The following is a 57,671-nucleotide window of genomic DNA, read 5'->3' as shown; positions in this document are numbered from 1 at the left end:
TACCAGTCATCCGGCTGCTCCATGAAATAGATATTTCTCAAACCCATGATTTTAGCGGCATCTAAAATCTCTTGTTTTCTAATCATGGGCAAATGAGTACGGGCTACCAGAGAATCTGTAAGATTCAAACCATAATACATGGCACCTAATTGAGAATCGGCAAAACCACCTCCCCCATCGGTCATAACTGCCATATCTACTATACCTTTTAATTCATGCGTAATTTTGAATAAACTCACTGAAAATCCAGTTTCATCATCGGGATGCGCCGTAACCACCAATACTTTGGGGCCTTGGGCTGTTACTGCATGGCAGAAACTAAATAAACTAAGCAGTAGAAGACAAGAAATAGTTTTCATGAGTAAATAGGTAGCGTGTATAAAAATAAAGGAAGGGGTAATTTTTCAATAATTTAGTTAATTTTATTTGAATGAATCAAAAATTAATCTTGCAATTTTTTCAAGCATTTTGATATGAAACCAAGCCTAACCATTTCCTATTGCCCTAAATGCCATTGGCTACTTCGAGCAGCCTATGTGGCCCAAGAAATGTTAAGTACATTCGAAGCCGAATTAGGAGCCGTGACCTTGAAGCCTAGTGAAATTTCCGGTGAGTTTTCCCTATACGTTAATGATGAACTTTTGTTTGACCGAAAAAGCCATGGAGGATTTGCGGAAATCAAAGAATTAAAACAATCCTTGAGGGATAAAATTTGCCCTGAAAAGTCGTTAGGGCACATCGACCGCTAAACCAATATAAAAGCCCTGATTTACCACTTTTTGAAAATCTTGACCAATTCTTTCGTAATCATTTCATAGCCTTTATCCGCAGGGTGTAATCCATCATAAGTCACTTCAGATGCCTCCACGGGATAGGGGTATTCATCGGTGGCGGGATTAAAAGGTACATCGATAAAATCTGGGTATGCAAAATTTTTATAGTTTCCCGTGGTTGGATCTTTCAAGTACTTAAAACGAACCAAATGGGCATGATCCATTCCTTTTTTATGGTATAAATCTACCACTGGAATCCCTTCTAGTTTGCCTATCTCAACAAGCGCATTGGCAAATTGCTCCAATCGCTGTCCATTTTTCTCCTTATAAGAACCAAATGCATTATTCTTAAAATTATTAATGTAGACAAAATCCACCCGCTGCATGGGTGTAATTAAAACGATTTTGGCCTGAGGATTCAGACTTTTTAATTTGTTTATAATTACCCGAAAAGAGCCTTGAACCGTGGCCACTCCAGTATTATTCTGATAATCCGCCAAGGTCCCCAATGGCTTAGAACCCCACCAATCGTTGGTACCTAAAAATATAGAATAAACATCTGCTGAAGGAATATTCAGCTTCTCTATTTCAGTAGCAATTTTTACGGCTGTCCAACCATTATACCCTTTATTGATGTAACGGAATTGGGGAAGCTTTTCCACCACACCTGTCATATATCCCTTGCTAATGCGATTGCCCGTTTCATCTGGATGCTCGTTTAAATAGGTAATGGAATCACCCAAAGCCACCCAGGTTAACTCTTTAGGAGTAAACGAGCTGTGTAATAAGACAAACAAACAGAGGAATAAAATCTTTTTCATGGTTCTTTCATCAATAGGTTTTAAAGGAAAGGACAAAACAAAGGCCTTTCCACTTCAAGGAAATTGGTAAAAATTAAGAACAAAACCAATATTCACTTTTGAAATAATTAATAGGTTTGAGTAGACTTTCTTGATTACACATATAGAATTGTTTGAATTTTATAATTTTCTATTTGATTCTTATGGGGTTTAAACGTAAAATTTAAAAGAAATTTGCATCTAAATAACTATTCTATGTTTGATATGAAACATCCGCCCAACAACTATTCTAGCTATAACACTATCATAACCATTGGGATTACCTTCCTACTATTTACTTGTACCCGACCACTCCAAGCAGCAGAAAATACAAGTGATAGTAGTAAAACCATATACCATATTGCTGGAAGTGCATTGATTACTAATTCCGGAATTTCGGTAATTCCTACGTTCACTTTGGGAAAACCTGCCACTATATTTGACCTATCCGTGGGAACCGAAAAATTTGCTTTTGAACCTCAATTGCGTTTTTCAATGGAAGGTAAGCCCTGGTCATTCTTATTTTGGTTTCGATACAAGGCAATTGCTAAACCAAAATTCCGATTTACCATGGGTATGCACCCCTCAGTAGCATTTAGAAATTATATAAGCTATGACCGCTTGGGAAATTCAAAGGAATTATTAACTCCTCATCAATATGTAGCTAGTGAATTTGCACCCAATTGGATCTTATCTAAAAAACTTAGCCTAGGAGCCTATTATTTATATTCACATGGTATGACTGAAGGGGCCACAAACAATACACATTTTGTAACAATCAATAGTAACATATCCTCCATTCCTATAATAAAAAATACGTACTTGCGCCTAAACCCACAAGTGTTTTACCTTATCATGGATAATCAGGCTGGTTCTTATGCTACACTAACCATGAGCCTAACAAACAGCCATTTACCCTTTTCCATTAGTTCTATTTTAAATCAGAAAATTAAATCCATAATTCCAGGAAATGACTTTGTTTGGAACATTGCCTTGACATATCAATTTCAAAAGAAATTTAAGGCATTTTAAGAAACTTGAAAATGGAAAAACTCAACAACTTAGAAGAATTTTATCGAGATAAATTCAATTGGATACCCGAAAACCTAAAAAAAGAATGGGGCCATTTTAATGTATTTAAACTAGATCCATATATCGGAATCCAAGCCAAACCAACACCCTATCGAAGAAGAGATTTTTATAAGATTACATTGGTTAAAGGACATGGCAGACTATTTTACGCCAACAAAATGGTGGATGTAAAAAAACAAGCCATCGTTTTTTCAAATCCATTGATTCCATATAAATGGGAAAGTATAGAGCACCTAAACAGTGGTTATTTCTGCATTTTTAATCAAGATTTTTTTCAACAGTTCGGGCAAATAAATTCCTATTCCATCTACCACCCTACCGGAAATCCGGTATTTGAATTAAGTGATGATTCCTATGCACTATTTGCAAGTTTATACGAAAGAATGTTGGTGGAAATCAGTTCTAATTACATCCACAAATACGATGTTCTAAGAAATTTAGCCTTTGAAATAATGCATTCGGCTATAAAATTAGAACCAGCCAACACAAGTAAACATAGTCCGCATAGTGCCAATCAACGAATATCCACCTTATTTTTAGAATTATTAGAACGTCAATTTCCTATCGAGGAAACGCATCCTGTTATTCAATTAAAAAATGCATCCGACTTTGCTAATCAATTATCGGTTCATGTGAATCACCTCAATCGTGCCATCAAAGAGACCACACAAAAAACAACCTCACAAATCATTGCTGAGCGTTTGATTCAAGAAGCCAAAGTCATGCTAAAATTTAGTGATTGGAATATTACGGAAATTGCCTTTGCACTAGGTTTCAATGAAGTAAGTTATTTCAACAATTTTTTCAAAAAAAATTCGGGCCTAAGTCCATTAAAATTCAGAAATACTCCACAATAAATTAAATTTCATGAAAAAAAGAATCCTCGGAAAAAATCTAGAAGTCTCTGAATTGGGACTTGGTTGCATGGGAATGAGTTTCGGCTATGGAGAAAAAGCGGACGATCAGAAAATGATTCAACTCATGCACAATGCATTCGAACAGGGTATCACTTTTTTTGATACCGCCGAAGTATATGGCCCTTATATCAATGAAGAATTGGTGGGAAAAGCTTTAGCACCATTTAAAAACCAAGTGGTAATAGCTACTAAATTTGGCTTTAAAATAGATCCGAATGATGGCAAAATGCTTGGTTTGGATAGTAGTCCGAAAAATATTCGACGCGTAGCAGAATCTTCCTTAAAACGACTAAAAGTAGAAGCCATTGATTTATTTTATCAACATCGAGTAGACCCTGAAATACCGATCGAAGAGGTTGCTGGTACAGTAAAAGAACTAATTCAAGAAGGGAAAGTCAAACATTTTGGTTTGTCCGAAGCGGGTGCTAATACCATTAGAAAAGCGCATCAGGAGCAGGCTGTAACTGCCCTCCAAAGTGAATATTCCCTTTGGACTAGAGAGCCAGAACTAGAAATCATTCCTCTTTTGGAAGAATTGGGGATTGGTTTTGTTCCATTTAGTCCATTAGGAAAAGGCTTTTTAACTGGAAAAATTGATGTCAATACGGAATTGAAGGAAAACGACTTTCGCCTTACCTTACCTAGGTTTACAAGAGAAGCTCGGAACAACAATCTAGCTTTGGTTCATTTACTTCAGCAAATAGGTCAAGAAAAAAATGCTACACCTGCACAAATTTGCTTGTCTTGGCTTTTAGCAAAAAAAACTTGGATTACACCAATTCCAGGTACCACAAAACTTGACCGATTACATGAAAATATACAATCGGTCAATTTAAATCTCCTTCCCGAGGAAATAGAAGAAATAGAAAACGCATCTACCAAGATTCAAATCCAAGGGGCTAGGTACTCAGATGCAGCCATGAAAATGGTTGGAAGGTAATATCTAGTTTTAAATTAGTTTGTAGACAGGCAACATATGCTGCCTGTCTACAAGGAATTATTTCAATATTACAGCTCGTAAATCCAGCACAGCGCCTTCTTTAAATTGTGTTTTGGACTTAAATATGATTTTCTGAATTCCCTGTTTCAAATGTATTTTCCCGGGTTTTAGGGTTTTATAGGTTTCCCAACTCCCACTTGGCAACACTTTACTGACTAATTGTGCATGAGGGCTCGACAAAACAAATTCTTTTCCAGCCTCCGCATTGTCGACAGAATATTCAATTTCTACCTGGTAATCGCCCTCTTTCTGAATATCCACCTCCCATTCTACACGGTCCTTAGCGGTAAACCAACCGAAGGCCTGGTATTCGGGCATGAACTTAATATCAGGTCCAATGGCCTTACCCTTGGCAGCGCTAAGTAAGTATATACCTTGGCCATTCTTTTGAACTCGAGCTGGCCGATTTACAGGAAAATTATTTTTAGCTTGATTGGCTTGAACTGAAAAGTCAAAAAAGGTAACAGAAGGTCCACCAAAGAACAAGGTGAAAGTAAGTAAGACAAGAAACATATGGTATGAATTAGGTTTAGAAATTGAATTAAAATTAGCCAATAATCTGAAAAGTCCATACCAAGGACGAGCTAAACCTTGGCAATTCATCATATTTTACCTTCCTTGCAGTCATTATGAAACCATCAAACCTACACTGATATGGCCAAGGGAATGAATTCCAAAAAAACGGAGAAAAAAGAAGCAACCAAAACTCCAAAGGAGAAAAAGGAAGCAAAAAAAGAGAAGAAAAATAAGTCGAGCTATTGATTTTGATACTCAGGTAATGGGTGATCATTTTCTTTTAAGATTTTAATCACCTTTTACCTTTTCCTGTTTTTTCCCTTCATCTTAGGACACAATGGACTTACAATTTTTCTACCTTTGCCTACCTACTCATCAACAAGCATATGTCAGAAAAAATTTTGGTTCTGGGTTCCAATGGTCAAATTGGTACTGAACTAGTCAACTCCCTACGAAAGGCTTATCATAACGACAACGTCGTAGCTTGTGATATTCGCCGCCCGGATTACGAAACCTTACATGCTGGCCCTTTTGAATTTGTCAATGTCTTGGACAAAGACATGCTGAAAGATATATATCAAAAATACCAGCCAACTCAAGTTTATTTATTAGCTGCATTGCTCTCTGCCACGGGTGAACAAAACCCAAAATTGGCTTGGGATTTAAATATGAACGGCCTTTTGAATGTACTTGATTTCTCTTTAGCCTATAAAACAGCTAAAGTGTATTGGCCTAGTTCCATTGCGGTCTTTGGTCCGAATTCACCCAAACAGCTAACCCCTCAATACTGCACCATGGACCCGAATACGGTTTATGGCATCAGTAAGTTGGCCGGAGAGCGCTGGTGTGAATATTACCACCAGAAGTACCAATTAGACGTGCGCAGTATACGCTACCCAGGTTTAATTTCTTGGAAAGCAGCCCCAGGGGGCGGTACTACCGACTATGCCATCCATATTTTCCATGAAGCTTTGAAAAAGGGATCTTATTCATCCTTTTTATCTGAAGGCACAGAACTACCCATGATGTACATGGATGATGCCATCCGAGGAACTATCGAACTCATGGATGCTCCAGCAGATAAAATACAAATACGCTCCAGTTATAATTTTGCTGGATTAAGTTTTACACCCGAAATCTTAGCCGAGGAAATCAAAAAGCATATACCACATTTTCAATTAAAATATGCTTCACACGACCCAAGACAAGCCATAGCAGATTCATGGCCAGCCTCCATCGATGACCAAATGGCACAACGTGACTGGGCATGGAAGCCCGAATTTGACCTGAGCAAATTAACCCAAGATATGATCAGTAACCTTAGAAAATAATTCATCGCAGATTATGTACCAAACATTACAAGGACCTTTACAAGAAGAATTACAATCCATCAAAGACGCTGGATTATTCAAACAAGAACGCATCATCACTAGCCCACAAGGCGCTGATATACAATTAAATACCGGACAAGAAGTTATTAATTTTTGCGCCAATAATTATTTGGGCTTATCCTCCCATCCCCGAGTGATAGAGGCTGCTAAAAAGGGCATTGATACACATGGATTTGGCTTATCCTCAGTTCGTTTTATTTGCGGAACGCAGGACATACACAAAGCTTTAGAACAAAAAATCTCCGAATTTTTGGGGACAGAAGACACAATTTTATATGCGGCTGCATTTGATGCCAATGGAGGTGTTTTTGAACCCTTGTTTTCGGCAGAAGATGCCATTATTTCCGATGAACTTAACCATGCTTCCATCATAGATGGAATTCGCTTGTGTAAGGCTCAACGCTTCCGTTATAAGAATATCGACATGGAGGACCTAGAAAAGCAATTAATAGCTGCTAAGGATTGTCGCCACCGCATCATTGTGAGCGATGGGGCATTCTCCATGGATGGCTCTGTAGCACCATTGGATAAAATTTGTGATTTGGCTGATAAATACCAAGCATTAGTCATGATTGACGAATGCCATGCTAGCGGATTTATCGGCAAAACAGGAAGAGGGACACATGAGCATTTTAATGTGATGGGTAGAATTGATATCATCACTGGAACCTTGGGAAAAGCCTTGGGTGGTGCATCTGGAGGATTTACCTCCGGCAGAAAAGAGATTATTGAGCTATTACGTCAACGCTCAAGACCTTATTTATTTTCTAATACATTAGCTCCTGCCATTACAGCTGCCTCAATAGAGGTCTTGGATCTATTGACCGAATCCACTTCCCTACGGGATAAATTAGCCGAAAACACCGCCTATTTCAGGGAGAAAATGACTGCAGCAGGCTTTGATATTAAACCAGGCTTTCATCCGATTGTCCCTGTGATGTTGTATGATGCTAAAATAGCTCAGACTTTTGCAGCACGTATGTTGGAAGAGGGTATCTATGTGGTTGGTTTCTTCTACCCAGTAGTGGCTCAAGGGAAAGCGAGAATTCGTGTTCAACTATCTGCTGCACATGACAAATCGCATTTAGACAAAGCCATCGCTGCTTTTACCAAGGTTGGAAAAGAACTTAAGGTGATTTAAAGGCAAAAGCTAGCTATTTAAATGAGGAATTAATCAACTCCTGTACCGTCCTGAAAAAATAAATAGTTTTAACTATCTACTTTTTCAGGACGGAACACAAACCCCAATCCCTAATCACTAAAAACTAATCACTAATCCCTCATCTATATTTCCCTTGGCTTTTTAAGTATTCCTTTAATTTAGCTGGTTGATCTGTTTGAATCATATTGGCACCCAATTTCAATACTTCCTCAAAAGCCTGAGGCTGTTGGGATGCCTTAAAATCTACCGCTCCCAAAGAATTAATCCAGACGCGTGCAGGAATTTTTTTGATGGCATTAACTACCTCCGTTGTATAATGACTGGGATCAATGTGAACGGCCTGCGGCTTGGCACCTGAGGCTACTAGTTTTTTAACCGCCTCCTCATTTTCAGTGCGAATCATAATTTGAAAGTTCTTATTCAGCTTTTGTAACATGAAAATCTCTTCTGGTTCATAGACAAAAAAGAAGCAATTCTTCTCCATTTTCATTCGATTAACGAGTACAATGATGGAATCCAAGGTGGCGTCATCTTTGATATCCAAATCAATTAATACTTTTCCTTTAGCTAATTGAAAAGCCTCCTCCAAGGTCGGGATTTGCTCATTGCTTAAATTTTCCCGATGCTTCAAACGTAATTTTCTGATTTCCTCAAAGGTGAAATCAGATACCAAACCCTTGGCATTGGTAGTTCTATCCACTTTTTTATCATGCATTAAGACCATTTTCTTATCCTTGGTAAAGCGCACATCCAATTCCATGATGTCTACACCTAATTCTATGGTTTTTCGCAAAGCAGCCAAGGAGTTTTCTGGTTCATCCAAATGCGCTCCTCGATGAGCAGCAATCATCACCAAAGGCTCCTGTGTATTAAGGTAAGATTTTTGAATTTTCTTAAAATACGCTGTACTTTTTTGAGCTTGTATTGGCGTAATTATCAGGCACAAGAATAGGCCGAAGTAATGGCAAATTTTCATCATTTTTATCTAGGTTTAGTAAAATAGTAAAAACAAAAATAGCGCATATTGCTCACAAAGCCCATTTGAGAAGGATAAATAAAATTTACATCCATTTTATCTTTAAATTCTTTAGTTTTAAGGCATTAATCATCACCTATTTAAATTTTGAATCAACGATGAGTTCTCGTAGAAATTTCATTCAAATGGTCTCTGCTCCATTATTAGCCATACCATTTATCTCTCCCAGTGAATCCAAGGCAGAAAGTCTCAATACCCTTGAAGATGGACCTGTGTTAAAAGTGGCCTTATTAGGTCTAGGGGGCTATGCCAATATCGTAGCGAAAGCTATGCAAAATTGTAAAAGGGCCAAGATAACAGCATTAATCAGTGGTACTCCGAGCAAATTAGATCAATGGGGTGATAAATACAATGTCCCAAAATCCCATCGCTTTTCGTATGAAGAGTTAAATAAAATCAAGAATAATCCGGACATCGATGCCGTGTACATCATGACTCCCAATAGTCGACATCCAGAGTTTGCCATTCAAGTCGCCAATCTAGGAAAACATGTCATTAGTGAAAAACCAATGGCCACGAATGTGAAAGATGCTCAACGCATGATTGATGCTTGCAAAAAAGCAGGTGTCAAATTACTGATTGGCTATCGCATGCACTTTGAGCCTAATACCTTAGAAATCATCAAGAAAAGAGAAGCAGGTGAATTTGGTAAAATTTTATTCTTCCAAGGCCTATCAGGTTTTATCATTGGTGACCCTAAACAATGGCGACTAAACAAACAATTAGCAGGGGGAGGATCCATGATGGACATTGGTATTTATTCCATCAACGGCGCACGGTACATGGTAGGTGAAGAACCTAGCTGGGTTACTGCCCAAGAAACCAAAACCGATCCAGAGAAATTCAAGGAAGGAGTGGATGAAACCATACAATTCCAAATGGGATTCCCGAGTGGGGCGGTGGCTTCATGTTTATCGACCTACGCTCTCAACAATTTGGACAAATTTTATTTGAATGGCACCAAAGGATTTGCTGAAATGATGCCATCGACAGGCTATGGGCCTATCAAAGCGAAAACCAATAAAGGGGAATTGAGCTTTCCACACATAACACATCAAACCACACAAATGGATGAATTTGCCGGGATCATACACGATGGCCGCGTTCCCAAAATACCTGTGGATGGAGAAGAAGGCTTAAAAGATATGAAAATCATTGAAGCCATCTTTGAAGCGGTAAAAACTGGCAAAAAAGTATCCATCAAATACTAAATATTGAAACCTCAATCAACCATTTACATGAAAAGAAAATGCATTTTTTTACTAGGCTGTTTGTTCTTGGGCATTGCTCCATTTTGGAGTATAGCCCAATCCAACAGTCCGGGAGTACAGAAAGCCATGGCTTTTATCCAATCCCTGAGCGACGCACAAAAAAGTAGGGCATTGTATCCCTTTGATGCCGTGACCCGTTTCAACTGGCACTTTCTGCCTCCTACCATGGTAGCTCGACATGGAACCGTGGTGAAGGATATGGATGCCAACCAGAAACAATTGCTCTATGATTTCATGCAAGTTTATTTAAGTGAAAAAGGCTTTAAGAAAACACGCGACATCATGGATTTTGAATATTATTTGAAAGAAATTCAACCCAAAAACCCGAGTAGAATTCCTGAAAATCAATTCGTAGCTTTTTACGGTGACCCCAGTAAAGATAATGTTTGGGGATGGAAATTTGGAGGACATCACATAGCACTCAACTTTACCATCGTGGATGATAAATTATCCTATGCTCCTTTCTTCTTTGGGGTATACCCTGCTGAAGCCGAATCCGGCGAAAGAAAAGGAACTCGATTAATGAAGGAAGAAGAAGACATGGCCTTGGAATTAATTAACTCCATGTCGGATAAACAAAAAGCCAAAGCCATTTTTAGTTTAAGCACTTTCAATGAAGTGGTGACTACCAATTCGGTACATGTAGGACCACTACCCGATGAAGGTATTTCTGTGAAAGAAATGAGCGTCCAACAAAAAGCTAGCTTGAACCAATTAATCATGCATTATTTGTCGGCAATGCCAACGAAAATAGCGGAGATGCGCTTAAAGCATATTGCCAATGAAGATTTCAATGCCATCAAATTTGCTTGGGCGGGTAATACAGAACGTAAAAAAGCCCATTATTACCGAATTCAAGGAAAGTCATTTTTGGTAGAATTTGACAATACCCAAGATAATGCCAACCACATCCATACCGTTTGGAGAGATTTCCGAGGGGATTTTGGGACTGATTTACTCAAAGAACATTACAGAACCGCAGAGCATCACCAGCATTAAAAAAATAGGCCAGCATTACCTGCTGGCCTATTTTTATGACTTAAATATACGATCCATCAAAATCCACTTTTGACCGGGCTTAGCCCAAGGGAGTGGCTTTTGAAACTTCCACATTAATTCTTCCCAAGCGGCTATTTTTGGATTTGTCGCATCAAAGATTGCTTTTTTCTCAAAGGTGAAAGCATCGTCTGTTTCCAATATCATAAACATTCGATTCCCGGTGCGAAATATCTCAATGTTCGTAATGCCGGCATCTATATCATGCTGCGTAACTTCTGGCCAAGCACTTCCAGGGGCATGGTATTGTTCATATTCTTGAATTAGCATGGGATCATCCACAAGGTCTAAGGCTAAACAAAATCGCTGCATAGGTAAAAGTTTAATTTTTAAAATATTGACGATAGGTTTTCATGGTTTGTTTCCCAGCCTCTAAAGGATTTGGCCAAGGGAAAGCCTCCGCTGAAATGGCACCCTTGTAATTAATTTGCTTCACGGCTTCTGCAATTTCTTGCATCGAGGTATGTCCCATTCCCATAGGTCTACGATTAGAGTCGGCTAAATGTACATGACCTATCCAAGGCCCATTATCCAAGATACTTTGGGCTATATCTACTTCCTCAATGTTCATATGGAATAAATCTGCCAGCAAAAGGATATGTCGGGTAGATAGTCCCTCTAAAAATGCCCTTCCTGCACCCAAGGTATTAAAAAGATTAGTCTCATATCGATTCAGAGGTTCATAAATCAGAGGAACTCCTAGTTGTCCGGCATGCGTCCCCAAATATTCCAAGGCCTCTTGCAAATAAGCTAACGATTCCTCCCTACGATCTGGCAATGCATTTCCCTGCATAGAACCAATGATGCATACGGCACCGAATTTAGATCCAAAATCCATCATGGATTCAACAAAAGAAATCGCTTGCTGACGGATGGCGGGATTAGGGTCACTGAGTGTTAAGCCATGTATGACTTTTCCTGCTCCACTGCCTACAGCCGCTAATTTTAATTGATAGCTACTTAATAATTCTTGAAGTCGGCCTTGATCAATACTTTGGGCATCTGCCGTAAAAAGTTCGATGGCATCAAAACCCAAGCTGGCAGCCTGGGCCATACTGGCGTCTAAATCTTCCCAAAATATCCAAGGCCCTGCCTTTATTTGAGGTACTAATGCTATGGTGGCACAAGACTGCATCATATATTATTCTCCAAAATTCACCATAATTTTTACTATGCCTTGCGCATCTTTTGCCCAGTCGGCTAAAGCCTTTCCTGCTTCTTCTATTGGAACCACCTGACTGATAACCGCATCTACTGGGAATTTTCCAGATTCTAAATAAGCAATCACCTCAGGGAATTCATTCGTACAATTGCGAGATCCTACAATTTCAATTTCCTTTCTCACAAATACCCCAGTATTAAATTCTACTGGCTTTTTGGCATATCCAATACACACAACCCTACCGGTGTAAGCTACCTCTTCTACGGCAGCCCGGTAAGTAATATGGCTACCCACAGCTTCAATGATTACATCCGGACCATCGCCTTGTGTCACCTTGACTAAAGCCTCGTGCAAATCATCCTTAGCAGGGTTGATGGTGTGTTGAACACCTATTTTTTTAGCAATTTCTAATTTTGAATCATCCAAATCAATCGCTATCACCTTCGCTCCTCGATGAACAGCTGATGCAATAGCGCCCATACCCACAATACCACAACCCATAACAGCTACGGTATCAGTTCCGGTCACTTGCCCCCTTGCCGCCGCATGGAAACCTACGGTCAAAGGCTCTACCAAAGCCAACTCTTGCAGGGACAAAGTTGAAGATGTATATAAATCCTGCCATGAAATGGTAATGTAGCGTGTCATAGCTCCTGGCCTCCGAACCCCCATGGTTTTGTTATCCTGACAGGCATTTCTGCGACCTTTTCGACATGAAACACAGGTGCCGCAGTTTAAATATGGGTATATGGTTACCCGCTGACCTACCTGCCATGTTGCTGGAACCTCGGGTCCAATCTCTTCAATGGTGGCACCCACTTCATGACCTAGGACATTGGGGTATTCTTGTAATTCAAAAAGCCCTTTAAAGCCATTTAAATCTCCCCCACAAAAACCCACCATACCAATTCGAAGTAATACTTCTCCTGCTTTGGGTACGGGTTTTTCTATTTCTCTTACTTCTGTTTTACCTATTTCGGTCAAAAACAATGCTTTCATTGAATTCTAGGTTTAGTGCTTTCTAGCGATATTATTTTCTGGTCTCCCTTCAAACCACATGCGGTTTTTTAAAGGAGCAATAACTTGTTCTAATTCAAATAATAAACCATCAGGAATGATAAAATCCACAGCTGACACATTTTCACGGATGGTTTTCATGTCACACATGCCCACAATGGTGGTCGCAATATCAGGGTGATCCATGGCAAACCTCAAAGCAACATCACTTAGGCGAACCTGATACTTTTGACAAATAGCTAATAGATGAGGTTGAAGAGATTTTACTTCTTCAAGCGCATTATGCCAAACAGGCAAAGCGGCATCCGAGAGAATTCTTTGCATCAAAGGAGCTGCATTCATTAAACCAAAATCTAACTCCTTAGATAGTGGGACTAATTCTGCATTTATTTCATCTTGCAATAAATTATAATGGGCCCAAGAAAGAACGGTATCTATTTCTACTTCACGGGCTATTGCCGCTAAATAATTGACAGGCAATCCTGTAATTCCCACAAACCTAGCTTTACCAGATTTTTTTACCGCCTCTATGGCTGGTATTGCCTCATTAAGTACTTGTTCTTTAGAACCAAACTCTATATCATGCAATTGGTATAAATCTACATAATCAGTTTGTAGCCTTCGTAATGAATCATCTATGCTGCTGAGAATTTTTTGATAAGAAAAATCAAATTCCCGCAAATCATAACGCCCCGCTTTGGTGGCCAAATACACATCCTGTCTTTTTCCTTTTAAGGCTTTTCCTAAGCGTGTTTCTGCAAGGGTAATCCCGTAAAAAGGAGCCACATCCACAAAATTAACCCCATGATCTAGGGCATAATGAACCGCAGCAATACCTTCTTTTTCATCACATTCCTCAAAAACATTTCCCAAGGGAGAGGCTCCAAAACCGAGAATGGATACTTGCAAATTCGTTTTGCCTAGACGACGGTAGTGCATATTTCAATGAAATTATTGATTGGTCAATTAAGAAATTAAGCTACATGAAAAATTAGTAATTTCTATCCTTTCCCAAAGAAAATTATTCAAAATAGCCTATAAATATTGAAACAGAATCCAGGAAGCGCCAGCTAGGATTCAAAATACACCGCCCTCAAAAACCAGGAATGTTTTATAATTTCCGGATGTATTCCATCGGAGTAGTACCTTCCTCTTCTTGAAAAGCACTAATAAAACGATATAAGGTTCCAAAGCCTGAAGCCATAGCAATAGCTTCCATTTCCTCTTGGCTAAGATTAACCGACTTGTTTTCCTCCAAAAGAGCCTTTGCATGCGCAATTCGCAACTGCGCCCTTAATTTGGTAAACTTCGACTTGATGATATAATTGAAACAATAATAAATATGGTGTTTGGGAATATCCAATTTCAAGGCTAAGAAATCAACATTAAAATCAGGATCTAAATACCATTTTTCTTGATGAATTTGATCTAAAATATAAATGGCATCCTGTTGGAATGAATCATCTGTTTTACCCACAAAAGAATAGACATCACTTGCATTGACTTTATGTTCAAAACTTCTTCTTCTACCCTTTTTGTGGATAGGAATTCCATAAAGGATGGGAGGAAATGCTAAAATCAATAAAGGAATGGTCAAGAAAAATATGCCTGTCAAATAACCCAGAGGGGATGAATTGACCATTTCTTTGTTGACCACATCTGAGAATATAAACATGAGAGCCCCTATCAGATAGCTTGCACAGGCTAGGGTAGATAAAGAAATCAACCAAATCAACCACCGTTTTATTAATGTCTTTTGAGCAGATACCGGACCATATTTACCTAAAGTGCGATTATACCTGAGAAATAAGGCAAGGGTCGCAATTAAATAAATCATGAAAAAGAAAGGCCGACCTAATACATTAAAATAACTTGGATAGAGCACCCCTTCATTCCAAACTTTAAGCACCTCCGGATTATCAATTATCTTTCGAGCAACAACAAGTTTATAGTCCCAATCTTTAAAATAGAATGGTAAAATTGATAAAAAGGAAAATACAGCCGGTATGAAATGTAAATAGTCTTTTTGAGAAAGCTTGTTTCGGTCTGTTAGGGTTCCTCGAACATAAAAGAACAAAAATGGGCCAAACAGATAATAGGTTGGGGTAATATGGTAATTAAATACCGCCATCAAGGACTCATTGTCCCCCATAAAAGCAAAGTAATGCAAAAGACCGGATAAGGCAATGGTAACTAAAAATCCTGTTAGATAAATGGTGTTTTTGTTTACTCGAAAGTTAAACACCGCCAATACCAGTGAAATAATGAGTTTGAAAGCGACTATGTAAATTAACATTTTCTAATTCAATTATTTCGGTTTGACATTAGCATGGCTGGGAAAAAATACGCTCCAATGTCGGTTGGGACAACAGCAAAAGACTCTGTAGCTTCGTTGGTGAAATAACCGGAGGAATACTTATTATAGAACAGCTCAAACTTTATTATAGAATGGTAAATGCAAAGGTAATTTGATTTTTAAATTAGCCTAATTTTTTTCAGAAATTTTTGTCTTCCTGGACAAATTAAAAATAGGTCAAAAATCCTTTTATTGGCCAAATAAGTGTAAAATATTCATTTTTATCCTGCTGATTAGCTATTTTTTTTGTATCAAAAAATCGATAAAATATAATTATTTCTTACACAAAATAGGTTGGTAAAAATGGAAATGAGGAGAGAGTCCATTTCATTTTTACCTTTTGAATTAGCCAAAAAATCAAATCCCTCCGTAAAATAAATACTTTATATACCCGGTAAGCACCTGAATGTTTTTTGAGGAAAAATCTTATTTTTGCCTTCCATTGTCCAAAAAACACTCAACCTATCCAATATGTTAAAATTGTCACTGAGTTTAATTTATTCATTTCTGATTTTCTGGGGTTTCCAATTCCTTCCAACTTCAGTTTCAAATAAAAAAACCAATACTCAATTTGTAGCAGATACCCTATCCAATGCCTCAGCTTGGCCTACTCAGGATATTCAGGTAAGTAATTTTGCTTCGGCAGATCTTACTCCAAGTCCGGCTTGTATTGCTGTAGCCGCCACGGGAGAGGTTTTTGTAGGAATTGACCAAATCGGCTCTTTGGGTAAAACACCCGGTAAAGGTTATATCTTAAAATTAATTGATTCCAATAATGATGGCCGAGTAGACCAGCAAAGTAAATTTGCCATGGTTGATAACCCTCGAGGAATCATTTCATTGGGGGATAAACTATATGTCCTTCACACTGTTTTCTCGCCAGAAACCAAGAAAGCAACTGGTATGGATTTAGTGGTTTTTGAAGATAAAAACAAAGACGGCGTGGCCGATGGACCTTCAAGTCCCTTGATTCAGCACATCAGTTCCCCTAAATTTTTACAGAGTAGAGGAACTGACCATGCCACCAATGGCATCAGAATGGGTATAGATGGCTGGATATACATTGCCGCAGGCGATTTTGGATTTCATAATGCCACAGATCGCAGTGGAAAGAAAATCACCATGCTTGGCGGAGGAATTGTCCGAGTAAGACCTGATGGTACTGAAATGGAAGTATATACGCATGGAACAAGAAATATCTATGATGTGGCAATTGACCCCTACATGAATATTTTCACCCGTGATAATACCAATGATGGCGCTGGATGGAATATCCGTTTCAGTCACCACATTCAATCTGGAGAATACGGTTATCCTTTGTTATTTAAACATTTTACAGAAGAAATACTCCCTGCTTTAGTGGATGTTGGGGGTGGTTCAGGAACGGGTTCTCTGTTCATGGATGAACCTACTTGGCCAGCTAAATATAACCAAGTACCCATGATGGCAGATTGGGGAAACAGTATGTTATACATTCATCGAGTAAGTCCGGACGGTGCTAGCTATACGCAGAAAGATGAAACTTTTATAAAGTTAAAGCAAATCACGGATTTAGATGTCGATGGTTCAGGCCGACTGTATTTAGCGGCTTGGGATGGTGCCGGATATTCGGGAAATCCCAATAAAGGTTTCGTCGTGCGTGCTGTACCTAAAGGCTGGACTTACAAAGCATTCCCTCAGCTTAGTCAATTATCGACGAATGAATTAGCCCAATTATTAGAGTCGAATAGTGCAGTAGCTCGATTAAACGCTCAACAAGAACTTTTAAACAGGGATTTAAAAGTAACTTCTTCCTTAGCATGGAAATTGGCCACAGATAAAAAGGCCCCAATTTATGCACGTTCAGCCGGTATATTCACCTATGCTCAAGCAACTAATGAACAGGGTATATTGCAATTAGTTAAATTATTGACTGACAAGGATGTCAAAGAATTGGCTATTAGAGCTATGGCAGACCGAAAAAGCAAAAATAAGTTAGTACCTACCCAAGCAATCATCGCTGCTTTAAAGGATGCCTCACCTAGAGTTCGTGTGAGTGCCGCCATCGCACTGGGTCGTTTAGGTAAAGCGGAAGCTATTCCAGCTCTTTTACAAGTTAAAGTACCCAATTCTTTTGTAGCTCCTCCCAAAGATCAAGAGGGCCCTCACGCTTCACCCAATTCAGCCATCATTCCTGCCCACGTTGCCGTTCAAGCCCTAGTGAAGCTAAATGCGGTGGATGCATGTGTGAAGGCCATTGCTGGTCCGAATTCAACCATCGCCTTATGGGCATTGCGCTACATGCACCAACCAAAAGCGGTGAATGGTTTAATCGCCGCCTACAAAAAATCGACTGACCCTAGCTTAAAAAAACAGTTATTAGCTAATATAGCCCGCTTGTACAAAAAAGAAGCAGACTATGAAGGAGAGTATTGGTGGAGCACTAAGCCTAATGGACATGGTCCATATTATAAGACGGTCGACTGGGAGTCTAGCCCTATTATCAAGAGTTTTTTATTGAATGAATTCCAACAAGCAAAAGAGTCTGATAAAGCGTATTTCGTTGATTTAAATGAAAAGAATCAAATGGAAATTGCTGAATTAGGTAGTAATACCAATATCCTTGCCAAAGATGAACCGAAAATCGACTTGGCCTCAATCCGTAATAAAAAAGGACAAATCGGAAATGCATCCATAGAAGATGTCATGTTGGCTATGGCTCAAATCAAAGGAAATCCCGCAACAGGAAGAGCCCTATTTACTAAACAAGGTTGCGTAGTTTGTCATAGTTTGAAAAGTGGTGAAACCTTAAAGGGGCCATTCATGGGTCAAATTGGAGCAATCATGAGTCGGGAGCAAATTGCCGAATCCATTTTAAAACCAAATGCATCCATTTCCCAAGGTTTTGTTACCGTATTAATCACAACCAAGGATAAAAAAGAGCACATGGGATTTGTGACAGCTGAATCTCCAGAGCGAATTGTTATGAGAGATATAAGCGGACAAATCACTAGCATTCGCACTGCCGATATACGCTCTAGAAAAGAAATGGAAACATCCATGATGCCCGATGGATTAACCAATGAACTATCCTATGAGGAGTTTGCTTCCCTAATTACCTTCCTATCGGAACAGAAAAAATAAATCAAAAAGGCCAATGTGACATTGGCCTTTTTTGTTCTTAAGAAATTTCAATAGGGTAAATTAAACCCTCAAAAAATCACCTTGCCATTCCACAATGGACTTCTTGATTTCTTTAGGTTTTAAATCCTGAAGGATAGACTTGTCAATTAAACCCAACAACTCGTTGTCGCTGGCAAATCGAAGGGCAACAATTTGATTGATACTCAGTAAATTTTCCTTTTCTGTAAAAGGCATATTAGTTAATTGAAAGTAACGCAAGCGCATTTCTAAGCGAATGATGCGATCTTGGTTTTTGTTCGCATAAATGCGAGTAATGAATGAAATTAAAATAAATAAAACGCCTACCACTAAATAAAGCCAATTGTCGACTGGATTTTCCAGAGTCAATTCAATGGTCCATATAAATAAGAAAAAGGTTAGTGGTATTACAATAAAATGATGCAAATGATAGTACCGGGTGTGGTTTTCGTAATCTTGATTCATAAAGTTAAAATTTAATCAATTATTATTAAAGAGTAGAATATGCTGCAATATTGGCAAAATTTTATCAAAATGATACTATAAATCAAAAACCGTTTAATAAATTATTTAAAAATGAGTACTTAATAAATGGTTGGAAATAAATAAGCCTCGAGAAAGCATAGACCAAGAATTTTTATGTTTAAACGGAATTTAAAATTATTCCTAGTAAAGAACATTGACCCCATCCCTATTCCATTTTAAATCCTTAAAGCTTGAAACAAACATGGCTAAAAATCCAACAAATTGAGTTAAATTCCGTTTGTATTGAAAATTTAATTTCTCATGTATATCGACCTAGAACGAATTTTACTTTCTATCCTGATAGGGGCCATCATAGGCCTTGAAAGGGAATATCGTTCCAAATCTGCCGGTTTAAGAACCATGATTTTGGTGTGTGTGGGATCATGTATTTTCACCATACTTTCCTACAAAATAGGCATAGGAAGCCAAGATAGAATTGCGGCTAACGTATTGACAGGTATAGGTTTCCTAGGAGCTGGAGTGATATTCAGAGAAAAAGATCGGGTTACCGGTATAACCACAGCCACCACCATTTGGGTGGTTTCAGCCTTGGGAATGACCATTGGAGCAGGATTTGAATTATTAGCTTGTTTCACCTCGGCCATCGTCATTATCATATTGAGCGCCTTTATTTTGGTTCAAAATTTTATCAGTAAACTAAATCACGTACGTGTATATACGTTGATATTTGAATATTCTGAAAGCTTTGATTATAAACATGTGGAACTGCTTTTCAAAAAGCTAAAAATGAAAATTCTATATTCTCAAAAAATAAAATCTGGCAAAGATTTCACCTTCAATCTTACGGTTCAAGGTTCAGAAAAAGCGCATCATTTGATTGCCAGCCAATTGCTGAAAAATGATAAAATCAAGCACTTGGAATTTTAGAAAATAGAGATTAGGGGTTAGGGATTAGAGATAAGGGATTAGGGATTAGGTTTTAGGGATTAGTGATAAGGGATTAGGGATTTTGCACGGTAGAAAATAATGTCAAAGGATTTACGAATTAGTGTTATTGGGGGTGGTGCAGCAGGTTTTTTTGCGGCCTTATCGGCAAAATACCACCATCCACAAGCCCATGTGCAAATCTTGGAAAAAACCTCGCACTTTTTGGCTAAAGTGAAAATTTCGGGTGGCGGCAGGTGTAATGTATGTCATGCTGAATTTAACAACAGAAAATTAGCTGAACATTATCCCAGAGGAGAGAAATTCCTAAAAAAGGCCTTTGAACAATTCAATGCGGCCAATACCATGGAGTGGTTTGAGCAAAGAAATGTGGTTTTAAAAACCTATCCAGACGGCTGCGTTTTCCCTCTATCAAATAGCTCGCAAAGCATCATGGATTGTTTTTTAAGAGAATCAAAAAAACTCGATATCGAATTATTGTTGCACCATAGTATAGATACTATGGAAAAACATGAAGACGGAAGTTTCACCTTACGCAGCAAAGACAAAATCATCACCGCAGACCGGGTGATTGTCACCACCGGTGGACAACCTAAATTAAGTGGATTAGCTTGGCTGTCGGCACTAGGACATACTGTTATTCCTCCAGTTCCTTCCCTTTTCACTTTCAACATGCCAAATGAAGCCATTAAGGAATTCATGGGACTTGTGGTGGAGAAAGCAACAGTCCGCATTGAAGGTCAAAAATTATTGGGTAAGGGCCCTTTGCTAATAACACACTGGGGTATGAGCGGTCCGGCTATTTTGCAATTATCCGCCTGGGGAGCTAGAATCCTAGCTGAATTAAATTACCAATTTTCCATTTTAGTAAATTGGTTAGATGAGATGAAAGAAGCAGAACTTCGCCTCATCTTAGATCAGACAAGGAAAATCCATGGTGGTAAAATGATGAGCAATCATTGTCCATTTCCTATACCAACTCGTCTTTGGAACTTCTTACTCACCAAAAACGAAATTTTACCCGCTTCCCGTTGGAATGAGGTCAACCCAAAACAAGTAAACAAATTAGTTAATACCTTACTGAATGATCGCTATCAGGTCATGGGCAAAACAACATTTAAAGAAGAATTCGTGACAGCCGGAGGAATTGACCTGGCTGAAATAGATGTACAAAGCATGGAAAGCAAAGTAATTCCAGGCTTATACTTTGCCGGAGAATTACTCGATATTGACGGAATAACGGGAGGATTTAATTTCCAAGCCGCCTGGACAACAGGATATATTGCGGGAAAACATGCTGGTCTATAAGCCTGTAAATCAGGTTGACAAATGGCTTTTATTTCAATATTTTTGTTTAGCTAATTTGAAAAGAATTTCATCACTCTACCTATTCTCATGAACAGAAGAAGCGCATTAAAAAACCTAAGTTTAGTCTTGGGAACTTCCGCTTTACCCAATTGGGCGTACCAGTGGAATACCCAATCTTTTACCGCTTTACATGGCCCCAACACTGATTTATTAGGGTCCATTGTCAATGCCATTATTCCAGAGACAGATAGCCCAGGAGCTAAAACCATTGGTGCTCATCTCTATATCGAACGCATGGTGAAAGACTGTATGAGCCAAGAGGAGCAAAAAGCCTTTCAAAACGGTTTGCAAAAGGTTAGTAATACGGCAAAGCAAAGCTATCAAAAAACATTTCCTCAGCTGAGCACACAGGAACAAATCAGCCTTTTGACCAGCCTACAAAATTCTTCCATACCTGAGGAAAGCCAGTTTTTCAAGCGTTTAAAAGGATTAACCCTGGCCTCCTACATGAGTTCTGAATACTTCCTAACTCAGCATAGAAATTATACCATGGCTCCAGGTTTTTTTCATGGTTGTGTTCCTGTTCAATAAGTTTTATTCTCTCAAGACATGTCTAATTTCAATATAGATTCAAAAAAACAAAGAACCTTTGACGCCATTGTAGTGGGTTCAGGAATAAGCGGTGGTTGGGCTGCCAAAGAATTGTGCGACAATGGATTAAAAACGCTCGTATTAGAACGCGGTCGCGATGTTAAGCATATAGTAGATTACCCGACTACCTTAAAGGAACCCTGGGAATTTGATCATTTAGGTGCTTTAACCAAAGAAATGAAGGATGCCAATCCCATCGCCACCAAATGCTATGCTTTTAATGAAGATTCATCTCATTTTTTTGTTAAGGATAAGGAACACCCATACATTCAAGAGAAACCATTTGACTGGATACGAGGCTACCAAGTAGGCGGAAAATCCCTTCTGTGGGCTCGCGGTACCCAACGCTGGTCTAAATATGATTTTGAAGGACCCGCGCGTGATGGATTCGATAATCACTGGCCCATAACTTATCAAGACCTAGCACCTTGGTATAGCCATGTGGAAATATTTGCAGGTATCAGTGGGAACAAAGATGGCTTGGAGCAATTGCCCGACGGCGAGTTTTTACGGCCGCACGAACAATCTTGCGTAGAAAAACATTTTTCTGCCGAGATGAAAAAACATTATAAAGGAACTCGTCCCGTTATTATCGGTCGATGCGCCCACTTAACTGACCCTCAGCCTATCCACTTTCAACAAGGTAGAGCGCAGTGCCAGCAACGTGATTTATGCCAAAGGGGCTGTCCTTATGGCGGCTATTTTTCCAGTAACTCTTCTACCCTACCTTGGGCCGAAAAAACAGGAAATTTAACTCTTAGACCTAATTCAGTTGTTCACTCCATCATTTACGATGAAAAATCGGGAAAGGCCTCTGGAGTGAAAGTCATTGATAGCAAAACCAAAGAAGAAATACATTTTTATGCTAAAATTATCTTCTTAAATGCCGCTACCATCAACACCAACCTGATTTTACTAAATTCTAAGTCGCACCGTTTCCCTAATGGATTAGGCAATGATAATGGGCTTATGGGGCATTACATCCATTTCCATAATTTCCACACCGGGATGTCGGCCGAATATGAAGGTATGCTTGAAAGTAAAACAGAAGGTATTCGTCCAAACGGAAGTTATATTCCTCGCTTCCGAAATGTATTTAAGCAGGAGACCGACTTCCTGCGTGGTTATGCAGCGGGCTTCAGTGCCCGCCGACCTATCTTAAGCAATCAAGATGGTTTAGGCCAAGAATTAAAAGATAATTTATTCAAAAAGAAATATGGCAATTGGGTTGTTGGCTCTCATTTCATGGGTGAAACCATTCCTAAGCATGCTAATTATGTCAAATTAGATGCCACACAAAAAGACGACTGGGGAGTACCTTTGGCTCGCCTGCATGTAGATTTTGATGATAATGACCGCAAAATGGAGCAAGATTATCAAGACCAAATGACGGAAATGTTGACTTTGGCAGGCTTTAAAAACATCAAAGCCAACCCTAAGAAAACTTGGAATCCGGGATTGGATATTCATGAAATGGGCGGTGTCATCATGGGAAATGACCCTAAAACCTCCCAATTAAATAAATGGAACCAGTTACATCATTGTAAAAATGTATTTGTTACGGATGGGGCTAGTATGACATCGAATTCCACTCAGAACCCATCATTAACCTACATGGCTTTAACGGCACGTGCAGCAAATTATGCGGTAGCTGAATTAAAAAAGAAAAACCTGTAATAAGGGAAGGCTGTAACAAAACACATGGGCACATGCTAAAAGGTAACTCGTTGATATGATAAAAAAATGCTTGCTTCGTACCTGTAGTATTTACCTTTTACCACTGTTTCTTTTCCTCTCTTTTCCATCCATAGGAAAAACAGGAGCCGATTCCGCTGCATATAAATCCATACTAAATATAGCCTATGGAAGCGCAGAGGATGGCAGAAATTTATTGGATATATTTTTACCCAATCAAGTAAATGCCCATACCAAAATGCTGGTATTCATCCATGGAGGATATTGGACCAAAGGAAGTAAAAACCAATTACCAAAACCTTTGATTGAATTACTAACAGGTAAAAAGGGTTATGCCCTGGCATCCATCAATTACCGATTAGTAAAAAATGATCAAAACCGCTTTCCAGCCCAATTAGAAGATATTCAACAAGCCATCAATTTCCTGAATTCAAAAGCAGACAGCCTGGGATATAAAAAAGGGGAATTTGGGCTTTTAGGTGCTAGTGCAGGGGCCTATTTAGCTTTGATGTATGCTTACACGGCCGACAAAAACAAGGAAATTAAAACCGTAATCGATATCGTTGGGCCAACTGACTTTACCGACCCTATGGTTAGAGGCAAAAATATAGAAGCAGACAAAACCATTACCAACTTTTTGGGGGTAGCTGACCCCAATGCTCCCCTAGCGAAAGAATCTAGTCCTCTGCTACGTGTGACGGCATCCAGCGGAGTGCCAACCATCATTTTTCATGGTGAAAATGATGAGGTTGTCCATGTTCAACAAGCCAAAAACTTGTATACCAAACTAAGTCAATTGGGCGTCAAAACACAATTAGAATTGTACCCCAATGAAACGCATGAAATGAGAAAAAGCCTGTTTAGCGTTTTCATGAAAATGGGTATCTGGTTAGATCAAGTTTACCCAAGCGGACATAAAAACTAGTTTTGGGGTTCTAATACCACTTGATATTTCAAATTTTGACCTGTTTGTGTGGCTATTTTAAAACCTACAAATCGGGTACCAGGATTGGGAGCATCATAATCGTGATTGGGCTGTGTAGACCAAGTAATCCATTTTCCTTTTAAGCCTGTCAACTTCAGATTCAACCGCTTTCCATGTTGAGTCAAATAAGCTTTTCCGCCCCCATTTTCATGAAACTCAGCTGTAGTTAGCATGGTCCAAACTAATTCTCCCCCTTGTTTTATGGAGGAAACCTCATCCCTTATTTCAACCTGTTTTTGTTGGACAATAGCTATTTCCCGATGTACCGCAGTGGCTTGCTCGGGATATAGGGAACTTAAATCTAGACCAAATTCCATTCGATTATTGGAATTTTGTTTCGTCACTACCTCAGCCTTGCCTTTAACAGCTTGTAATTGATTGTTCAAGGTTATGGTATTGTGCGACATATTATGATACCGAAAAACATCCCAACGCTGGGAATTCTGATCTTTTCCCCAAATGCCCACGCCTTTGGATTCTAAAGACTCATAATTCTGCATACCAAAATCCATCGCCCAACGCTCTCCCAATGCATCAAAAACAAAAGAACCAACATCCATGTGCCCATGATTGACGGATGGAGATCCACCTTTTATACCCACATAAAGCGCATTTTTATCTGTCCAAGAAGTCCGCATCATAGCCACAGGATTAGGGCCACCACCTACATAAGTTAATTGCTGGGGTATTTCTTGATTGACCAAGGATAAGTCCTTACCCCAAATCATTACCAAGGGTAAAAGTCTATCCGAAACCAAATTCTTACTAGTTTTTAGTGTGTTGATTTCTGTAAATAATAAACTAGTGTTTTTTGTTTTGGAGGCGAACCAAAACATGGCTGGATGAAAATCAATCCCATCTCCAGAATCGGAGTAATTGAAATTTTTCTGTGAAGGTCCGGTCATGTGCAACAAATAATTGGCACTGGCATAAAAACCAGGTAATTGATTTAGCCCAAAATCTGAGCCGTAAACCTTTTCAATGGCATCATTGTATAATACTTGAAAGGAAGTTCCATATCCCCAATAGGCATAGCCCTCTGGATAAGCCCCGTCGGGAGCATAATCTTTCATGGGTAATACGATGGATTTTTGGGCACGCTGAATTAATTCTTTGGCTTTATCAGGATAATCCTCTTGAATGGCCAAAATACCTAAACTTATTCCGGCATTACATACCTGATTCCAATTATGGCTAGCTTTTAACCAGGAGGTATAACGCTCATCATAGGAAGGTTCAATTCCTTTGGTCAGAATAGCCGACTGTATTACTTTTTTTGATTCAGCAGATAATACCTCAAATAACCAATCATAGCCAATAGCCACTGCCGTCGTCATTTCAGCCACATCTAAAAAATGGGATGGATTCCAATCAGAAAATTGACAAATTTGAAGCAATTCCCTTTCGGCCCTCTGAGCATATTTAGCCTGCTTTGTCAAGCGGTAAGCATAGGACCAAAACAAGGTTCTTCGTAGCATTTCACGGGAAACTCCTAAGAGTCTACGACCAATTTGCTTACGAATCAAAGGCTCCTTTAAGAGCAATGCATCAGCCTCTTGCAAAATTTGTCTATGTAAATTTGCCCAAAGCGTATCCTGTTGAATGTTCTTAAGAATAATAGCTTCATCTTCCTTGAAAAACAATAAGCGCGGATGTCCTTGTGCAGCGGGAATCAAGGTTTTAAATTCCTGTGCCCAAGCAGTTTGAGCTAATAAAACGCAACAAAATAAAAATACTTTTTTCATGTAGGTTCCATAGGTTTTGAGGAACCAAACTTATGGAAAAATTATGGAACATAAGGTAATAAAACTGGCTAATCATGAAATCTAAATAACCATATATCTTTGGTGGGTTTAGATAAATTAGCATTTAAGAATAGTAATGGCCAAAATTGAGCCTATTCAAGGTGTTCACTTTAAAGCTATCATTGAAATGAATGGGTATAAAAAAACACCCGACTGATTGGCAATCGGGTGTTTGGAAAAAATTTGAATTACAATACTTTGTCGGTATCCGTAGTGAATATCCTTGTACTAATGGTATAGCTTCCACCATTAGGATCTTTGTACTTCAAGTCCATATAAAATGCTTGATAGCCCTTTTTAACATAAGGAATCACGTATTTAACCGTATTTCCCACAGGCTTAACCCGCTGAGTTAGCCATAAATTATTCCTAAAATCACGGTCTGCGGAAGTTGTACCCCAAATAGCCGCATCTTCTAAATCGGTAGGATTAGCATTTACGGTTAATTCAAAACCATCTTTACCTTTCACCACATTCCAAGTAGGTACAGGCACTTCTTTATTTTGAAGACTTAATCCAAAGAAAGCACTTAATGCTTCAATGGCCTGTTTGCCTCCAGCCAAATCATGGCCTGCATTGGGTACATAATGGATAAGGTTTTTACCAGGAATTTGATCAAAATAATGTTTGATAGCATCAGCTGTCCAATATGGGTCATTAGTTCCAATAAAAATAATTTTCGGAATGGTCATGGAAGCTCGATACGAGTAGGGATCAATCATGGAAGTAATAGCCTTACCAGTAGGTGTACCAGTGCCCTGCGGAATTCCCAATTTTACATAGTCTTCAATTTGGTCACTGTATTCACCATAGGTATCTTTTTGATAATTCAAAGTAGCGGGCATATTTAACATATCAATCACCATAGGCCCAATGGCCTTCACTCGCTTATCCCCAATAGCAGATGATAACCACGTAGTCCATCCCCTTTTTGATGCTCCTGAAATGACAAAGTCCTTAATTTGAATTCCTGCTTTTTTATTAGCAAATTCTTGAATGGCATCCATTCCCCTCACCGCTGATTTTACCATCGGAAACAATAATGGCCAAGAATGATCTCCTGTTTCTCTAAATTGATGTAAAGTATAAGAGATTAACTCATCCTCTGTTTTTCCACCATAAAGAGGTTGATTAGGCACTTGCTTAATTAAGGCTACCACCGCATGGTTTTTTGCGGCCACCATCGACAAGTAATTCCACATTTTATCTTCTTTGCTCCAATTTGGTTGTTCATCCTTATTGCTACCACCCGTAATAAAGAGCATAGCTCCTTCATAATTTACTTTGGCAGGTATGATGATGGTCAATTGGTGCTTCCAAGTGATATTTTGCCACTTTTGTGAAGTTAATAAGACATTATACCCTTTGGATGTTCCTAAAGAAACTGAATCCTTTAATTCCCACTGATAAGTCTTATCTCCATTGGCCATATAACTTTTTAAGGCCGTTTCAGGATTTACTTTCTGTCCAAAGCTGGTAAAGGCTAGTAGGCAAAGGGTAGCGATACTTAATACTACTTTTTTAATTGATGTGTACATGTTAAATTTTGAAGGTTTAGAATTGATTCTCAATATACTCTATTAATTTATTTTTACCCAAAAATCCAATAGTTTGGATGTAATAAAGCAGGTAACTACTACTCTGATAGATAAATAGGAATCAACTTAATAAGTCATGTAACAATTTTACCGAAAACCTAAACTTAAACTTAGGCACGAAAACATAAATTTTTCTAAGTCTGATTTTAATGCTGTGGAATCAAGATGGTTCATACATAGAACATAGTTATTTAAAATGGTAGCTACTTTCAGGAGGATAAAAACGGAGGAAGGCAATTTAGGCTAGCTTGTAACTTTAGCGATGGATATTTCTATTTCTATCAAATAATTGAGATTAACAGGCATAAACGGGGGATGAATATTTACTGAATATGAACAAACATAAATTGTAAAAAAATATTCAAAAAAATCAAATCTACATTTATAAAATTATGATTACAACTAATTCATTATCAATTACTTATGTAATTTAAAGAAAATTTGTAAAGTTAAATCAATTTTAAACTATTATTTACATCAATTAAACTTAGCTTGTTTTTGCGGCCAAATCAGCTTAGTAAACATTTTCAAATTTCGACCCGAAAAATTATCGATCAGGTCAATTTTCGGACCTTAGCTTTAAAAACACTCAGCCCACTTTTTTTGTCCTTAATTTGTAATTGGAAACTTTATTAGCAGGTAACAATTATAATTTGGCAACAATTTGAAGTTATTTCGCATCGAAGAAAACCCCAATTAGGATTTCTTTTGATTAAAAACAGATTACTCCTTGTTCTAATAAACTTAAGTTAAACCAGACGTTCATCGTTCAAAAACGTTTTGTTTTGACAATTTTGTCTATTTGGCCTTCTGGCGCAATCTAATTTTTCTCAATAAGTCTTCCCGATGGTAATAAAGTCCATGCGCAAGCAAGGCTTGGGTTTTGTTCTCTAACCCTACTATTTCATTAACCAAATAGTTACCTAAATTATATTGTATGCACAAAAACCTCAACTCAAACAAAGAGGCTAAAAAACGACCCTTCCTTTTGAAGGTCTTATTTTTGGCTACTTTTTTAATCTCACTTTCAGCAGCCATGCCAGCATGGGCAGGAACGGTATCTGTTACCTTCAATAAAGGATATATTGGAGCCAATACCAACAACCAACCAGCAGCTACTGGTGGCTTTGCCACTGATGTTAAAGGAATTACTAAATTATCATTTAGTCAAAATTCAAGTACTAATGTATTTGAATTGCAAAGTACACTTCAAGGAAATGACTTACTAGGTTATGTTACTTTTACAGACTTTGCTAATGTGAATCACACAATTAATGGACAAATCAACTGGCGAGAAACAGGTCCTCCTAGTAATACTGTTAGAACAATAGTATTTCGACCTGCTACTGGTACAAATGTAACCATAACTACCTCAACAGGAACCTACAACATTTTAGAAACCAGTGCTATAGGATTAACCCTGAACGGTCAAATATTAAATATGGACAATACAGGCGCACTTTCAGGAAACGCAGCTAATGTATCAACACTCTTAGATGATTTGAATGCATATTTGGCTGCTCAGCCCAAGCTAAATATTACCTCAACATTAAGTGTTACTGAGGCAGTAGGTGGAGTAAATGCTGTAGCAACAGTAACTTTAAGTCCAGCTGCAACGGTTGCCACTACGGTAAATTATACCACTTCTGGTGGAACAGCTACCAATGGAACGGATTATACCAATACTAGCGGTACCTTAACATTTGCTATTGGAGAATCTTCCAAAACTATCACAGTACCCGTTTTAGATGATTTATTAGCGGAAGGAACAGAGACATTCAATATTGTAATTGCGGACGCTGTTAACGCAGCCAATGTAACCAATACAACGGTTGTTTCAATCCTCGACAATGAAACAGCTCCAAGTAATTTAACATATCCAACTCCCAATGTTTATACTGTTGGATCCGCCATTACTTCCCTTGATCCACTTACGGTAACAGGACCAGTTGTGTCTTATGCACTAGCTTCGGGTACCTTACCAACCGGTTTATCATTTAACACGGCAAATGGTAAAATTACTGGAACTCCTACAGCAGTTACCGCATTAAGAAACTTTACGGTAACAGCGACCAATGCCTTAGGAAGCACTACATCCAACACATTTTCTATCACGGTAAATGATGTAGCACCAACAGGATTAACTTATAATACGACAAATGTATATACTGCGGGCTCAGCCATTACTTCGCTTAACCCTTCAGTTACAGGTAATGTTGTTTCTTATGCCTTAACCTCAGGAACATTACCTGCTGGATTATCATTTAGCACAGTAGATGGTAAAATTACAGGTACTCCAACAACAGTTACTGCATTAAGAAGCTTTACTGTAACGGCAACAAATTCAGGCGGTAGTACCGTGTCTAATACCTTTACTATAACAGTAAACGATGTAGCTCCTAGCAATTTAAGCTACCCAACACCAAGAGTTTATGTAGTAAATAATGCGATTACCTCTTTAGATCCCTCAGTTACAGGAAATGTAGTATCATACGCCTTAACTTCAGGTACTTTACCAACTGGATTATCTTTCAACACGGCAAATGGTAAAATCACAGGTACTCCAACGGCAGTTACTTCCATAAGAAACTTTACTGTAACGGCCACTAATACAGGTGGTGATGCGGTTTCTAATATTTTCTCCATTACGGTAATTGCCTCAGCCCCACCAGCTCCTACTGGTTTATCTTATAATACACCTAATGTTTACACAGTCGGTACAGCGATTTCCTCGCTTAACCCTGCTGTAACAGGTACGGTTGACTCTTATGCATTAACATCAGGTACTTTACCAAGTGGTTTAAGCTTCAATACTGCTGATGGTAAAATTACGGGAACTCCAACGGCAGCTACTGCTTTGAGAAACTTTACTGTAACAGCAACTAATGCAGGTGGTGATGCGGTTTCCAACACATTTAGTATTACCGTTAATGACCCTGCACCTACAGGATTAAGCTATAATACTCCGAACGTGTATACAGTAGGAACGGCGATTCCTTCGCTGAATCCTTCGATTACTGGTAATGTGGTATCTTATGCTTTAACAAGTGGTACACTTCCAGCAGGTTTATCTTTCAGCACCGTTGATGGAAAAATCACTGGTACTCCAACTGCCGTAACTGGATCAAGCAACTTCACAGTAACTGCTACCAATACAGGAGGTAATACGGTATCTAATACTTTTACCATTACGGTTAATGATGCTGTTCCTACAGGATTAAGCTATAATACTCCGAACGTGTATACAGTAGGTACGGCGATTCCTTCGCTGAATCCTTCGATTACAGGTAATGTAGTATCTTATGCTTTAACAAGTGGTACTCTTCCAGCAGGTTTATCTTTCAGCACCGTTGATGGAAAAATCACTGGTACTCCAACTGCAGTAACGGCATTAACTAGTTTCACTGTAACTGCTACCAATTCTGGCGGAAGTGTTGTATCTAATACCTTTACGATGGTAGTCAATTCTGGTCTTCCACCAGATGCGGATGGTGATGGAGTTTCAGATGCGCAAGAAGCCCTTGACGGAACTAATCCAAATGATGGATGTTCTTATAATCCTGCAAGTCAAATTTTTGCGAATACGACCTTGACTTGGAGAAATACCGATTGTGATGGTGACGGAACTAATAATGGTACTGATCCGCAACCGCTTAACTATTGTGTGGGTGGTGCAGGTGGAAATCCTCCAGCTATTGGATCTCCAAGTTATGTGATTTTCGGAGCCAATGACTGTGATAATGACGGTCTACCAAACAGCGTAGAATGTGCTTCTGGTGGCCCTAACTGCCAAGATTACGATTCTGACGGTCTACCAAACTTCCAAGATCCAGATTCAGATAATGATGGTATCCCAGATAGCATCGAGAAAAACATTGACTCTGATGGCGACGGTATTCCAAACTACTTAGATTTAGATTCTGATAATGATGGTATCTTAGATAGTACAGAAAAAAATTCTGACCGCGATGGTGATGGTATTCCAAACTACTTAGATCTTGATTCTGATGGTGATTCTATCTTAGATGCATGGGAAGCAACCGATTCAAGACGTGGTGTGATTGACCCGAATTACAATGGTCGCGTAGATGTAAATGGCGCGTTCATAGATGCTAACAAAAACGGTTTAGCCGATTTCTTAGAGTCTAATCCTGCTCCAATTCCAGATACAGATAAAGACGGTACGCCTGATTATTTAGATTTAGATTCAGACGGTGATTCTTTATTAGATAGTAAAGAATTAACCGCAGATCCAGATGGAGATGGTCGTCCTAATTACCGCGATTTAGATTCTGATGGTGATTGGTTAGGTGATAGCGATGAAAGAGACGGAGATAATGATGGAGATAAAATCCCTAATTACCTAGATCTAGATTCAGATGGTGATACCATTCCAGATGCTTGGGAAGGTAAGAACAAATGTGCTACCTGTACCAACTTAAATGATGGTAATGGAGATGGTTGGGATGATCGCGGACAATATGTTGCTGTGATTGACACAGACAAAGACGGATCTCCAGACTTCTTAGATTTAGATTCGGACAATGATTGTATTCCTGATCGAGTTGAATTAGGCGGTGACATCGACGGTGATGACAAACCTAACTTCCGTGATCTTGATTCGGATAATGATAGTATCCCAGATGCCCTAGAAGCTGTTTCATGTAACTCTCCAGTAGATACAGATAATGACGGAGCTAAAGACTTTGAGGATTTAGATTCTGATAATGATGGCATCCCTGACAAGATAGAAGCGGGTGCTGATCCTACTAATCCAGTGGATACAGATAAAGATGGTACACCTGACTTCCGTGATTTAGATTCAGACAATGACGGTATTCCTGATAAAGTAGAAGCGGGTGCTGATCCAACTAATCCAGTTGATACGGATAAAGATGGTACACCTGATTTCAGAGATATCGATTCAGATAACGATGGTATCCCTGATAAAATAGAAGCTGGTGCAGATCCAAATAATCCAGTGGATACAGATAAAGATGGTACGCCTGATTACCGCGACTTAGATTCTGATAATGACGGTATTCCGGATAAAATTGAAGCTGGTGCTGATCCTAATAACCCTGTTGACACAGATAAAGATGGCACACCTGATTTCAGGGATTTAGATTCTGACAACGATGGTATCCCAGATAAAATTGAAGCTGGTTCTGATCCAAATAATCCTGTAGATACAGATAATGATGGTACTCCTGATTTCCGTGATCTTGATTCAGATAATGATGGTATCCCGGATAAAATAGAGGCAGGTAATGACCCTAATAATCCAGTAGATACTGACAAAGATGGTACGCCAGACTTCCGTGATACCGATTCGGACAATGATGGTATCCCAGATTTATTTGAAGCAGGTAAGGATCCAAACAACCCTGTAGATACAGATAAAGATGGTACACCTGATTACCGCGATTTAGACTCGGATAATGATGGTATCCCAGATAGCATTGAGGCAGGTAAAGACCCAATCAATCCTATAGATACAGATAAGGACGGTACACCTGATTTCCGTGACTTAGATTCGGATAATGATGGTATCCCGGATAAAGTGGAAGCAGGTAAAAACCCAAGCAATCCAACTGATACCGACAAAGATGGTATTCCAGATTTCCGTGAATTGGATTCGGATAACGACAGCATTCCTGATAAAGTAGAAGCTGGTAATAACCCGAATAACCCAATTGATACAGATTCTGACGGCAATCCTGATTTCCAAGATACTGATACAGATAATGATGGTATCCCAGATAAAATAGAAGCCGGTTCTAATCCATCTGTACCTGTTGATACAGACAATGACGGTACTCCTGACTTTAGAGATCTAGATTCTGACAATGACGGCTTTATGGATAAAGTGGAAGCTGGCGCTAACCCTGCTACCCCATTAGACACAGATAAAGACGGTAAACCAGATTTCCAAGATACAGATAATGATAACGATGGTATCCTAGATATCATGGAAGACAATCTAGATTACGGCGGATTACCTGACTGTGATAATGACGGAATTCCAAATCGTTTAGATCCAGATGTATGTCCTACGTTTATTCCACAAGGTATTTCACCAAATGGTGACGGTAAAAATGACAAATTGATTATTCCAGGAATCTTAGGATTCAAGAATACATTGACCATTTTCAACCGTTGGGGTGAGATTGTGTACGAAACCAAAGACTACAAAAATACCTGGGGCGGTGAAGGTGCTAATGCGTTTATTTTGAAAGATGGTTTACTTCCTGACGGAGTTTACTACTACATCGTTGATTTCTATGGTATTAAACCAAACATCTCAACTTATCTATTCATTAATAGACTAAAAATCAAGTAATCTTAATCGCTGAAAACAGAAAGAAAAATGAATACGAAACAATATAGTATCTCAAACATCTCTAAGCTCATCAACATACCTGTAAAGGGTATGTTGATGACTACCCTAGTAGCGATGTTATTAGGCGTTTGTTCATACGAATCTAAAGGGCAAATTGAAACGATGTACAGTTTATATCGCTTTAACCCTCAAATCGTTACTCCTGCTCATGTGGGATCATCAGAAGTATCTGACATCACGGTTATAAATAGACGTCAGTGGGTAGGCTTCGAAGGAGCACCTACTACCTTTGCCGCAAGTCTAAACCAAAAATGGGGAGAGAATAAAGGTATTGGTGTAATTGCATTAATGGACCAAGCAGGCCCAATTAAAATGACGAACATCAGTGCTGATTTTGCTTACCATGTGGCCTTAAACGACAAGTGGACGATGTCTGGTGGTATCCGTGGAGGATTAGCTAATTTGGCCATTGAGTGGTCTGCCATCCGTTTAACACACGGCGGAGATGATAATTTTCAAGAAGATATTTCAAGCGGTTTAAAATTCAATACCGGTTGGGGACTACGCTTCTCTAAAGGAGACGGATTATTTTTAAGTGTTTCTCAACCGAGGGTACTTAAATATGATTTTGGAACAGCTTCTGGAGCCTATAAAGATGTAGATTACTACTACACCATGGTGGGCACAAAAGTGCGTCTAGGGTCACAAGTTACCTTATATCCAAGTGCATTATTTCGCATAGCTACCGATGTACCTTTAAGTTATGATATCAACATCAATAGCCGTATCCGCGAGAGGTTTGATTTAGGGCTTAGTTACAGAAAAAGTGATAGTTATGGAATTCGTTTAGGATTTCAGGCAACAAAAAACCTTTATGCTGGTTACGTATATGAACTACCTATATCAGCCATTAGTAAAGTAACTACACAAACACATGAAATTGCATTACGATTCACGTTTAACAAGAAAGAAATCGTTGAAACGAAATAGATATTTAAGACAGTAGATTAGAGAACGAAAAGTGGAAAGCTAGGTTAATTTTTGATCTAGCTTTTTTTTATGCCCTTTTCCTATTTAAATTTTAATTTCACAAACTATTTTAACTTGATTTTATAAAATCATTAGATAGGAGCAGCTTTGTAAACTATTTTTCAATTAAAAAATGGGGTATTTTTATGCTGAATAGAAACAATCCATATGGCCATTTTAAATTAACTTTACATACTTGATTCACGGTATTTCACAAAAATACTTGTACTTTTTATCAGTTTAAATGCCTAAATTGGTGCAAAATGCATGATTCCAGGTCGATTTTGTAAAGAAAAGCTTAAATTTCTGGCAAAAAATCAAGTAAAAATCGCAGTACAGAATTCGATACATAGTACAGAATTTTTATAAATCAACCTGCCGAAAAATCAACGAAAGGCCATTCCGAAAGACTGAGCAACAACTTTGTTTTGAATTTAAAATTAAGAACAAATATTAGCAATGTTCTATTTTTTAAATTAATGCTTTAGAGTACCTTTGTAAAGTAAATCAGAGAAAAAAAATAGGATTTGACTCTGGCTTAGTGTTCTACAATGTTCTAAATTAATATGAAAAAATCTATCTCTCAGCTTAACTCACGGTTCAGCTACTCTGTACTAAAACTACAGGAAACTTTAATTCCGCTAAAATCTAGTGCGCTTGCTTTAAAACATTTTTAAAACAGCCCAACCAAACAAACCATCCTTGTAGGTGTGATTGTTCGTTTGCTTGTGAAACCTAGCTTTTGAAATATTAAAACGTGTTCTAATAAAGATTAAATGAATTCTAAATTCAACCTCAAGTCGATTTCATCTTACAGTTCAGCGATCAAAACGTTCTCGTTTGTATGTGTAGCTGCGTGTGTAACGATTACCGCTGAGGCTCTAACTAGTCAACGTACATCTCAAAGCTATTCATTTGCAAAAACCAGTATCCTAGCAGATTCTACCTTAAAAGGGCAATTTGTTATTCCTACTGGTGACAAAAACAAGTTCCGCACAGAAAACATGGAAGCTATAGGTATTATTCCTCAAGGAATTACTCCAAATGGCGATGGTAAGAATGATAAACTAGTTATTGACGGAATAGCGGGGCTCAAAAATAAGCTGAGCATTTTTAATCGCTGGGGAAATTTAGTTTTTGAAAAAGAAAACTACACCAATGATTGGGGCGGAGAATATCTTAGTTCCAATTCAAACAGCGATGCGAAACTACTTCCAGACGGAATCTATTATTACGTAGTAGATTTTTATGGACAAAGGGAAAACATATCAACATACGTACTTATAAATAGGTTAGCAGTAAAGTAAAACAATGTTCTATAATTATATACATATTAAACTGAGAGTAGATCAAAAAAGGCAAAGTTGGGGCCGCTTGGCCCTAACTTACCTCCTTCTTGGATTCATGCTTTCATGGAGTTATTCATCACATGCTCAAATCGAAAGCATGTACAATTTGTACCGATTCAACCCTCAAATCATTACCCCTGCGCATTCTGGATCCACCGAGAACTCCGAAGTAGTGTTTATCAATAGACAACAATGGATTGGCGTAGAAGGTGCTCCTAAAACGATAGCTGCTACAGCCAATATCAAATGGGGTGAAAAGAAAGGCTTAGGTTTTTTAGCCATGGTCGACCAAGCTGGTCCTGTTAAAACAACAAACATCGGTGCCGATTTTGCTTACCACGTATCATTAAACGATAAATGGAGAATGTCAGGTGGTATTCGTGGTGGATTTTCGAATTTAGCCTTAAACTGGTCATCCATTCGCTTAGTGAATCAAAATGATGCACTTTTTGCCCAAGATATTTCGACAGGTTTAAAATTCAATACTGGTTGGGGCTTACGCTTCAGCAAAGGAGATGGTCTGTTTTTGAGTATCTCACAACCACGTGTGTTTAAATACGATTTTGGCGCCGCTAGCGGAGCATATAAAGACGTAGATTATTTCTACACCATGGTAGGTACCAAGATTAAGATGGGAAATAACATCAACTTATATCCAAGTACATTATTAAGAATGGCTTCTGACGTACCTTTAAGTTGGGACATTAATTTAAATGCGCAAATCAAGGATAAATTAGATGTAGGATTAAGCTACCGCCATAAAGATAGTTACGGTTTACGTTTAGGTATGCAAGCCAGTAAAAAAATCTATTTAGGATACGTGTATGAGTTACCTATCTCTAATATCAGTAAAGTAAGTACACAAACGCATGAAATCGCCTTAAGATTCTCCTTCTTCAAAAAAGAAGTAGCAGCTCCAGCTAGCGAGCCAGCGGTTAAATAAAAAATGCCTCATCAATGAACAAAAAAGCGATCTCTCAAGAAATCGCTTTTTTTATGCTTAAAAATACCTCAAAAAACCTAGGCTCACTCTTTAAATTTAATGTAGCGATGCATCCTAGAATTTCATGCATTAGGTAAGCAACTTAGAATCAAAAAATACCCCCCAGAAGCTTATTCCTCCTGAGCAAATAAACCTATTTTCTAAATCGTTTGATGCGGTAAAAAGTCAAATAATTGGCATCATGACTGCGATGTGCTCCACCTTCCTCATCGTCATAAGCGGTCCTACTAGCTAAAACGATGTGTTTACCTTGAAACTGCCAGTCGACATACTGAAAACCATGTTTAATCTCATCTGGGTGGTGAAATATGATTTTTTTGACTTCCCAAATTTGTAAATCCTTCGAACAAATCAGGGCCAAGGTATTTCTAAATGAAGCTGGATTCTTACCCAGGTTTTTAGCCTTAATTTCCTCTGGAATGACATTAGAAATAGTCCAATATAGCTTTGACTTGGCATCATAACGGATCGAAAACTTTTTCGCTCCACCCGGAAAACGGATAAATCCCCTTGTCGTATCAAAACTAGCCTCTTTCCCATCCGCACTAATCTTGACCATAGCCGCATATTCATCCATAGTCGATTTATTATCCACGCGCAAGATATTCCAAACTTGCCCCTGGGGATCTGCGACTGCGTTACCTTCAATCCAAGCACCAAATTGATGATTCAAATACGTTGAATCATAGCGAAGTACATTCGTTTTAGTCCAACTAGCGGCTTTCATGGGATCTGCATCTAAGGGCATCGACATCATAAAAGTACCATATCGTTTGCCCCATGTCTTGATTGGCCCCATGGCATCCTCCATGGCTCTCCATAAACGGCCATTGTGCTCTAAAAAGGGCATAGGAGCACAATGATACTCCCCTGCTAACAAGAGGCCATGTTCTGCATCAATAGGCTCGGTCCAGGTATAACCCCCATCCTGCGAATTTCGAATGATGGTATTACCATGGTGTTTGTAGGTGCCCATGATATATAATTTTCCTTGAATCTCGACTAATTTAGACCAAAATTGACCTTGAATTTGACTTATCTTCACCCAAGTTTTACCCTTATTCTTCGATAAATAGACCTCTGAGACGGCTGAGGTGTGCTCCGTAGATTTTGGACCAAAAAAATCATGCGATGCTAAATAATTCCCATTGGAGAGAATGCAAATACTTGGAGATCCAATGTATTGTCCACTAGAGGCAGGACTATGGGCAATGACAACACCAGGAACTTGGGCTGTCAAGGAAGTACTAAGAAAAAGTAGGCAGACGTAAAAAATTACATAGGAGCGTAAAGGTTTCATGAGTTAAATAGATAAAATTATACCGAAATAATACCTAAAAATACTCTAATTCCTTTAGCTTTCTATTAAAACTTAAAGCCTAAATTAAGTCCTAAGCCTCTTAGTCCTAACCACGGTCCTTCTGTATTAATTTGAGCTGAATTAGCGGTAACTTTTCCTACGGATTTAAAGGGAGCTGTATCCAAATTATCTACTTCTCTTTGTAAAATAGCTTGTTCATCAGCATTCAAGGATGGCTGAAATTCCGCCGTTAGAATACCCTTGCTGGATCCAAAATGAGCTCCTACAATCCAAAAGTCAACCACCAAGCGATTCTTCCAAAGTGGATATTGTACACCAAACATCAGCCCCCCATTCATGGAAGTAATTTTTCCTTTAAAATCACGATCCACCTGCATGAATTGACCACTGGTTTTATCTTCCACGGTAATTGGGGCTGTCAAATCATAAACCAAATATCTGGCATAAGGAGCGGCATAAAATCCTTGGTTACCCTTACTGCTAAAATAGTATCTAATTTCAGGTGTAATAGCGAAATTACCCAGCTTCAATCGAGATAAATTGATCGACTGATCATTTATTTGATCCGAAATAAAACCTTCCATTGGAACATTCCCATAAGGCATTGATCTAAATCCTAATGAAAAGGAAAGGTGCTTGCTTAGGCTTCGCTCATAAGTAAAATTATAATTTCTTAGGACCAAAGAGCTCAGATTTACCTTGATACTATTTTTAGGCGATTTTTGGGCCCAAATTAAGCCGGGAATCAAAAGTAAAAGCAATAAAATTTTCTTCATGAAGGTTGATTGTTGGCAAGCTAATAACTTAAAATTTCAATGGAATTTCTCTTTTCGTTTCCAGAGGAAACTCCCATTTACTTTTTATAATATTTCATTGCCTCTGGCAAATATTCCTTAATCTTTTGAATTCTAGTGGCATCAGATGGGTGAGTACTTAAAAATTCAGGTTGAGCCTCTCCCGATTTTGATTGATGCATGCGTTCCCAAAAAGCCATGGCCTCGGTCGGGTCATACCCTGCTTTGGCAGCCCACATTAATCCGAATTTATCGGCTTCTAATTCCTGCTCACGAGAAAAAGGTAACATGATTCCTACCGTGGTACCTATTCCATAGGCTCGCATAAATAAATCTTGGGTTTCTTTCGGCTTACTAGAAATAGCTGCAGATAAAACTGACCCACCTAATTCTTGTATCATGGACTCGCTCATCCGCTTATTTCCATGCTGCAATAAAGCGTGAGATACCTCATGTCCCATGACAAAAGCCAATGCAGTTTCATTTTTAGTCACCGGCAAAATGCCTGTATAAACCACAATTTTACCTCCAGGCATACACCAGGCATTGATGGTTGTATCATTTTTAACCAAATTATATTCCCACTGATACCCTTTTAAAAAATCCTTATTATTTTTCTCAACAAAATAAGCCTCCACAGAAGCCGTGATTTTCTTTCCTAAACGCTGCACCATTTGAGCACGCGCATCTTTGGCAGGGGAAATTACCTGGCTCGTTTTTAAAAACTCTTGATACTGCGTTAATGAAAGTGCCTGTATTTCCTGCTCTGAGACAAGGGATAATTGACTCTTTCCTGTTAAGGCATTTTGTGCGCAGGAAATCACAATCAATGAAATTAAAAGAATCAGGAGGCTACTAATACCGTATACTTGTGTAGAACGTTTTATCATAATCAAACTAATGTTGAGCTTGGACACAGAAATAAAATGTAAATTTAATCTATGCCACCTGATTTACCCAATTAAATAACTTGTTGTTCTTATTTTTGTATTAAACCGCCTCAAATAACCATTCCATGTTGAAAAAAATTCTTTATTCCTTTTTGGGAATCTTTTTGTTCTTTGTGCTAGCGGCCATTGGGATATCTAGGCTATATAAAAATGATATCAAGGAGCTAATCACGCGAACAGCCAATGAAAAGCTAAAAGCAAACTTTCAATTTCAAGATGCCTCCATAAGTATATTAAGTCATTTCCCTAGCTTAAGTATCGAGGTGGAAAACAGCAGCATAATCGGTAAAGATGAATTTAAAAACGACACCCTTTCACAAATACCCAAACTTAGCATTCAAATAGCCCCATTGGCTTATATTTTGAATAAAAAAATAGAAATTCAAGATATCATCATTGAACAAGCACAGTTTAATTTAATCATTCTTCCCAATGGTCAAATGAATTGGGATATCTTTCAAGCTGGTCCACAAGAAGCTCCTAAAAAAGAATCAGAACCCAGCATGAGTATTTCCTTGAATCATTATCAATTGATTGATTCAAAAATTCTTTATAAGGATGAGATGCGGGGCTTTTCAAGCCAATTAATTCAGTTAAATCATGAAGGTTCTGGAGATTTTTCAGAGGAAATTTTCACCTTAACCACCAGCACCCAGGTTGAAAAGCTAAGTGTAGAGTTCCTCGGTAAAACCTATCTATCAGAAGTACAAGCCAAACTAGAAGCTCCTATTGAGATGAATTTCGCTAACATGGAATTTGCCTTTAAAAACAATGACTTGTATTTAAATGAATTACCTATTCATTTTGATGCTAAAGTGGCTATGCCCGATACCACCATGGACATGGACATCAAATTTCATGCCTTAAAATCACCTTTGAAAGATTTCTTATCTCTTGTTCCTGTTTTATACCAAAACTCATTTAAAAAACTACAGGCATCAGGGGATTTTGCCTTATCAGGCTATGTCAAAGGTAAAATAAATGGTAGCTCTATGCCTGGCTTTGGAATGGATTTACGTATCTCAAAGGGTGCATTTAGCTATGCCAACGTTCCTGTTGGAGTTAAAAAAATGGAAATGGACTTACAAGTTGATAATCCAGATGGAATACCTGATCACACGGTAATAGACCTAAAAAACTTTCATGTGTGGCTAAATAATCAATCAATAAAGGCCCATTTGCTCTTAAAAACGCCTATTTCAAATCCCTACCTCAAAGCAGGCCTCACAGGGCTTCTAAATTTGGGGGAAATTGCAAAAATTATTCCTCAGAAAAATACTCAAATGAGTGGTAGCATTCAAAGTGATATTCAATTAGATGGCTATGTTCAAGCGTTTAAGCAAGCTAAAGGAAAAGCCAATGGCTATTTTAAAGCCAATCAAATTCAATATAGCCAAAGCGAAACGCAACAGCATATTAGCATCAAGACTGCTTCTGCCTCTATAAACCCCAAGGCATTAATTATCAGCTCACTGGAGGGAAAGGTAGCTAATACCGAATTCTCGGCTAGCGGTAGTTTACAAAATTACGTCATGTATTTCCTGAAAAATGACCTAATCACGGGGAGTTTGACCATAAATTCGACTTTGCTGGATTTAAACCCATGGATACCTAAGGGCAACTCTACACAAGCAAAATCAGCGAAAGCTAGTAACACTTTCGAGATCCCTAAAAACATCGATTTTACTCTTCAATCGAGCATTGATAGATTACTTTTTAAAGACCTTCAGATTACAGAAGCACAAGGAAAAATTCGAGTAGCAGATCAAGTTATTTCCATGGATGGTATATCCTTTCGATTGGCTAAGGCCTACTGGAAATCAACAGGTACATTTAGTAAAAAAGAGAATCAAAACCCATCCCTTAAGTTCGCCTTCAATATTCATGATTTAAATATCCAAGAAGCACATAAATACTTTAGCTTGGTTCAAAAATTTGCTCCTATTGCTGGGGCTGCACAAGGCAAGGTCAACGTAGACTTTAGCTATTCTGGAGATTTAACTAGTGATTTATCCCCCAATTTGATGAGCACCAACGCGGAAGGGAACATGGACTTAATTGATTTCAATGTAAAAAACTCGACCAGCTTCAACCAATTAGTGAGCTTAACCCAATGGAATCAATTGAAGAATTTGGAATTAAAACCTAGCCATGTAAATTTTAAGATAAGTCAAGGTAGATTGCAATTCAAACCATTTGAAATCAATTCCAATTTGACCAAATTTCAAGTAACTGGTTCCAATGGATTAGACCAAAGTTTGGAATACAATATCTTGACGGACATCCCAGCTAAAACTTTACAATCAGGCCTAGCGGTTAGTTTGAATCAACAATTAGCCAAATTAAATCCCAACTTAAATTTGGAAAAAATCCAGCAAGCCTTAAAAATGCAAATTACTGTTCGAGGTTCCATGCTTAATCCTCAATTTAAGGTGAATGTCATCAATACGCAGGGAAATCCAACTAGTACTGTGAGCACACAAGCAAAAGAATTAGTGAAGCAAGAAGCTAAACAGCAGATAAACAAGCAGTTAGACGAGGCAAAAAGTAAAGCAGAAACCATCAAACAAGAAGCTGCGGCTCTCTCACAAAAAGTAAGGCAAGAGGCTTATGCAAATGCTGACCGAATGTTGGAAGAGGCCAAGAATCCATTGATGAAAATAGCTGCTCAGAAGATTGCTGAAAAACTAAAAAAGGAGGCCGACAGAAAAGCGGATGCTTTGTTAGAAGAAGCGGATAAAAAGGCGCAAGAACTAATCGAAAAGGCGCGTAAAAATTAACGAGCCTTTCCATTTCCAAATTGATCACTCGCTCTGACCGCTTTTGAACCTTGGAAATCAATCTCAACTAGTTTTTCACTAGATACATAGTTATGCTCTTCGTCTTCTAAGTGGTATAAAACCTTTCTGCTAACTGGGTCAATAACCTCCCCGCTAGAGGGGTAGGCATATTTCCCATCTAAGGAGAAACTAATCCACCCGGGCATATCTTTTAAAGGAATACTGGTCAACTGCTGATAAGGCGCCTTTCCCTGAAACACATGCAAGCGCATATTATAGCCATCGCATAACCAAATTTCTTTTTCATCAGGAGTTAAAGCTATGCCGTGACTAGGATTACCATGCCGACGAACGGGTCCTTTATTCCAACCTTCCACCACAACACTGGCTAATTTCTTTCCCGTTTTTAAATCACCCACTTCAAAGCCCAATAAACTATCCACGGTAACTAATCCTATGCTTTCTTTGCCATTGACAGTAAATGGACGAACAAAATTGCTGAATGGCCCTATTTTCTGCACCAAACTGTGCTTTTGGGCATCCACTTGGTATAACCAAGGATTACCAATATCAGCCAAATAAACGTATTGACCAGATAAACCATATAAGGTATTATGTGCTCTTTTGAATCCTTTTAAAGTCTGCATAATTGCCCCTGTTTCGCAATTAACTACATTCCAGAAATCTTTTTCTAGGGAAGGCAAATACATGGTTTTCCCATCAGGAGAAATCGACATGCGGTCACATCCTCCCACAAAGGGGATTTCCCAAATAACTTTTTCTGTGCTTAAATCAATGCGTTGCAAAGATTCCAATGTACTTACATACAGGCTATTTAATGGAATGCTCACTGCAATTCCTTTCACATTGGAAGGCTTTCCATTGGGATGTAATCCTTGGGTTTTTATTCGTTTGACAAATCGATGATTGTTGTTGATATCAAACACCAAAATCCCGTGTCCCCCATAACCTAAATAATCCCTAATACCTGGAGTAGCTACATACAAATATCGCTTGACGCTAGCTTGATTTTGCGCCATGGATGGCGATACAAAGAACAAGCAAATCAAACTAAAGAAGAAATAACGAATGATTTTCATGGCATTGGGGCTTAAAAAAATGAGATGAACAATAATGCTCATCTCATCTTTTGGGATCTTATTTAAACAAGTTCATTATTTTTTATAAGTAATCTTAAAAATGGTTCCACCCAAATCATCCGCTACATACAAAGAACCATCCGGACCTTGGGCTAAGCCACATGGACGATGTTGAACTGGGCCAGTTGGTTTTGCTAAATCAATACCAGAAAAATTATCTGCAAAGATTTCCCATTTACCTGATGGCTTATTATTTACAAAAGGCACAAAAGCAACAAAATAGCCCTTTTTCAATTCCGAGTTTTGACCATGAAAGGCTACAAATGCACCGTTTTTATATTTGGCAGGAAATTGATTTCCTGTGTAAAACAATACATCATTAGGTCCTAGATGTGCTGGAAATGCCACCTTAGGATCAATCGCTTTTTCTCCCGCTGTTTTCTTACCATCTCCACCGTATTCAGGTGCTAAAATTTTCTTATTTTGAAATTGATCATAATAGATGATTGGCCAACCACCATCGTCTCCTTCATGAATCTCATACAAACACTCGGCAGGGATTTCAGCACTTTGCTTGGGTGTATAGTATTGAGGATAAAAATCATGAAAAAATCCACGGCCATGTGAGGTAGCAAATAAGCTGTTTGTTTTATTATTCCATGTAATACCCACCGCATTTTTTAATCCGGTAACATAGCGTTTCCCATCTTGAAATTTCTGACCTAATTGATCAGCCTTAAATTTCCAAATACCGCCAGCTGAATCCAAAACAGTACAAGGAACCATGCCTTGACCAGTTCCAGACACCCGACATGCATCGTTCCAGGAACCAATGGTCACATACATATTGGACTGTTTATCAAAAACAAAAGGTTTGGCATTATCGCGACCTTTATCGATTAATCCACTCACAATATTTTCGTAGTGCTCCTTATCTACTACTTCCAACTTATCATTCATTTTAAAGCGATTTACGCCCGAATTTGAAGAAGCATATAAATAACCATTTTGAATTTGAATACCCGTTCCTACAAAATCTCCGAAATAATTTGTCTCATCCGCCACGCCGTCCTTATTGGTATCTCTTAAATGGACAATCCCTTTACCATCCTTAAATTTGGATAATTTGGCATAAATATCTCCATTGTTAGCTACAGTTAAGTGACGCGTAGCACCCAAATTTGAGCCCACAATCGTGGTCTTAAATCCTGCTGGTACTTTGACTGCAGATTCTTCTGCCACTGATTTAGTTAGAGGTTTATTGGACATTAAAATGCCCAAAGAAAGCGTTGCCAATGCCCATTGGCCTATACTCGTTTTAATTTTTTTCATGTTAATGGATGAGGGTAAAAAAAATTCATTTAATCAAGTTCAAGTTACCAAAATCAGTTAAAAAACCTACCAGTAACTGCACGTATATGCATTTAATTCTTAATTCTACATTCTACATTCTTAATTCTACATTCTTAATTCTACATTCTACATTCTACATTCCTTACACCCGAAGAAATACTTTTTTCTGGTACATAAAATACAGGAAATACCATTTGATACCCGTATAACATATAGCCATGGCAACGGCATTGTAGGGATTCCCCAACAATTGACCCAACCAATGGAATACACTATCCGTACTATATTCCCAATTGATAAATACGCCTGACATATAAATCAAGATGGAATTCATACCAATTATTCGGAAGAAAAAAGACCATTTTTGATAGCCTTTTACATCAATGATGTAATAAAACAGGGACAATAACAACAAGCTAATCCCCCCCACTAGTAAGACAAAGGAACTCGACCATAGGTTTTTATTGATGGGGAAATCCAAATTCCAAATCAAAGCTAATATGATAAAAAATGCTCCAAACATGGCCATGCGCTTGGTCTTTTGAATACCATCACTTGGGTCATTTTTCAAGTAATTACCTGTTAAAATCCCTAATAATCCAGTAGAAATAGCCGGAATGGTCGAGGTTAAGCCTTCAGGATCATGATTCCCTTTGTACAATCTACCTGGCATGACCAGTCGATCCAAATAAGATGCGAAATTACCTTCTTGACTTAAATCTCCGGCAGGGAATCCTGGAGCGGCGTTAAACTTCAACATGAGGTAATAAAAGGCCAAAATACCACCAAACCAGATGGCTTGAATGCTAGGCTTTTTGGTATATAAATAAATAATATTGGCAAACATATAGCCTAAACCTATACGGCCTAATACGCTTCCGAAGCGAATTTCCTCTAATGGCTTAATCTCCAATCCATTGTTGTAAACCACACCCAGTAAAGCCAATACGATACCTCTTCTGATAACTTTAATTAAAAGCTGCTCTCGGTTTTTCCCTTTCTCTATTTCTTTACCCAAGGAAAATGGAGTGGCCACGCCTGCCATAAATAAGAAAAGAGGGAAAATTAAATCGTAAAAGCGGAATCCATGCCAAGAAGGATGCGAGAATTGATGCGCAAAGAATCCCCAAATAGGAGAATCAGTAGCCTTGAACATAGTATGAAATATTTCATCAGCTCCCATGATCCAAAACATGTCGAAACCGCGTAAGGTATCTAGAGAATAGAGGCGATTAGCACTCAAACTGTTTTGATCCAAATTGGGTAAAGTAGTCATTTAATGAGGTTTAGATATCAAAAATTTATTTCTATGGATTAGCATGAATCATAAAAGAATCAATTCTAGCTATATTAATTATAATTTCTTGGCTTTTGCTTGTGCAGCTAGTTCTTTGATAGCATGCACCATTTTGTCTAAGTCTTTTAAACGGGTATAGACATGAGGAGTCACACGAACGCAAGAAATATTCTCCCACACAATTCCCACTGTATGTATTTTATATTTCGTAAATAAGGCACTATCCAGTTCAGGAATGGTCATTCCATCAATACTTACCCCAGCAATAGCGCAAGAATATGCCGCCTTAAAAGAAGTATGAATTTTGACACCGGGAACATCTTTTACCTGGCTAGTCCAATAATTTTTAAGGAATCGAATGCGCTCCTCTTTTCTTTTAGAACCTATCGCATTATGGAAATTAATGGCCTCTCCTATTCCCTGTTCAATCGGAAAGCTTCGGGTTCCCAAGGTTTCAAACTTACGGATGTCTGTACCTCGAGGTTTATCATTGCATACCAAAGGCCATACTTTTTCAATTTTATCTTTCTTAATCCAAAGCATCCCTGAGCCTATGGGAGCAGATAAAAACTTATGTAATGAAGTCCCAAAATAATCACATCCCAAATCAGGAATCTTAAAGTCCAATAGTCCAAAGGTATGGGCGCCATCGACCAACACTTCGATACCATGCTTTTTTGCCATAGCACATATTTTGGCTACTGGCATAATTTGTCCAACCCAGTTGATGAGGTGGGTGACATGCAACAATTTAGTCTTGGGTGTAATAGCCTTTTCAAAAGCATCCACAATTTGAGCATCATTCTCTATGGGAAAATCAAAACTCAACTGCGTGTACACAATTCCATCTCGCTGGGCTCTTTGTCGCCAGGCATTTATCATATTAGGATAATCTTGCTTGGTACCAATAATCTCATCTCCGGCTTTAAAATCCAATCCAAAAATGACCGTATTTAAGGCTTCTGTGGCGTTTCGATTGATGGCAATTTCCTCCCGGTCACAACCTGCCAATTCTGCTAATTTATCCCTCAATGGTTCTCTTCCTTGATCTAATACCCGCCACATAAAATAGGAAGGACCCTCATTGGATAACTTATTGTAGCGTTCCACCGCTTCTTGAACAATCCTAGGACTAGGACTTACACCTCCATTATTTAAGTTGATGATGTTAGGGCTAGTGGTATATCCTTGCTGTACAAATGCCCAAAAATCTTCATCTTCGGCAATTTGAGCGGGCGACAAATGCTGCTTGGAATCTAACATTTGTTTGAAGTCGGCCGCATGAGCCTGCTGAAATAAACTAGATGCTGAAAAGGCACTGGTCATCAGGCCTAAAGATTGTACAAATTTTCTTCGGTTAGTCATAGGTTTAGCTTATAATGCCTATTAATAAAACAAGACCTCATCCATTTTTATAATGGCTGGATTGGTTTTGTCTTTCACATAGGCTGGAAATCTTTTAATACGTTTAGCCAGTATTCGGAAATGCGTATAATTTCCCGAAGGTAAAGGAATATTGATAGCTTGTGGCGAATATCCTCCATTCTCTTCGGGTTGCTCTGGCTTAGCAGTTGCTAATTTCTTTAAGGTTTTCGGTGAATTACCCGCCCATAATTCTATTTCAAGGGGTGGGAAAATATTGGAATCTTGCTTGCGCAAATAACTAACAGTTACTCCCTTAACTACCTTAGCTTGTTTAAATTCAAATAAGGCATCCGCATCTTGCTTTTGAAACCCTATCCAAGTATCATTAGCTATTCCACGAATATCCCGCTTTCCTTGAATCAAATCCTTCAGTGTACTAGCTCCTTTAGCTTGCCATTTAGGTTCGGGCTGAGTAAACAAATAAACAGAATCCGGCACAAAGCGATACTTATAAAAGGTGTTTTTTACCACCTTACTCGCCAACCATCCTGGTTTAGTAGCCAAAACTTTTACCACAGTAAATGCTGGAATATCAATAGGTCCAAGGGTAACTAAGGTACCCAAGGAATCTGGTTCTTGTTCTTTGTCTAGGGTATAATGAATGCTTGTCCCTTTAATGGTGTGTTTAAAATTCACCTTGTCCTGGGGTCCCAAAAAGAAATTTTCATTGACCAAGATAGGAGGATTAATCATCAATTTTTCCTCGGTAGGCACAAAGCCCTCCTCCCAATGAATTTTAGGATAGGTCTTTTTCCAGCTTTCGATCTGCTCCAATGGTATTGGGGTGTTCCAAAGAAATACCTCTTTCAACTGAGGTAATTGGCTTATCAAAGGCTGCAATTGACTAGCGGTAATTTTAGTCCCCGATAGGGATAAAGAAACCAATTTCTTATTGGCTAATAAGGCTTTCAAATTAGCTCCTTGGATTTCTGTAAAATTCAAATTCAGTTTTTCCAGATTGACAAATTGAGACAGAATACTCAAATTTTCATCTTTAACAGGCATTTTTGCCAAATTGATTCCAAGCAATTGATCCGAAACTTTGGATAAGTTCTCTAAGCTTTTCAGCTCAAATCGTTTGGCTACATAAAAATCAGCTTGCAGAGCAGGTGCGTCACTGGAAATAGGATAAACGGAACAAAATGGAGTATTGACTGCTTGGATGTCAGCATCACTAGCCGCCGAAAATGGATATGCTCTTTTCGGTATTTCCAAGGTGGCAGGTCTAGCAAAAAGTTTAGAAACCAATGTAGCCACTTTAGATGCCGGTGCATAGGCCTTGATTTTTTTATCTAAAGAGGCTCCATCTTTTACCCAAGCTTCCAACAGCAATATCTCATCGGCACTTAGCTGGCTTTTACCTTTGGGCGGCATATGTTCCTTATGTTCCAAGGGTAAATGGGCTCGTTTTAAAAATAAGCTGTTGCTAACATCACCCGCTTTCAAAAAGTCGCCATGCTTTCCGCCTTGTAGTAACTTAGCTACTGAGCTCATATTCAATTGACCCTTGGTTTTTTGGTCATTATGGCAAGAGACACATTTTTTCTCAAAAATAGGCTGAATGGCCGATTCAAATAATGGAGAATCACCAGTGGGAGCTTTTAGCTCACTTTCTTCTTGCCATAATTCCGTCAAGTAATTCTCCCCATGGGTAATATTTGCCCCACCATGACCAGCTAAACTCAACAAAAGGACTCCTGTAATTGATGCTATTAGTACCTGTGAAGCAGTAAGCAATAATCGGTCAAAAAGCACCAGTTGTAACAAATAAAACCAAGATACGGCTAAACCAGCCCATTGATGAAAGACCAAAAGCGTAGGATCAAAGCCGGGCTCTTGCGACAAAAAGAAACCGAATAAGGCAGTAAGTGCCGATCCAAAAGCGGTAAGGTAAAGCACAAAACGGAACGAAAGGTAAAAGGCATGCTCACCTAATGGTCTTCGTAAAAGATGAACAAAGGGTAATAAAACGCCCATGCCAATAGGTAAATGTAGAATCAATGGATGAAGGCGACCTGTGGCTTGAAAGGCCCAAGGTAAATTCACTTGATCTTGCCAAAAAAGAAGAAAAATCAATAAGGCATGTAGAAAGATTAAGCCACTCAACAATACACTGTACCAAGAAGATAATTGTTCTTTATTCATCCCATTTATGCCAAAAGTCCAGGGATAACATTACCCGAAACGTCGGTTAATCGGTATCTTCTTCCCAAATGTTTATAGGTTAATTGCTCATGGTTGATCCCCATGAGGTGTAAAACTGTGGCATGAAAATCATGAATATTCACAGGGTCTTTAGCCACATTGTATCCAAATTCATCTGTTTCACCATAAACGGTACCCGGCTTCGTGCCTCCACCTGCCATAAAAATACTGTAAGCCCTTGGATGGTGATCTCGGCCATAATTATCGGGCGTAAAGTTTCCTTGGCAATAATTGGTTCGACCAAACTCCCCACCCCAGATCACTAAGGTTTCATCCAACAATCCTCTTTGCTTTAAATCCGTAATCAATGCTGCCGATGCACGATCTACGTCTTGGGCTTGCATGGCCATTTCATTGGGAAGATTCCCATGGGAATCCCAACCCTGATGGTATAATTGAACAAAACGAACTCCTGATTCAGATAATTTTCTAGCCAATAAAGCATTGGCCGCATAGGTGCCTGGTACTAGGCATTCAGGACCATACATTTTTATGATATGATCAGGCTCCTTAGATAAGTCCGTCAATTCTGGTACAGCCGTTTGCATTCGATAGGCCATTTCATACTGCTGCACTTTGGCCTGAATTTCGGGATCTCCACTTTCATCAAATCCTAATTGATTTAATTCCGCTAAATGATCTAACATTCTCCGACGGTCTTTTTTGTCAATTCCTTCGGCGTCATTGAGGTATAAAATAGGGTCTTCGCTAGAACTAAACACTACCCCTTGATGGGTCGAGTCTAAGAATCCATTCGTCCATAATTTAGAATAAACCCCTTGCCCATTTCCTCTACCGCGCGATAATAACACGCAAAATGCAGGAAGATTTTTGTTCTCACTACCTAAACCATAACTCATCCAAGCACCCATGCTTGGTCTATTCCCAACTTGAGCACCTGTTTGTAAAAAAGTCAAGGCCGGATCATGGTTAATGGCATCAGTATTCATCGTTCGAACGATACAAATATCATCCGCTATTTTGGCAATGTTGGGTAACAAATCACTAATGTATGCCCCTGACTGTCCATGCTGCCTAAAATTATAATAGGAGCCCATCAAGGGAAACTTGGTTTGACTGGCTGTCATTCCTGTTAAACGCTGCCCCCCTCGGATGGATTCAGGTAAATCCTGCCCCATCATTTTATTCAATAAGGGTTTATAATCAAAGGTTTCATACTGGGAAGGCGCTCCATTTTGACATAAATAAATAATCCTTTTGGCCTTTGGAGCGTATTGGGCAATTCCTAATGGACTGCTGGATGGATCTGTTCCATCACCTTTCCAAATCTTGGGAATTAATAAAGAACCTAAGGCTAAGCCGCCTATACCCGCCGCCGCCTTTCCAAAGAAATGCCTTCTGGTGATATTCAGTCTATTCTTAAAAAACTCATTTTCCATAGCTGAAAAGGTTTAAACCCGCATTAATGTTTCTTCCATATTATAAATCATCTGAATCGTTTGCATCAATGCCGCAGTAAATGGATTAGCCAATGCTTGATTTTTTTGATATTCTCCAATCTTCATTAATTGATTGATTTTTTTAGGCTTCTGTTGAAATTCGACCTGCTCAGCCTCTAAATACTTTTTCAAAATAGCTAATTCTTTAGCTTGAGGGGTTCGACAAACTATTTTTCGAAAAACCTGACTTAAAACCTCATCCACAGGTAATTTCAGTTTAGCCATATTCTCTGCCAATACCCGAGCACTTTCAGATACATGTGGGTCATTCATCATGACCAAAGCCTGTAATGGGGTATTTGTTCTACCTCGCTGAACTTCGCATTGATCCCGGTTACTAGCATCAAAAATCAACATGGATGGAGGAGGAACCGTACGTTTGATGAACACATACATACCTCTACGGTATAAGTCTTGCTTATGATCTTGTACATACGTCATTAATGATCCACGTCCAGAAGATGCCACTTCCCAAATCCCTTTCGGTTGATAAGGTTTGATACTTGGCCCACCAATTTCGGAATTCAATAAATCTGCACTTGCCAAGACATGATCCCGCACATTTTCTGCCGGTATGCGCAAGCGGGGAGCATGCGATAAATAAACATTATCAGGATCTACTTTCAAATGTTCCGATTTAATGGTCGAAGATTGACGGTAGGTAGCTGATGTCACAATTTGCTTCACCAAACGTTTGATATTCCAGTGGTGCGACTTAAAATCAACTGCCAACCAATCCAATAATTCAGGATGGGTAGGTAATTCTCCTTGCATACCAAAGTCGCCCAGTGTTTTTACAATTCCCCGACCAAAAAACTGAAACCATACCCGGTTAACAAATACACGGGCTGTAAGCGGATTTTGATCATCAACCAACCATTTGGCTAATCCTAAACGGTTTTTGCCATATTTTTGAGGAGAAAAAGGTAAAATGCTTTTGGGTATTCCTACACCTACTGGCTCACCATGAGCATCGTAATTTCCCCGGTTCAGCACATAGGTAGGTCGCCAGTTACTTGAATCCTTCATCACCATGACTTCTACTGCTGCTGTATCCCTTTTATTGATAAATTTCAAAATAGAAGCAACCTCTTGGCTTGTAATTTTGATATTGGGAGGATCGGCAAAAGAGGCATCAATGGTTCCAAAAAGACCTTTTTCTGGAACTTGGTTAAAAAATGCATAGGTACTATAATAGTCCTTTTGAGAAATAGGATCATATTTATGATCATGGCATTTAGAACATTCAAAGGTGAGCGCCAAAAATGCTTTCCCAAAAGTACTGGTCCGGTCATTGACATATTCCACGCGATATTCTTCATCTATAACCCCACCCTCTTGGGTGATTTTATGATTACGATTAAAACCTGTGGCTAAAATCATTTCTTTGGTGGCATGAGGAATCAGATCACCAGCCAGCTGCCAAGTTAAGAATTTGGAATAGGAATAATTCGAATTAAACGCATGAATGACCCAATCCCGCCAAGGCCACATGGTTCTTAAGCCATCGTCTTGATAGCCATGTGAATCCGCATATCTGGCAACGTCTAACCAGTAAGTGGCCATTTTTTCACCGTAATGCTTATTGGCCAACAATTCATCCACTATTTTTTCATAAGCCTGGGGACTTGTATCTTTTAAGAAACGGTCTTGCATTTCCAAGCTGGGAGGTAATCCAGTCAAATCAAAACAAACTCGCTTTAAAAGTCGCTCTTTATCGGCCTCCTCATTGGGACGTAGCCCTTTTTCTTTCATTTTAGCATAGGTAAAATGATCGATGGGATTCCGAGCCCATGCGGCATCAGCCTCAGGTATTTCAGGAGATTTAGGGGCAATAAAGGCCCAGTGAGGTTTGTATTTTGCCCCTTGTTCAATCCACTTTTCCAGTAATTCTATTTCATGTGGACTTAAAGTCAAATTGGATTTCATAGGGGGCATACGCAGAGAGGTATCCTTGGCTGTGATTCTTGCCATTAATTCCGATGCATCCGGATTCCCAGGAACGATAGCATGCGCTTTGGCATTATCCTTGAAGGCAGCATAAGCTCCCTCAGGAGTATCTAATCTAAGGTTGGCTTCTCGTTTGTTGGCATCTGGCCCATGGCATTTGAAGCATCGATCAGATAAAATAGGTCTGATATGGTAGTTGTAGTCAACTACATCGGGCATGGCCGTATCATCTGCTTGGGCACTGGTACATCTCCAACTGGTATAGGCTAAAATACCCAAAGCAGCCAAAAATAATATAGAACGTAGGGAGTTAATTTTCATGGTGATTTTCATTCATTCAATTTTATTTCCATGATAAACATTCCATTTCATTGAGTTCTGGTCCACCACCTCGATTAGCGCTGCCAGCCACTACATATATTTTTCCTTTCCAATAGACAACCCCTGTTCCATGCCTTCCTTGTATTAAATTAGGTAAACTAGACCAGGTTCCTGTACGGGTATCCAAAACCTCCACTTCGGAGTGGGCAGGTACTTGCTTCACACTTTCTCCATTCATGACCACCAGGTATGGACCATGGGCAATCGAAGAGGTTCCCGCTCGTAAAGTAGGAAGACCTTCCGCCAAGGTTGACCATTGATTACTTTTAAAATCAAAGACATCCACTTCTTTCATGCACAAATCCAAGACTTTACCAATCTTCGCATGAGAAGTTCTGCCTCCAGCTACATAAGCTTTATCTTTACCCACCATCACGGCTTGGAAATGATCCCTTGCCCTAGGTGCATCAGGTAATATTTTCCAAGTATTTGTTTGGGTATCATATTCATCAAACCACTTGACATGTCCATCATAATGCCCGTCAATAATGCCCGCAACCAAATAAATTTTATTACCCCGAGTAAATACACCCACAGATCCTCTCAAACGATCAGCAGGAATAGTAGCGCCTTCTCTCCAGGTTTTTGTTTTTGGATTGAATATTAAGAATTGAGGAATAGGTTTTTCATGTGGATAATTGCCCGTTAAAGCACCTATTACATAAATTTCATGCTTAAAAGATATGGCTTGAAAATGATGAAATTCCATAGGAGCATCAGCTAAAACTGTCCAATTGGATGTTTTTGGATCAAATTCTTCAATAGGTCTTTTCCCTCTACCTCCTAGGGCATAAAATTTCCCGTCGCATTCCACCATGGAGCTTTCATGCCTTTTTTGAGCAGGTTCCTGGGATGTGATGATGTTCCAAGTGGAGGAAGAATCTTGACCAGATGCCCCCCAAGTGATTAGCCCAAGGCAAATCAGGAGAAACTTTTTCATGGTTTAATAGGTTTAAAAATCTAATGTAAAAAAAATATAGAAATGTTCCACTTTTTTATGCCGATAGACCTAGATAAAATTTCGACAAATTATTTTTAGCTTAGGGCTGTAATTCAAATACCCATAGATCCTTAAATCTTACCAATATGTATAAAAGACTCTGTATTTTAGGCGTAATTGCGGTGGCCTCCACCAGCATCATGTCCTTAACCAATGCACCCAAAAAGGCATTGGTGGACGAATCCACAGAAAAAACCTATACCCAATATTGCTCCAGTTGCCATGGTGAAAAAGTAGATGCTTTCGTAGACCGCAATTGGAAACATGGAAAAAGTAAACCCGAATTAATTGCTTCCATCTCCAATGGCTATGCTGATTTAGGCATGCCATCTTGGAAAGCTGCACTAAGCGCTAAAGAAATTGAAAATTTAGCTGATTTAATTACTGAAAAATTAGCCAGTGTAGATCAATATAAATTTGTAACTAAGCCTAGCTCCAATGTATTCAAATCAGAAGGTATGACTGTGGTTTTGGATACCATCGTTACCGGCTTGGAAAGCCCTTGGGGATTTGCCCAATTACCTAACAAAGATTATTTGGTAACAGACCGTGCCGGAACTTTGTATTTGGTAGATCAGCAAAAGCATAAAACAGCTATCAAAGGTACCCCTGCGGTTATGGCCAAAGGACAGGGAGGTTTATTGGATGTGGTTTTACATCCTAACTATGCTTCCAATGGATGGATTTATATGTCCTATTCTAAATTCAAAACAGAGGGTGGACAAACATTGACTGCCACTGGAATTGTGAGAGGAAAAATCAAGAATAACGAATGGGTTGAATCTCAAGATATTTTTGAATCCCTACCCTATACCAAAACTTTCCATCACTTTGGTTCACGAATCGCCTTTGACAAAAAAGGATATTTATTCTTTAGTGTCGGAGAACGTGGTATGGAAAAAGTATTCCCTCAAGAAACAGACAATGATAATGGAAAAATTCATCGTTTGAATGATGATGGAAGTATTCCAAAAGACAATCCATTTGTAGGAAAAGATAAGGATAAATTTCACCATAGCATTTATTCGTATGGACAAAGAAATCCACAAGGTTTGACCTTGAATCCATATACTGGAGCCATTTGGGAAACAGAACATGGTCCTCGTGGTGGTGATGAAATCAATATTATTCAAGCCGGTAAAAATTATGGCTGGCCAACCATCTCTTACGGTATCAATTATGATGGCAAACCAATAACCAACATTTCAAAGAAAGAAGGCATGGAACAACCTATTACCTATTATCTTCCATCCATTGCTCCTTCAGGTTTAGCCTTTGTAGATAGTGATAAATACCCAGCTTGGAAAGGGAATTTGATGATCGGATCATTACGTTTCAATTACATGAATCGGGTGGTAGTAAAAAATAACAAAGTCGTATCGCAAGAAAAAGTACTTGTTAATCTAGGCCGTATGCGCAATGTAAAAATGGGTGTGGATGGATATTTGTATGTGGGCGTTGAAAATCCAGGTATGGTATTCCGCGTGAGACCGCAATAAATTCAACAATTTTAAGGTGTTTTGAACAACGCTGTCAAGGTTTGAAACCTTGACAGCGTTGTTTTTTTTAGCCCATTTACAGGTCAAACGAATGAGAATTCATTTCTATTGTCCAAATTATTGATATTCAATTTCTGAATAATAAGGCAAGCATTTTTCAATTTGCCCTTTCTATTAACCATTCATCCAACTCATTTTATTGTTTGTCATATAGTACTATGTATAACAAA

The 57,671-nt window shown here is 38.7% G+C and carries 43 protein-coding genes (1 of these 43 only partly in view); 20 read left to right on the top strand and 23 right to left on the bottom strand.

Going from position 1 to position 57,671, the window contains the following annotated elements:
• Positions 1-359: the start of a PIG-L family deacetylase gene (locus ACST15_RS09640; protein ID WP_459454447.1), read on the bottom strand. It extends 538 nt beyond the left edge of the window; only the first 359 of its 897 coding nucleotides appear in the window; it begins with the start codon at positions 357-359; its stop codon lies off the left edge, out of view.
• Between the two features lie 114 nt (positions 360-473).
• On the opposite strand from ACST15_RS09640, the gene ACST15_RS09635 reads away from it, so the two are divergent.
• The gene (locus ACST15_RS09635; protein ID WP_459454446.1) at positions 474-749 is read left to right on the top strand and encodes an Rdx family protein; all 276 of its coding nucleotides are present in this window, start codon (positions 474-476) and stop codon (positions 747-749) included.
• A 20-nt stretch (positions 750-769) separates the two neighbouring features.
• On the opposite strand, the gene ACST15_RS09630 is transcribed toward ACST15_RS09635, so the two are convergent.
• Complete coding sequence (locus ACST15_RS09630) at positions 770-1,594, bottom strand: SGNH/GDSL hydrolase family protein (protein ID WP_459454445.1); 825 nt, start codon at positions 1,592-1,594, stop codon at positions 770-772.
• 234 nt (positions 1,595-1,828) lie between these two features.
• On the opposite strand from ACST15_RS09630, the gene ACST15_RS09625 reads away from it, so the two are divergent.
• The 3 genes from ACST15_RS09625 to ACST15_RS09615 are packed head-to-tail and all read left to right on the top strand — an operon-like array spanning position 1,829 to position 4,561.
• Positions 1,829-2,644, top strand: coding sequence for a hypothetical protein (locus tag ACST15_RS09625; RefSeq protein ID WP_459454444.1), 816 nt, complete (start codon positions 1,829-1,831; stop codon positions 2,642-2,644).
• A gap of 11 nt (positions 2,645-2,655) precedes the next feature.
• Positions 2,656-3,561, top strand: a complete 906-nt coding sequence (locus tag ACST15_RS09620; RefSeq protein WP_459454443.1) for a helix-turn-helix domain-containing protein — start codon at positions 2,656-2,658, stop codon at positions 3,559-3,561.
• A gap of 10 nt (positions 3,562-3,571) precedes the next feature.
• Positions 3,572-4,561, top strand: a complete 990-nt coding sequence (locus ACST15_RS09615) for an aldo/keto reductase (protein ID WP_459454442.1) — start codon at positions 3,572-3,574, stop codon at positions 4,559-4,561.
• A gap of 57 nt (positions 4,562-4,618) precedes the next feature.
• Here the strand turns inward: ACST15_RS09615 and ACST15_RS09610 are convergent, their stop codons facing one another.
• Positions 4,619-5,227 carry a carbohydrate-binding protein gene (locus ACST15_RS09610; protein WP_459454441.1) on the bottom strand — a complete coding sequence of 203 codons (609 nt, stop codon included), beginning with the start codon at positions 5,225-5,227 and terminating at the stop codon, positions 4,619-4,621.
• A gap of 296 nt (positions 5,228-5,523) precedes the next feature.
• Here ACST15_RS09610 and ACST15_RS09605 point away from each other — a divergent pair, with 296 nt between their 5' ends.
• Together ACST15_RS09605 and kbl are read left to right on the top strand one after the other, a co-directional pair.
• Positions 5,524-6,468, top strand: coding sequence for an NAD-dependent epimerase/dehydratase family protein (locus ACST15_RS09605; protein ID WP_459454440.1), 945 nt, complete (start codon positions 5,524-5,526; stop codon positions 6,466-6,468).
• A 13-nt stretch (positions 6,469-6,481) separates the two neighbouring features.
• Positions 6,482-7,669: a glycine C-acetyltransferase gene (gene kbl / locus ACST15_RS09600; protein ID WP_459454439.1), complete on the top strand. Its 1,188-nt coding sequence runs from the start codon at positions 6,482-6,484 to the stop codon at positions 7,667-7,669.
• A gap of 139 nt (positions 7,670-7,808) precedes the next feature.
• On the opposite strand, the gene ACST15_RS09595 is transcribed toward kbl, so the two are convergent.
• Entirely contained in the window at positions 7,809-8,669 is an 861-nt protein-coding gene (locus ACST15_RS09595; protein WP_459454438.1) for a glycerophosphodiester phosphodiesterase family protein, read from the bottom strand.
• Between the two features lie 155 nt (positions 8,670-8,824).
• Between ACST15_RS09595 and ACST15_RS09590 the strand changes: the two genes are divergently transcribed.
• Both ACST15_RS09590 and ACST15_RS09585 read left to right on the top strand, forming a co-directional pair.
• Positions 8,825-9,937 (top strand): Gfo/Idh/MocA family protein, encoded by a 1,113-nt coding sequence (locus tag ACST15_RS09590; protein ID WP_459454437.1) that lies wholly within the window; start codon positions 8,825-8,827, stop codon positions 9,935-9,937.
• Positions 9,938-9,964: 27 nt separating this feature from the next.
• Positions 9,965-10,996 (top strand): DUF3500 domain-containing protein, encoded by a 1,032-nt coding sequence (locus ACST15_RS09585; RefSeq protein WP_459454436.1) that lies wholly within the window; start codon positions 9,965-9,967, stop codon positions 10,994-10,996.
• A 33-nt stretch (positions 10,997-11,029) separates the two neighbouring features.
• Here ACST15_RS09585 and ACST15_RS09580 read toward each other — a convergent pair whose 3' ends face one another.
• From ACST15_RS09580 to ACST15_RS09560, 5 genes are all read right to left on the bottom strand, one after another.
• Positions 11,030-11,365, bottom strand: coding sequence for an L-rhamnose mutarotase (locus ACST15_RS09580; RefSeq protein WP_459454435.1), 336 nt, complete (start codon positions 11,363-11,365; stop codon positions 11,030-11,032).
• A 10-nt stretch (positions 11,366-11,375) separates the two neighbouring features.
• Positions 11,376-12,191 carry a TIM barrel protein gene (locus ACST15_RS09575; RefSeq protein ID WP_459454434.1) on the bottom strand — a complete coding sequence of 272 codons (816 nt, stop codon included), beginning with the start codon at positions 12,189-12,191 and terminating at the stop codon, positions 11,376-11,378.
• A gap of 3 nt (positions 12,192-12,194) precedes the next feature.
• Positions 12,195-13,214 carry a zinc-binding alcohol dehydrogenase family protein gene (locus ACST15_RS09570; RefSeq protein WP_459454433.1) on the bottom strand — a complete coding sequence of 340 codons (1,020 nt, stop codon included), beginning with the start codon at positions 13,212-13,214 and terminating at the stop codon, positions 12,195-12,197.
• A gap of 12 nt (positions 13,215-13,226) precedes the next feature.
• Complete coding sequence (locus tag ACST15_RS09565; RefSeq protein ID WP_459454432.1) at positions 13,227-14,171, bottom strand: aldo/keto reductase; 945 nt, start codon at positions 14,169-14,171, stop codon at positions 13,227-13,229.
• 172 nt (positions 14,172-14,343) lie between these two features.
• Complete coding sequence (locus ACST15_RS09560) at positions 14,344-15,528, bottom strand: AraC family transcriptional regulator (protein ID WP_459454431.1); 1,185 nt, start codon at positions 15,526-15,528, stop codon at positions 14,344-14,346.
• A 531-nt stretch (positions 15,529-16,059) separates the two neighbouring features.
• Between ACST15_RS09560 and ACST15_RS09555 the strand changes: the two genes are divergently transcribed.
• On the top strand, positions 16,060-18,711 hold the full coding sequence (locus ACST15_RS09555; protein ID WP_459454430.1) for a DUF7133 domain-containing protein: 2,652 nt from the start codon (positions 16,060-16,062) through the stop codon (positions 18,709-18,711).
• Positions 18,712-18,771: 60 nt separating this feature from the next.
• Here the strand turns inward: ACST15_RS09555 and ACST15_RS09550 are convergent, their stop codons facing one another.
• On the bottom strand, positions 18,772-19,194 hold the full coding sequence (locus tag ACST15_RS09550; RefSeq protein ID WP_459454429.1) for a DUF6526 family protein: 423 nt from the start codon (positions 19,192-19,194) through the stop codon (positions 18,772-18,774).
• 321 nt (positions 19,195-19,515) lie between these two features.
• Between ACST15_RS09550 and ACST15_RS09545 the strand changes: the two genes are divergently transcribed.
• The 5 genes from ACST15_RS09545 to ACST15_RS09525 all read left to right on the top strand — a co-directional run bounded on the left by ACST15_RS09545 (position 19,516) and on the right by ACST15_RS09525 (position 24,739).
• A complete protein-coding gene (locus ACST15_RS09545; RefSeq protein ID WP_459454428.1) occupies positions 19,516-20,142 on the top strand; it encodes an MgtC/SapB family protein in 627 nt (208 codons plus the stop codon).
• Positions 20,143-20,241: 99 nt separating this feature from the next.
• Positions 20,242-21,468: a BaiN/RdsA family NAD(P)/FAD-dependent oxidoreductase gene (locus ACST15_RS09540; RefSeq protein ID WP_459454427.1), complete on the top strand. Its 1,227-nt coding sequence runs from the start codon at positions 20,242-20,244 to the stop codon at positions 21,466-21,468.
• Positions 21,469-21,555: 87 nt separating this feature from the next.
• A complete protein-coding gene (locus ACST15_RS09535) occupies positions 21,556-22,059 on the top strand; it encodes a gluconate 2-dehydrogenase subunit 3 family protein (RefSeq protein WP_459454426.1) in 504 nt (167 codons plus the stop codon).
• 18 nt (positions 22,060-22,077) lie between these two features.
• Complete coding sequence (locus tag ACST15_RS09530) at positions 22,078-23,796, top strand: GMC oxidoreductase (RefSeq protein WP_459454425.1); 1,719 nt, start codon at positions 22,078-22,080, stop codon at positions 23,794-23,796.
• A gap of 55 nt (positions 23,797-23,851) precedes the next feature.
• Positions 23,852-24,739, top strand: coding sequence for an alpha/beta hydrolase fold domain-containing protein (locus ACST15_RS09525; protein WP_459454424.1), 888 nt, complete (start codon positions 23,852-23,854; stop codon positions 24,737-24,739).
• Here the strand turns inward: ACST15_RS09525 and ACST15_RS09520 are convergent.
• Together ACST15_RS09520 and ACST15_RS09515 are read right to left on the bottom strand one after the other, a co-directional pair.
• Positions 24,736-26,544 (bottom strand): heparinase II/III domain-containing protein, encoded by a 1,809-nt coding sequence (locus ACST15_RS09520; protein ID WP_459454423.1) that lies wholly within the window; start codon positions 26,542-26,544, stop codon positions 24,736-24,738. The genes ACST15_RS09525 and ACST15_RS09520 overlap by 4 nt on opposite strands.
• Before the next feature lie 248 nt (positions 26,545-26,792).
• Positions 26,793-28,142: a PhoPQ-activated pathogenicity-related family protein gene (locus tag ACST15_RS09515; protein WP_459454422.1), complete on the bottom strand. Its 1,350-nt coding sequence runs from the start codon at positions 28,140-28,142 to the stop codon at positions 26,793-26,795.
• Positions 28,143-29,139: 997 nt separating this feature from the next.
• Between ACST15_RS09515 and ACST15_RS09510 the strand changes: the two genes are divergently transcribed.
• From ACST15_RS09510 to ACST15_RS09495, 4 genes are all read left to right on the top strand, one after another.
• Complete coding sequence (locus tag ACST15_RS09510) at positions 29,140-34,545, top strand: putative Ig domain-containing protein (protein WP_459454421.1); 5,406 nt, start codon at positions 29,140-29,142, stop codon at positions 34,543-34,545.
• A 27-nt stretch (positions 34,546-34,572) separates the two neighbouring features.
• Positions 34,573-35,535 (top strand): PorP/SprF family type IX secretion system membrane protein, encoded by a 963-nt coding sequence (locus tag ACST15_RS09505; RefSeq protein WP_459454420.1) that lies wholly within the window; start codon positions 34,573-34,575, stop codon positions 35,533-35,535.
• Positions 35,536-36,350: 815 nt separating this feature from the next.
• Positions 36,351-36,881: a gliding motility-associated C-terminal domain-containing protein gene (locus ACST15_RS09500; RefSeq protein WP_459454419.1), complete on the top strand. Its 531-nt coding sequence runs from the start codon at positions 36,351-36,353 to the stop codon at positions 36,879-36,881.
• Positions 36,882-36,885: 4 nt separating this feature from the next.
• Positions 36,886-37,866 (top strand): PorP/SprF family type IX secretion system membrane protein, encoded by a 981-nt coding sequence (locus tag ACST15_RS09495; protein WP_459454418.1) that lies wholly within the window; start codon positions 36,886-36,888, stop codon positions 37,864-37,866.
• A gap of 193 nt (positions 37,867-38,059) precedes the next feature.
• Here the strand turns inward: ACST15_RS09495 and ACST15_RS09490 are convergent, their stop codons facing one another.
• The 3 genes from ACST15_RS09490 to ACST15_RS09480 all read right to left on the bottom strand — a co-directional run bounded on the left by ACST15_RS09490 (position 38,060) and on the right by ACST15_RS09480 (position 40,931).
• On the bottom strand, positions 38,060-39,226 hold the full coding sequence (locus ACST15_RS09490; protein WP_459454417.1) for a sialidase family protein: 1,167 nt from the start codon (positions 39,224-39,226) through the stop codon (positions 38,060-38,062).
• A gap of 65 nt (positions 39,227-39,291) precedes the next feature.
• Entirely contained in the window at positions 39,292-40,023 is a 732-nt protein-coding gene (locus ACST15_RS09485) for a DUF3575 domain-containing protein (protein ID WP_459454416.1), read from the bottom strand.
• A 77-nt stretch (positions 40,024-40,100) separates the two neighbouring features.
• Positions 40,101-40,931 (bottom strand): M48 family metallopeptidase, encoded by an 831-nt coding sequence (locus ACST15_RS09480; RefSeq protein ID WP_459454415.1) that lies wholly within the window; start codon positions 40,929-40,931, stop codon positions 40,101-40,103.
• A gap of 125 nt (positions 40,932-41,056) precedes the next feature.
• Here ACST15_RS09480 and ACST15_RS09475 point away from each other — a divergent pair, with 125 nt between their 5' ends.
• The gene (locus tag ACST15_RS09475) at positions 41,057-43,771 is read left to right on the top strand and encodes a hypothetical protein (protein ID WP_459454414.1); all 2,715 of its coding nucleotides are present in this window, start codon (positions 41,057-41,059) and stop codon (positions 43,769-43,771) included.
• Here ACST15_RS09475 and ACST15_RS09470 read toward each other — a convergent pair.
• From ACST15_RS09470 to ACST15_RS09435, 8 genes are all read right to left on the bottom strand, one after another.
• Complete coding sequence (locus ACST15_RS09470) at positions 43,768-44,871, bottom strand: YncE family protein (protein WP_459454413.1); 1,104 nt, start codon at positions 44,869-44,871, stop codon at positions 43,768-43,770. The two genes, ACST15_RS09475 and ACST15_RS09470, sit on opposite strands and share 4 nt — an antisense overlap.
• Before the next feature lie 75 nt (positions 44,872-44,946).
• On the bottom strand, positions 44,947-46,203 hold the full coding sequence (locus ACST15_RS09465; RefSeq protein WP_459454412.1) for a PQQ-dependent sugar dehydrogenase: 1,257 nt from the start codon (positions 46,201-46,203) through the stop codon (positions 44,947-44,949).
• Positions 46,204-46,366: 163 nt separating this feature from the next.
• Positions 46,367-47,500, bottom strand: coding sequence for an acyltransferase family protein (locus tag ACST15_RS09460; RefSeq protein WP_459454411.1), 1,134 nt, complete (start codon positions 47,498-47,500; stop codon positions 46,367-46,369).
• A 78-nt stretch (positions 47,501-47,578) separates the two neighbouring features.
• Positions 47,579-48,886, bottom strand: coding sequence for an aminotransferase class V-fold PLP-dependent enzyme (locus ACST15_RS09455; RefSeq protein ID WP_459454410.1), 1,308 nt, complete (start codon positions 48,884-48,886; stop codon positions 47,579-47,581).
• A 21-nt stretch (positions 48,887-48,907) separates the two neighbouring features.
• The gene (locus ACST15_RS09450; protein ID WP_459454409.1) at positions 48,908-51,091 is read right to left on the bottom strand and encodes a c-type cytochrome domain-containing protein; all 2,184 of its coding nucleotides are present in this window, start codon (positions 51,089-51,091) and stop codon (positions 48,908-48,910) included.
• A gap of 5 nt (positions 51,092-51,096) precedes the next feature.
• Positions 51,097-52,551, bottom strand: a complete 1,455-nt coding sequence (locus ACST15_RS09445) for a DUF1501 domain-containing protein (protein ID WP_459454408.1) — start codon at positions 52,549-52,551, stop codon at positions 51,097-51,099.
• Positions 52,552-52,563: 12 nt separating this feature from the next.
• Positions 52,564-54,882 (bottom strand): PSD1 and planctomycete cytochrome C domain-containing protein, encoded by a 2,319-nt coding sequence (locus ACST15_RS09440; protein WP_459454407.1) that lies wholly within the window; start codon positions 54,880-54,882, stop codon positions 52,564-52,566.
• A gap of 22 nt (positions 54,883-54,904) precedes the next feature.
• Positions 54,905-55,882, bottom strand: a complete 978-nt coding sequence (locus ACST15_RS09435) for a Kelch repeat-containing protein (protein ID WP_459454406.1) — start codon at positions 55,880-55,882, stop codon at positions 54,905-54,907.
• A 146-nt stretch (positions 55,883-56,028) separates the two neighbouring features.
• On the opposite strand from ACST15_RS09435, the gene ACST15_RS09430 reads away from it, so the two are divergent.
• On the top strand, positions 56,029-57,441 hold the full coding sequence (locus tag ACST15_RS09430) for a PQQ-dependent sugar dehydrogenase (protein WP_459454405.1): 1,413 nt from the start codon (positions 56,029-56,031) through the stop codon (positions 57,439-57,441).
• Positions 57,442-57,671: the final 230 nt, after the last annotated feature.

The organism is Aquirufa sp. Wall-65K1 (genome assembly GCF_054558475.1).
The sequence above is the reverse complement of the archived record's forward strand: the minus strand, read 5'-3'. Positions and strand labels throughout refer to the sequence as shown.

Coding starts and splice junctions, on each gene's coding strand:
- ACST15_RS09635 (WP_459454446.1), top strand. CDS start 474: ATGAAACCAAGCCTAACCATTTCCTATTGCCCTAAATGCCATTGGCTA.
- ACST15_RS09630 (WP_459454445.1), bottom strand. CDS start 1,594: ATGAAAAAGATTTTATTCCTCTGTTTGTTTGTCTTATTACACAGCTCG.
- ACST15_RS09625 (WP_459454444.1), top strand. CDS start 1,829: ATGTTTGATATGAAACATCCGCCCAACAACTATTCTAGCTATAACACT.
- ACST15_RS09620 (WP_459454443.1), top strand. CDS start 2,656: ATGGAAAAACTCAACAACTTAGAAGAATTTTATCGAGATAAATTCAAT.
- ACST15_RS09615 (WP_459454442.1), top strand. CDS start 3,572: ATGAAAAAAAGAATCCTCGGAAAAAATCTAGAAGTCTCTGAATTGGGA.
- ACST15_RS09610 (WP_459454441.1), bottom strand. CDS start 5,227: ATGATGAATTGCCAAGGTTTAGCTCGTCCTTGGTATGGACTTTTCAGA.
- ACST15_RS09605 (WP_459454440.1), top strand. CDS start 5,524: ATGTCAGAAAAAATTTTGGTTCTGGGTTCCAATGGTCAAATTGGTACT.
- kbl (WP_459454439.1), top strand. CDS start 6,482: ATGTACCAAACATTACAAGGACCTTTACAAGAAGAATTACAATCCATC.
- ACST15_RS09595 (WP_459454438.1), bottom strand. CDS start 8,669: ATGATGAAAATTTGCCATTACTTCGGCCTATTCTTGTGCCTGATAATT.
- ACST15_RS09590 (WP_459454437.1), top strand. CDS start 8,825: ATGAGTTCTCGTAGAAATTTCATTCAAATGGTCTCTGCTCCATTATTA.
- ACST15_RS09585 (WP_459454436.1), top strand. CDS start 9,965: ATGAAAAGAAAATGCATTTTTTTACTAGGCTGTTTGTTCTTGGGCATT.
- ACST15_RS09580 (WP_459454435.1), bottom strand. CDS start 11,365: ATGCAGCGATTTTGTTTAGCCTTAGACCTTGTGGATGATCCCATGCTA.
- ACST15_RS09575 (WP_459454434.1), bottom strand. CDS start 12,191: ATGATGCAGTCTTGTGCCACCATAGCATTAGTACCTCAAATAAAGGCA.
- ACST15_RS09570 (WP_459454433.1), bottom strand. CDS start 13,214: ATGAAAGCATTGTTTTTGACCGAAATAGGTAAAACAGAAGTAAGAGAA.
- ACST15_RS09565 (WP_459454432.1), bottom strand. CDS start 14,171: ATGCACTACCGTCGTCTAGGCAAAACGAATTTGCAAGTATCCATTCTC.
- ACST15_RS09560 (WP_459454431.1), bottom strand. CDS start 15,528: ATGTTAATTTACATAGTCGCTTTCAAACTCATTATTTCACTGGTATTG.
- ACST15_RS09555 (WP_459454430.1), top strand. CDS start 16,060: ATGTTAAAATTGTCACTGAGTTTAATTTATTCATTTCTGATTTTCTGG.
- ACST15_RS09550 (WP_459454429.1), bottom strand. CDS start 19,194: ATGAATCAAGATTACGAAAACCACACCCGGTACTATCATTTGCATCAT.
- ACST15_RS09545 (WP_459454428.1), top strand. CDS start 19,516: ATGTATATCGACCTAGAACGAATTTTACTTTCTATCCTGATAGGGGCC.
- ACST15_RS09540 (WP_459454427.1), top strand. CDS start 20,242: ATGTCAAAGGATTTACGAATTAGTGTTATTGGGGGTGGTGCAGCAGGT.
- ACST15_RS09535 (WP_459454426.1), top strand. CDS start 21,556: ATGAACAGAAGAAGCGCATTAAAAAACCTAAGTTTAGTCTTGGGAACT.
- ACST15_RS09530 (WP_459454425.1), top strand. CDS start 22,078: ATGTCTAATTTCAATATAGATTCAAAAAAACAAAGAACCTTTGACGCC.
- ACST15_RS09525 (WP_459454424.1), top strand. CDS start 23,852: ATGATAAAAAAATGCTTGCTTCGTACCTGTAGTATTTACCTTTTACCA.
- ACST15_RS09520 (WP_459454423.1), bottom strand. CDS start 26,544: ATGAAAAAAGTATTTTTATTTTGTTGCGTTTTATTAGCTCAAACTGCT.
- ACST15_RS09515 (WP_459454422.1), bottom strand. CDS start 28,142: ATGTACACATCAATTAAAAAAGTAGTATTAAGTATCGCTACCCTTTGC.
- ACST15_RS09510 (WP_459454421.1), top strand. CDS start 29,140: ATGCACAAAAACCTCAACTCAAACAAAGAGGCTAAAAAACGACCCTTC.
- ACST15_RS09505 (WP_459454420.1), top strand. CDS start 34,573: ATGAATACGAAACAATATAGTATCTCAAACATCTCTAAGCTCATCAAC.
- ACST15_RS09500 (WP_459454419.1), top strand. CDS start 36,351: ATGAATTCTAAATTCAACCTCAAGTCGATTTCATCTTACAGTTCAGCG.
- ACST15_RS09495 (WP_459454418.1), top strand. CDS start 36,886: ATGTTCTATAATTATATACATATTAAACTGAGAGTAGATCAAAAAAGG.
- ACST15_RS09490 (WP_459454417.1), bottom strand. CDS start 39,226: ATGAAACCTTTACGCTCCTATGTAATTTTTTACGTCTGCCTACTTTTT.
- ACST15_RS09485 (WP_459454416.1), bottom strand. CDS start 40,023: ATGAAGAAAATTTTATTGCTTTTACTTTTGATTCCCGGCTTAATTTGG.
- ACST15_RS09480 (WP_459454415.1), bottom strand. CDS start 40,931: ATGATAAAACGTTCTACACAAGTATACGGTATTAGTAGCCTCCTGATT.
- ACST15_RS09475 (WP_459454414.1), top strand. CDS start 41,057: ATGTTGAAAAAAATTCTTTATTCCTTTTTGGGAATCTTTTTGTTCTTT.
- ACST15_RS09470 (WP_459454413.1), bottom strand. CDS start 44,871: ATGAAAATCATTCGTTATTTCTTCTTTAGTTTGATTTGCTTGTTCTTT.
- ACST15_RS09465 (WP_459454412.1), bottom strand. CDS start 46,203: ATGAAAAAAATTAAAACGAGTATAGGCCAATGGGCATTGGCAACGCTT.
- ACST15_RS09460 (WP_459454411.1), bottom strand. CDS start 47,500: ATGACTACTTTACCCAATTTGGATCAAAACAGTTTGAGTGCTAATCGC.
- ACST15_RS09455 (WP_459454410.1), bottom strand. CDS start 48,886: ATGACTAACCGAAGAAAATTTGTACAATCTTTAGGCCTGATGACCAGT.
- ACST15_RS09450 (WP_459454409.1), bottom strand. CDS start 51,091: ATGAATAAAGAACAATTATCTTCTTGGTACAGTGTATTGTTGAGTGGC.
- ACST15_RS09445 (WP_459454408.1), bottom strand. CDS start 52,551: ATGGAAAATGAGTTTTTTAAGAATAGACTGAATATCACCAGAAGGCAT.
- ACST15_RS09440 (WP_459454407.1), bottom strand. CDS start 54,882: ATGAAAATTAACTCCCTACGTTCTATATTATTTTTGGCTGCTTTGGGT.
- ACST15_RS09435 (WP_459454406.1), bottom strand. CDS start 55,882: ATGAAAAAGTTTCTCCTGATTTGCCTTGGGCTAATCACTTGGGGGGCA.
- ACST15_RS09430 (WP_459454405.1), top strand. CDS start 56,029: ATGTATAAAAGACTCTGTATTTTAGGCGTAATTGCGGTGGCCTCCACC.